Below are 57,671 nucleotides of genomic sequence, written 5' to 3' on the forward strand. Positions count from 1 at the left end.
TCCCACCATGAGCGCGCCGGACTCCCCCGCCGCACCCGCCGCCGGGCGCGCGCCCGTGGACCGGAGCGTCCGCCGCGCGCGGGCCGCGGTGTCGCTGCTGTTCCTCACCAACGGCGCGCTCTACGCCAACCTCGTCCCCCGCTACCCGGAGATCAAGGCGGCGCTGGAGCTGGGCAACGCCCAGTACGGGCTGGCCATCGCGGCGTTCCCTGCGGGCGCGCTGGTGGCGGGGATGGCGGCGGGGCCGGTCATCCGCCGGTTCCGGTCGTCCCGGGTGGCGGCGTTCGGAACGGTGCTGACGGCGCTGTGCATGCTCGGCGCGGCGGTGGGCCCCACGTGGGCGCTGCTGGCGGGTGCGCTGTTCCTGGCGGGGGCGTTCGACGCGGTCGTGGACGTGGCCCAGAACGCGCACGGGCTGCGGGTGCAGCGGCTGTACCGGCGGTCGGTGCTCAACTCGTTCCACGCCCTGTGGAGCGTGGGCGCGGTGATCGGCGGCCTGATGGGCGCGGCGGCCACGGGGCTGGGAGTGTCCCCGGGCGTCCACCTGGCGGTGGCGGCCGTGCTGCTGTCGGCGACGGCGCTGACCGCCTACCGCTGGACGCTGCCTGGACCGGACCGCGAGGGGGCCGCGGAGGCCGGCGGCGGGGCCGAGCAGGAGGTCCGGGGTGTGAGCGGCGCGGCCTGGACCAGGTACGCGATCCTGGCGGCGCTGGCCGTCATCTCCATCGCCGGGATCATGGTGGAGGACGCGGGCAGCACCTGGGGTGCGGTGTACCTGTCCGACCACCTGGGGGCGACGGCGTCGCTGGCGGCGTTCGGGTACATCGCCCTGGTGGGAGCGCAGTTCGTCGGCCGCATGGCGGGCGACGCGCTCACCGACCGGTTCGGGCAGCGCGCGGTGGCCCGCGCGGGCGGGGCGATCGCCGCGCTGGGGCTGGGCGCGGCGCTACTGTTCCCGAGCGTTCCAGGGACGATCGCGGGGTTCGCTGCGGCGGGGTTCGGCGTGGCGACGCTCATCCCGTCGGCCATGCACGCGGCCGACGAGCTGCGCGGGCTGAAGCCGGGGACGGGGCTGGCGCTGGTGAGCTGGCTGATGCGGGTGGGGTTCCTGTGCTCGCCGCCGGTGGTGGGGGCGATCGCGGACGCGACGACGCTGCGGACGGGCCTGATGGTGGTGCCGGCGGCGGGTGTCGCTGTGGTGCTGTTGGCGGGCGTGCTCGCCGACCGTTCGGGCCGGGCGCCGGGCGGCCGGGCGCCCCGGGTGTCCACAGGGGCCCCGCCGAAGGCCGCCGTCACGAAGGAGGAGCCCTCCGCCAGGCCGTAGCGCCCGGGCGGACCCACGGCGGCTCAGGTGTCAGCGGAGGTGTCCCAACCCACGACGAGCGGCGCCGAGCCCTCGGCCAGGTAGAAGTGGCCGGGGAAGTAATCGATGTGGAGGTGGTGGCGGGGGTCGTCCGCCTCGGCAGCGAAGCCCTCGACGTTCTCGGCCAGGACGGCGATGGACCCGGGTCCGCCCTCGATCAGCAGGATGGTGTCGTCGACGGACACCCGGACCCTGCCCGCCTCTCGGAGCCGAACACGGAGCCGTGCCAGCGCCCGGTCGTAGGGCGCCGGATCCGCTACCGGGGCGAGGGCGAGGTCGCCGCCGCCCCGGAGCACCCCGGCCAGGGCGAGCAGCCCGGCCCGCGCCCCGGACACCTCCACCTCGCCCGTCGCCCCCGCGTACCGCGCCCGCGGCACGGCGTTCCTCATGCCGGACCGACCAGCCGCCGGACCGCCGCGATGGTCTGCGCCAGCTGCCGGTCATCGGCGGGGGTGACGTCGCCGGGGGCGTTCCAGGGGGACGTCCGGAGGTCGTGGTGGCGCTCCAGCTCCGCGGCCAGCTCGTACGCCTGCTCGTAGAGCAGGCCGCGGCGCGAGGTCACCTCGGCCGCGCCCAGCACGAGGAGGTCGGCGACCCGGTCCAGCCCGGCCGTGCCGCTCTCGTGGTCGGCGAGCGCGGCGCCGACCCACTCCCGCCACCGCGCCCGCTCGTGCTCCCGCTCGCCCATCCGCCGCACACGCCCTTCCGCTCTCCGGACCGGTACGGCCCAGCATGGCAGAGGCACCGCGCCCGGGACCTCACTCCCTTTCCGGAACCGGGAGGGCGCCGCGGGCCACCAGCTCCACGGTGAGGACGATCGCCAGGCTCTCCACCAGCAGCAGACCCGCCAGGACGAACACCTGGACCGCCCCGGCCTCGAACGGCGTCGCGCCGCCGAGCAGCATGCCCACGAACGCCCCGGGCAGGGTCACCAGGCCCACCGTCCGGGTCTGGTCCAGGGCCGGGAGCAGCGCGGAGGCGGCGGCGGGGCGTCCGATCTCCAGGGCGGCGTCGCGCGGCGACAGGCCCAGGGACAGGGCGGCCTCGACCTCTCCCTTTCGGGTGCGCAGCTCCTCGGTGGCCCGGCGCCCGGCCAGGACCGTCGCGGTCAGCGCGCCGCCGGTGAGGATCCCGGTCAGCGGGATGACGGCCAGGCCGCTGACGGGGGTCAGGCCGGTGAGCAGCAGCGCGACCACGACGGGGACGACCGGGAGGCAGACGGGCAGGAACGCCCACAGGGGCCGCCACCGGGCGGAGGTGATGCGGCGTCCGGCGGTCAGGGCGGCCACGGTGAGCATGACCGCGACGAAGCCGAGGGTGAGCGGGCCGGAGGAGACGACGGCCGCGATGAGGAAGGAGACCGCGCCCAGTTGCAGGACCGCGCGGCCGCCGGCGCGCAGCACGGCGAGGCCGTGGCCGAGGCGGCCCAGCGCGGACACCCCGGCCGCGGCCGCGACGGCCACCACGACGGCGACGGCCAGCGCGGGCCCCACCACCAACAACTCGGACTCGCCCATGGTCCTCCCCTGTCGCCCGACGGCTTCCCGCAAGCGAGCGTCGCACACGGTCGCCCCCGGGGACACGGCCGCGGGCGGTGTCGGAACGACACCGCCCGCGGCGCCCCCGGTTGTCAGGAGACCTCCCCGGCGCCCGGGTTCAGAGCCAGGTAGGCGCGGATTCGGTCGGCCGGCTCGGCGAACTCGCCCTGGTCCGTGGCCGGGGGCGCGGCCGGGTAGTCCTCCGGCTCCGCCGGACGCGGCCGGGGGACGAGGTCCAGGTAGGGGCGGACCAGGGCTCCGGCGATCCGGTCGGGGTCGGTGTCGGTCCGGTCGCTCGGGCCGGTGAAGGCCTGTTCCCAGCGGGCGGACGCACCGGAGGTTCCGGCGGGCCAGGTGTTCCGGTCGGGGGATCCGGGCGGGGCGGCGAGCAGGTCACCGCGTCCGGGAACGTCTTTGCGTTCGGATGCGGCTGGAAAGGGGCGCGGCTTTCGGTCGGCTCGACGGGGGACGAAGAGCGCGGTCAGGGCTGTGGCAAGGAGTGCGGCGGCCAGAGCCCACACGCGTGCGGGCATGCCGGTGCAGGGCCGCCGGTGGCGGCCGGTTGTAGGGTGTTCCACGGTCATCTCCTGGCTGGTGCAGGTGGTGATCACGCCCCGATCCGGTGTTCGCGCACCGGTCGGGGCACCTGTGTTCTCGGGTGTTGTGGGGGCGGGTGTCATTGGCCCGGTGGGGCTGCGCTTCCCGCCCGCACCGGTTCAGGCCGCGGTGGTCCAGGGGTTGCCGGTCAGGTCGTAGGCGAGGAAGAACCACACCTGGCGGTGGTCGGCGATGCCGTTGTCGCCCCAGGAGGTGGCCAGGGCGTCGACCAGCGCTAGGCCCCGGCCCGATTCGGCTCCCACGTCCAGCCCGGCGGGGTCGGCCGCCAGGTACTCGCGCTGCCCGTCCGGGGTGGTGCGTCCGTCCGGGTGCCCCTGGTCGGTGCAGGTCAGGCGCAGTCCCGTGCGGCTGCGCTCGCAGCGCAGGGTGAAGGTGCCGAACGGCCGCCCCGAGCGGGAGTGGGTGAGCGCGTTCGCGGCCAGCTCCGACCCGAGCAGGGTGAACAGGTAGCGGTAGTCGGCGTCGCGTTCGGCGGCGCTGGCCTCCAGGAACGCCCGCACCAGCGGCATCAGCTGCGGCGAGGACCCGAACTCGTAGGAGCGCACCTTGTAGTGCGCCCGGCGGGCGTGGGGGTTGAAGTAGTGCCGGCACCGCCGCGGCACCAGTTCCCCGAGGGGGAGGGTCACCTCCGGCAACGGCGGCATCGGCGGGGGTGAGGGAACGGTTGCGAGCATGACAAAGACACTCCTTGACATGGATGTGGCGAAGAGCCTCGAACGGACCCGACCGGTGCGTCCATCCGCGCAAGGTGGAACAGGGTGAACGTGCGCGTTTCGCAGACGCGGGGGACGGCCACGGCATAGCCTGACCAGCAACGACCCCCACCAACTCTCAGTGAGAAGCCGATCACCGGCTACACATTCATCATCGTAATGGAATCCACTCCAGTCAAGCGTCTTAAGTGGATTCCACTAGAACTTTTTCGCTAGGCTCACTCCATGCCCACTCCCTACAGCCCCAGCATCCGCCGCCGACGCCTCTCCTCCGAACTCAGGCGTCTGCGCGGCGAATCCGGCCTGACCCTCATCGACGCCGCCAAGGGCATCGGCATGGGCAAGTCGAACCTGAGCAAGATCGAACAGGCCGAGTCCAGGACCGTCCCCTCCGCCACCCTCGACAAACTCCTGGACCTGTACGGCGTGGACGATCCCGCCGACCGAGCATCCCTGCACGAGCTGGCCAAACTCGCCGGGGAGAAGGGCTGGTGGGCCCAGTACAAAGACCTCATGCCGCAGATGCTCGCCGACTTCGAAGCTGAGGCGTGTGCTCTGCGCACCTACGAAGCCCAGGTCATTCCGGGCCTGTTGCAGACGCCCTCTTACGCCGACGCGATCTTCCGCGCCAACCAGGTCCGCGACGACGACGAGATCGCCCAGCGCGTGGCAGCCCGCATCAAGCGCCAGGAGATCCTGCACCGGGTCGACCCGCCCACCTACATGGCGATCCTGGACGAGGCCGTGCTGCACCGGCAGGTCGGTTCGCCCGCGGTGATGGCCGAGCAGTTGCGCCATCTGGTGCACCTGGCCGCCCGGCACAACATCGACCTCTACGTACTGCCGTTCTCCGCCGGCGCCCATCCGGCCACCGAGGGAAGTTTCGTGGTCATGGACTTCCCCGATCCCAGGGACGCCAGCATCGCCTATCTGGAAACACCCGTCACTAGCATGTATCTGGAAGAAGACCGCCAGGTCCGACTGTTCAACGACATGTTCGGCAGCGCACAGAGCTGCTCGATGACCGCTGCGCAGTCCCTGGCGCTCATCGACCGCCGTCTCCACGACCTAGAAGAGTGACTACAGTGACCGACCAGATGGTGTGGCGCAAGAGCAGCTACAGCGGCGTCAACGGCAATTGCGTCGAGGTCGCACACCTTCCCGCGAACTTCCGGAAAAGCAGCTACAGCGCACAGGATCAGAACTGTGTCGAGATCGCCGACCTGCCCTGCGGGGCCGCCGTCCGCGACTCCAAGCACCCCACCGCCGGACACCTCCCCTTCCCCTCCCCCGAGTGGACCGCCTTCCTCCACTCCACCCGCGGCTGACCCCGAACCGCCCTCCTCCCCACCCCCGCACAGCACCACCGGTGCCCGGCAAGGCCAACCCCTGCCGGGCACCGCTCATCCACATATCCACGTGACCCGCGCGAACCATGGGAAGCCATGGGCCTACCCCCGCGGGCCTTCGGTGGCGCGCCCCCGAAGGCGCGCTGCGCTTCGGGGACACGCCACCGGGTTCCGGTTCAGGCGTTATAGCCGCCGTGGGCGTCCAGCACCGCGCCCGTGACGTACGACGCGGCGGGGCTCGCCAGAAAGCCGATCGCCGCGGCGATCTCATCGGGGTGGCCCACGCGCTGCAGGGACAGCGAGCCGATCAGGGCCTTGAGGACCTCGGGGTCCGGCGGCTGCATCCCGGTCTCCATCAGCCCTGCCTCCACGACGTTGGCCGTGATGTTCCGAGGCCCGAGGTCCCGTGCGACGCCCATGGTGTACCGCTCGACCCCCGACTTGGTCGCCGAGTAGTCGGCAAGGCCCGGGGCACCGACACGGGAGCCCAGTCCGGAACTCACGGTGATGATGCGGCCGCCCGAGCGCAGCACCTGGGAGGCGGCCCGGATGAGGGCGATCACGCCGAGGTAGTTGGTGGCGTGCATCCGGTCCAGTGCGGCGGTATCGGCCTCCGGGTCGTCGACGGTGCGGCCCTGCTCCACCGAGATCGCCGCGTTGTTGACGAGGATGTCCAGGCCGCCGAAGTGTGCGACCACCTCATCAATCAGGGCCGGCGCCCGGCTCGTGTCCGCCTGGTCGGACTTGAAGGCGACGGCCTTCGCTCCCTTGTCGCGCACCTCGTCGACAACAGCCTGCGCCTGCTTCTCCGAGCTGACGTAGGTGAAGGCGACGTCGGCGCCCTGCTCGGCCAGTAGGCGCACGGTCGCGGCTCCCAGTCCGCGGGACCCGCCGGTGACCAGGGCGGTCTTGCCCGTGAGGGGCTTGCTCATTCTTCTCACCTCGTTGATCGATCCTTCCCAGCAGTCGTAACGCTAACTGTTACGACAGCCCAGTCGCAACCTTTGCTGTTACGACTGAGCCGTCGTAACATGAAGCGTTGCGTCCGGGAGGAGGGGTGCATGAGCGCCAACAGCAGGGTGACCCTGGCCGCCCACGCGTTGGCCTGGATCGGCCTCTACCAGCGCCGGGGCCATGAGGTCGCCACCTCCGAGCAGATCGCGGCCAGCGCGAACACCAACCCTGTGGTGATCAGGCGGCTGCTCGGCGAGCTGCGCAGGGCCGGGCTCGTGGAGTCCCGGCGGGGCGCGGGCGCGGGCTGGTCTCTGGCGCGCGAACTGGAGTCGATGACCCTGCTCGACGTGTACGAAGCGGTGGAGCCCGGCCCGCTGTTCGCGATGCACCGGACCACCCCGGACCAGGAGTGCGTGGTGGGCCACGGCATCCAGCCGGTGATGCAGGGCATCTACGCGGGCATCGAGCAGACCCTGAGGTGCGAACTGGCCCGCGTCACGCTCGAGAACGTGCTCCAGGACGTACTCGCGACGCCCCGCCGACCCTCCGTCGCGCCCTGACACCACCGGATCCCCCTCCACACCCGGGTCCGCGAACAGCCCGGCAACCGGCACCCCGAAGCCTTCGGCGGCGGGCCCCGTCCGGGAGCGGGGAAGCGCATCCGCCCTGGCGCAGGAGCCGGACCGGACGTCCGGCGGAGCCGGTGCGGTTCCCCGAAGACCTGCCGCCCACTGCCCTTCCGCCTCCTGGGTGATGGGGGTATGCGGACGCATCCGGCGCCGGCCATGTGCCCCCGCCGGCCGTCGCCTCATCCGGAGTCGGCGCCGACTCAGCCGGATACGGACGACGCCCGGGCTCCGCCCCGCGCCGGACCCTTCGGAACGGTGCGGCGTGTCCTGCGTTTCCCGGGGCCGCATCACCGGGCTCGGGGTTCCTGTCACCCCGGGAGGGCATCATGGGACGTCGTGGCCCCTCCGCGTTCCGCCGCGAGCGGCCGTCCCCGGCCCGGGGACGGGCCCACCGGCCCGCCGGTGGCGAACCGGGGCACGTCGCCGCCGCAGCCGGGCACCTGGAGGGAACGCGCGCCGTGAAGTACACCAACTCGATCGAGATCGCTCTGCCCCGGGAGAGGGTGGCCCAGCTGCTGGCCGACCCGGCGCACCTGCCGATGTGGCTGCGGGACCTGGTGGTGCACGAGCCGCTGAACGGGGTGCACGGAGAGCTCGGCACCGAGTCTCGGGTCGTGATGCGGTCGGGGAAGCAGGAACTCGAATGCGTCGAGACGATCACCCGCCGGGAGCCGGCGGACCTGCGCGCGATCCCCGAGGGGACCGTCGTCCACTTCGACCGCGAGATCGTCGGCGCGGGCATGTGGAGCGTCGTGCGCGATTCGCTGACCGAGGCCGGCCCGGAGGCGACGCTCTGGGAGAGCGAGAGCGAGTACCGGTTCAGCGGCCTGCTGATGCGGCTGGTGGCGCTCCTCATGCCCGGCGCCTTCCACAAGCAGTCGCAGCGGCACATGGAGGACTTCAAGGCGTTCGCCGAGCAGGGGAGGGACGTCCGCGAGGAGAGGGGCTGACCGGCCGCCGCCCGGTGCGGCCACGCCCTGCCGGAGGCGGTGGTGGCGCGGGGCGCGGCCGTGGCGGCCGCGTCCGGGCCGCCCCGGTTCACGCGCGGGCGTATTCGGTGACGGCCACCCCGTTGTCGAACACCTGCCGGTCCACGACGGTGAACAGGCCGGGGTCGAAGCCGCCCTCGACCAGGGGGACGCCCGCCCCGGCCAGCACCGGGTAGCTCTTGAGCACCAGGCGGTCGATCTCCGCCAGGAGGACCCCCGCCAGCTTCCCGCCGCCGCACAGCCAGATGTCCAGGTCGGAGTCCTCCTCCTTGAGCGCCCGCACCAGGCCGACGGGGTCGCGGTCCACGACGGTGACCTCCGGGGCCGAGACCGGCCCCAGGGTCGTGGAGAGCACGTACTGGCGCAGGTGAGCGTAGGGGCTCTCGATGCCGTGGTCGTAGGCGGCCCGGTAGGTGCCCAGCCCCATGACCACCGTGTCGAAGCGGAGGTTGGGGGCGTCGGCCAGTCCGGAGGCCTCGCGGCCGGCGGTGGGGGTGGCCTCGGGGTAGTGGGCGTCGACCCAGGCGTTGTAGGCGGCCGAGCGCTCCTCATCGGCCAGCGGGGCGAAGAAGAAGTCGAACTCGCCCGCGGGTCCGGCGATGCGCCCGTCGAGGGAGACGGCGGCGTAGTAGACGAGCTCACGCATGAAACCACTCCATTCAAAGTACTCCACTTGCAGTGGTCATGACTGTAACAGAACCTCCGGCCCGCCGACAGCCGACGGCCGGGGCTCCCGCCCGCGGGCGCGGGCGCGCGGAGCGGGGCGGCCGGGCACCGTCGCGGGCCCGGCGGCGCGGGCGCGGACACGCGGTGCCGGAGCCGCGTTGTGCCGCCACGCCGGGGTGGGCGAGGATGCCCGGTATGCCGAACCCGCCCGAAGACCACGCCGCGCCCGCCCGCCCGACCCGGATGAACGACTACGACCACCTGGCCGCGGGCTACGACTCCGAGAACGCGTCCAACATCATGAACGCCTACTACGAACGGCCCGCGATCCTGGCCCTGGCCGGGGACGTCGCCGGCCGCCGGGTCCTCGACGCCGGCTGCGGTTCCGGCCCGCTGTTCGCCGCGCTGCGCGACCGGGGCGCCCTCGTGAGCGGCATCGACCTCAGCCCCGGCATGCTCGCGTTGGCCGAGCGCAGGCTGGGCGGGGAGGCGGACCTGCGGGTGGCGGACCTGCGCGACCCGCTCCCCTTCCCCGACGGCGCGTTCGACGACGTCGTGGCGTCGCTGGTGCTGCACTACCTCCGGGACTGGGGCCCGACACTGGCCGAGTTCCGGCGCGTGCTGACGGCCGGAGGCCGCCTCATCATGTCCGTCGACCACCCCTTCGCCGTCCACGCCGTCCAGCGGGCGGCCGGGAAGAAGACCGACTACTTCGCGACCCACCACTGGACCGAGGAGTGGACCATGGGCGGCCTGACCGCGACCATGGGCTTCTGGAACCGGCCGCTGCACGCCATGACGGACGCCTTCACCGCGGCCGGCTTCCGGATCTCCGCCATCAGCGAACCGCTGCCCGACCCGGCCGCCCGCGAGCTGTTCCCCGACGACTTCCGCGTCCTGTCCACCAGCCCGGCCTTCCTGTTCTTCGTCCTGGAGGCCGCCTGACGGCCCTGACCACCCGGCCTCGGCCCTGCCCCTGGACCGGATGTACCGCATCCTCGCCGCCGCCGGGCTGTGAACCCGCCGGGGCGGGCCAGGCCCCGCCGAACACGCGGAGCGCACGGAGCCGGGGCCGACGGGAACGGGGTCCCCCGGCGGCCCCCGCCCCTCCCCCGGCCCACCGGCACGATTTTTCTCCCTCCCGGAGCATCGGCCCGCCCCCCTCGGAAACCCCTGCCGCTTCTGGGAAACCGGTCCGGGCCGCGCCGGCGCCGGGCCGTCCGAACGCCCCGTCCGGCGTTCGAACCACTCGACAGCTGTTCGAAAACATGTTCGAATCACAGGCATGCACTGGGAGAACCTGAGAGAGGGAACCACGACCGTCGAACAGACCGGGCTGTTCGACCACACGCCGCCCCCGGTCCGGGGCACCGGGCGGGCGGGGCTGCACACGGCCGGGCCCGGGCCGGTACGGGCGGGACAGGACGGTGGCCCCGTCGCGATCGAGGTCCGGGCCCGGTCCATCATCAACCGGGTCCCCGGCGACTCCCCCCTGTTCCGCTGGAGCGTGAACCCCTACCGCGGCTGTTCGCACGCCTGCGTGTACTGCTTCGCCCGGCGCACCCACGAATACCTGGACCTGGACAGCGGCCACGACTTCGATACCCGCATCGTCGTCAAGGTCAACGCCGGCGAACGGCTGCGCGCCGAGCTCGCCCGCCCCTCCTGGCGCGGGGAGCACATCGCGATGGGCACCAACACCGACCCCTACCAGCGCGCCGAGGGCCGCTACCGGCTCATGCCGCAGATCATCGCCGCCCTGCGCGACGCCGCCAACCCCTTCTCGATCCTCACCAAGGGCACGCTGGTCCTGCGCGACCTGGACCTGCTCGAACAGGCGGCCCGTGTCACCGAGGTCGGAATGGCGGTCTCGGTGGGCTCCGTGGACGAGGCCGTGTGGCGCACGGTGGAGCCGGGGACCCCGAGCCCGCGGGCCCGCCTGGACGTGGTGCGCCGCCTGGCCGAACGCGGCCTGGAGTGCTCGGTGCTGATGGCGCCGATCCTGCCCGGCCTGACCGACTCGGCCGAACAGATCGAGGAGACCGTCGCCGCCATCGCCGAGGCGGGGGCCGCCCGCGTCACCCCGATCGTGCTGCACCTGCGGCCCGGCGCCCGCGAGTGGTACCGAGCCTGGCTCTCCCGCGAGCACCCGCGGCTGCTTCCGCTGTACCGCAAGCTCTACGCCCGGGGCTCCTACACGCCCGACTCCTACCAGCGGATCGTCACCACGGCCGTGCGCGAGATCGCCGACCGCCACGGCCTGAACCGCCCGGACCCCGCCCACCGCGCCCGCGCCCCGGAGCGGCCCGCCGCGGCCCCGGCCGACCGGCGCCCCGAACAGCTCGCCCTGGGCTTCCCCGGCTGAGGCCCGCCCCCTCGCCGCCCCGGCGCTCAGGGCCGGCCGCCGCCCGCGAACCCCGTCCACCGCAGCCCGGCGGGCAGGTGGGACATGTCGTTGAACATCACGACGGCCGGGGGTCCGTCGTCGCTGAATTCGACCACCGTGAGGGAGGCGTTCGCGACGCCCGCCAGGGACATCCATTGCGCGGGCGGCGCGTTCAATACCTCGCGGACGATCCAGGCGATCGGGTACGCGTGCGTCACCACCACTTCGTGCGTCGCGCGCCGCCCTCGGCCGTTGGGCCCGCAGAACCGTGCCGTCGAAGCGTCCGCGGTCCTTCGCCCGGCATCGGCTTCGCCGCGGTCGTAACCGTCGAAGAACCCCTTCCACGAGGGCGGCACGTCCTCGGGTCCGGGGACGAACGGAACGTTGTCCACGAGTTCGGCCGCCTCGTCGACCAGCACGCGCGGCATCTCGGCCGCGATGATGCGGGCGCTGTCCACCGCGCGCGGCAGCGGGGAGTGCCAGACGGCGTCGACGGGCGCCCCGGCGAGCCGCCGCCCGAGCAGCCGGGCCTGCTCCCGGCCGTCGGCGGTCACCTGTCCCAGGGCGTCGGCCGCTCCGTGGCGTACGAGGTAGAGGGTGCGCTGGGCCACGGTTCGGGCCCCTTTCTCCCAGGGGGTCGGAGGAATTCTCGCGACGGGCCGGGCGGTGGGCCCGCCTGCCGCGCGGCGGCCATCCTATCCGCCGCAGGACCGCCCTCTCCGGGCCCGGTCCGGCACCGGCTGCGGCACGGCCGCTCGCCCCGACCCCGCGTGCACGCCACCCCCTTTCCGAATCCGAATACGCCCGTTTCGTTGGCTCTGGCAGCGTCTCCTCCCCGGTTCCGAAACCCGCCACGACCGGGTCGGAGGCCGTGAACCCTTCGCGAAAGGACAGAAGAACCGGAAATCACAGAGCAAAGGAAAACCCTTCCAAAACACACTCCCGCGCAGCTCACAAAAAACGAACAACGGAATACACGGCCAAAAAGGAATCCCTCTGCATTCGCTTCGCCACTTGTAGTAGTGTCCATTCGCGTGCGGCCTTCGGCCCGTGTTCAAAAAAAGGAATTCCAGGGGGCGATGGAGATGCGGGCGGCGAGCGGACCGGAACTCTACCGGGCCCGGGGCTGGTGGCGGGCCGAACTCCTGGACGACCTGGTACTGCGGCACGCCGCGGCCGGTCCGGCGGCCGCGGACCGGCCCGCGGTCGCCGGACCGCGGCCGCTGACCCACCGGGAGCTCGCCGGGGCCGTCGACGCCGCGTCCCGCCGCCTGGCCGGACTGGGCGTGCGGGCCCCCGGCCCCGTCCTCGTGCAGCTGTCCAACAGCGTCGAGCTCCTCGTCCTCACGCTCGCGCTGATCCGGGTCGGCTGCCCGCCGATCCTGGCCCACCCCGCCCTGCGCGAGCACGAACTGGAGCCGGTCGTGGCCGACCTCGCCCCCGTGGCGGCCGCGGTGCCGGCCGCCACCGGGCGCACCGACCACCCGGCGATGCTGCGCGGGCTCCTCCGGCAGGCTCCCGGTCCGCGCACCGTCCTGGTGCTCGGCCCCGGCGCCCCGGGCCCGGACGGGGCGGACCTCGCCGCGCTGTGCGCGCCCGGCACGGCCCCCGGGCCCCGCCCGCACACCGCCGGCCCCGGCGACACCGCCCTGTACTTCCTGTCCAGCGGGACCACCGGCCCGCCCAAGCCCATCCCCCGCACCCACGAGGCGCTCGGCTCGGTGGTCCGCGCCTCCGCCGCGGCGGCGGGCCTGGTCCCGGACTCGGTCTACCTGGCGGCGCTCCCCGCCACGCACAGCTTCACCTGCGCCCACCCCGGGATGTTCGGCGCGCTCGCGCGAGGCGGCTCCGTCGCCTTCGCCGGCACCGCCGACGCCGACGCCCTGCTGGAGCTGGCCGACCTGCACCGTGTCACGCACACCGCGCTGGTCCCCGGCCTCGCCGGGCAGCTGGCCTCCCGGGCCGCCGACTCCGGCGTCGCGCCGCGGTCCCTGCGGGTGGTGCAGGTGGGCGGGGCGCGGCTGGCGCCGGACACCGCCCGCCGGATCAGGGCGGAGCTGGGATGCCGCGTCCAGCAGGTGTACGGGATGAGCGAGGGGCTGCTGACCTTCACCCGCCTGGACGACCCCGAGGCCGTCACCGACCTGACCCAGGGCCGCCCGGTGGCCCCCGGCGACGAACTGCTCGTGGTCGGGGCGGACGGCCGCCCGGTCGCCCCCGGGGAGCAGGGGGAGCTGTGGACCCGCGGGCCGAGCACCATCACCGCCTACGCGGGCCGCGCCGCGGGCGAACCGGGCCGGTTCGGCCCCGAGGGGCACTACCGCACCGGCGACCTGGTGCGCGTCGACCCGGCGGGGAACGTGGCGGTGACCGGCCGGGTCAAGGACGTCATCAACCGGGGCGGCGAGAAGATCGCCGCCGACGACCTCGAAGCCGTGCTCACCCGCCACCCGGGGGTGCGCGCGGCAGCGGCGGTCGGCTTCCCCCACCCCCTGTACGGGGAGGGGGTGTGCGCCGTCGTCGTCCCCGGCGGCGGCTCGGCGGAGGCCGCCGAGCGGCTCACCCTGCGCGGCCTGCGCGCGTTCCTGCGCGGGGAGGGCGTGGCCGCGTTCAAGCTCCCCGACCGGGTGGTGGTCCTCGACGCCCTGCCCACGGTCGGGATCGGCAAGGTCGACAAGGAGGCGCTGCGGCGCCTGGCCGCCGACCGCGCGGCCGGCCCCGTCCCGTCGGTGTGACGGCCGCCCCCGCCCCCGATCCGGCCACGGTGCCCCATGCGTCCCCCCGCCCCTCGCCCCGCCCGCCCCCACCGGCACCAGAGACCTACCACGACCGGCCTGCCGCGGGCCCGCCCCGAGCGCCCCGCCGAACCCGACCGAAAGGGCAGCATGAAACGAACTCCGACCCCCGGGAAGGACGCCGTCGCCGTGATCGGCGCCGCCTGCCGCCTCCCCGGCGGCATCACCGGCCTGGACGGCCTGTGGGAAGCGCTCCGGGACGGCCGCGACCTGGTGACCGAGGTCCCCGCCGACCGCTTCGACAAGGCCTGGTTCCACTCCGCCGACCAGGACCGCCCCGGCAAGAGCTACACCTTCGCGGGCGGGATCGTCGACGGCGTCGAGGAGTGGGACCCCGGCTTCTTCGGGATCTCCCCCCGCGAGGCCGCGCGGATCGACCCCCGCCAGCGGATGGCGCTGGAGCTGGCCGTGGAGGCGTTCGACGACGCCGGGGTCGACCCGCGCGGGCTGCACGGCTCCGACACCGCGGTCCACCTCGGCGTCTACTCGCTCCCCTTCGGCTCCCTGCAGTGCCGGGACACGGCGTCGATCGACGCGCCCACCGCCCTGGGCAGCAGCGCGACGGCGGTGCCCAACCGGGTCTCCTACCACTTCGACCTGCGCGGCCCCAGCACGGTGACCGACACCGCCTGCTCCTCCTCCCTCGTGGCGCTCCACCACGCCTGCGGGGAGCTGCTGTCCGGGCGGACCGGGCTGGCGCTGGCCGGCGGGGTCAACCTCCTGCTCGACCCCTACGAGTACATCGTCGCCGCCAAGGCCCGGATGCTCTCGCCCACCGGCCGCTGCCGGACCTTCTCCGCCGACGCCGACGGGTTCGTCCGCGCCGAGGGCGGCGGGATGCTCCTGCTCAAGCGGCTGTCCGACGCGGTCGCCGACGGCGACCGGGTGCACGCGGTCGTCCTGGGCACCGGGATCAACTGCGACGGCCGCACCCCCGGCCTGGCCCACCCCGGCGAGGAGGCCCAGGAGGAGCTGCTGCGCGGGGTCTACGCGGGCGCGGGGGTCTCGCCGCGGGACCTCGCCTACCTGGAGGCGCACGGCACCGGGACGCGGGTCGGCGACGTGGTCGAGTGCACGGCGCTCGGGCGCGCCCTGGGCGTGCGCCGCGGCCCGGCCGGGCCGCTCCCGGTGGGGTCGGTCAAGACCAACCTCGGGCACCTGGAGGCCGCCGCCGGGGTGGCCGGCCTGCTGAAGGCGATCGTGGTCCTGCGCCACCGGGAGATCCCGCCGTCGCTGCACTCGCGGACCCTCAACCCCGGGATCGACTTCGACGGGCTGGGGCTGCTGCCGGTGCGGGAGAGGCTCCCCCTGGGCGGCGGGGAGCGCCCCCTGGTGGGGGTGAGCTCCTTCGGCGCGGGCGGCGCCAACGCCCACGTGGTCCTGGGCGCCCACACGGCGCCGGACCGGTCGGTGCGCTCCGCCCGGTCCGCGGCGCCGAGGCTGCCGGTCGTGGTGTCCGGCCACACCGGGGAGGCGCTGCGGCAGGCGGCCCGGGCGCACGCCGACCGGCTGCGCTCGGCCGCCCCGGAGGAGTTCTACGACCTGGCCCGCACCGCCTCCGTCCGGCGGGGGCGGCTTCGGCACCGCGCCGCCGTCCTGGCACGGGACACGGCCGAGGCCGCCGACCTGCTGGAGGCGGTCGCGGACGGGGCCCCGGGCGCCGACGGCGCCGAGGGGGCGAACACCACGGACGCCGACGGCGCACGGGCGGCCTTCGTCTTCTCCGGGAACGGGTCGCAGTGGGCCGGCATGGGAGCCGGCCTGCTCGGCTCCGAGCCCGTGTTCCGGGAGGAGGTGGAGCGCGTCGACGCCGCCCTCCGCCCCCACCTGGGGTGGTCGGTCGTCGACGAGCTGCGCGTCCCGCGGGAGCGGTCCGCCCTGGCGCGCACCGAGGTCGCCCAGCCCGCCCTGTTCGCGGTCCAGGCCGGCCTGGTCGCGGCGCTGGCCGAGCGGGGCGTCCGCCCCGCGGCCGTGGTCGGGCACAGTGCGGGCGAGGTCGCCGCCGCCTACGCCTGCGGGGCGCTGGACCTGGACTCCGCCGCCCGGGTGATCGCGGAGCGGAGCCGGGCGCAGGGGACGACGGCCGGAACGGGCAGGATGGCCGCGGTGGGCCTGTCCCCGGCGGAGGCGGAGAAGGAGCTCGCCCCGTTCCGGGGCCGGCTGGAGATCGCCGGCGTCAACGGCGACACCGACGTCAACGTCGCCGGGGAGACCGGGGCCCTGCGCGAACTGGGCGGGCTGCTCGCGCTGCGCGGAGTCTTCCACCGCGAACTGGACCTCGACTACGCCTTCCACAGCCGCATGATGGACCCGGTCCGGGCCGACCTGCTGCGGGCGCTGGAGGGGCTGGCGCCCCGGACCCCGCACACCCCGATGGTCTCCTCCGTCACCGCGTGCCGCCTGCTCGACGGCGAGCCCGACGCCGCCTACTGGTGGCGCAACGTCCGCGAGCCGGTCCTGTTCGCCCAGGCCGTCCGGGCGCTGGCGGAGGAGGGCTGCGACGTGTTCGTGGAGGTCGCGCCGCACCCGGTGCTGGGCGGCTACCTGCGGCGGGCGGCCGGCACCGGCCGCGGCCGGACCGCGGTGCTGCCGACACTGCGCAGGCCCGCCGAGGACGGGACAACGGACGAACGGGCCGCCCTCGACTCCGCCGCCTGCCGGGTCATCGCCGCGGGGGCGGCCGACCCGGCCGGGTTCTTCCCCGAACCGGGGCGCGTGGCCGACCTGCCCGGCGTCCCCTGGCAGCGCGAACGGCACTGGAACGGGTCCGCGGACTGGTGGGCGCCGCTCACCGGCGCCGGCCGCGGCCCCTACGAGCACCCGCTGCTCGGCCAGCGCGTCCCCGGCCCCGACCCGGCCTGGTCCGGCGAGGTCGAGCCCGCGCGCCTGCCGTGGCTGGCCGACCACCGGGTGGGCGGCGCGGTGGTGATGCCCGCGGCCGCCTTCGCCGAGATGGCGCTGGCCGCGGGGCGCCGGGCGCTCTCGGGCCCCGTCGAGGTCGTCTCCCTGGACATCCTCCGGGTCCTCCCCCTGCCCTGGGAGGACCCGGAGATGGATGTGCGCACCCAGGTCTCGGTCCCGGACGGCGCCGGAACGGTGCGCATCGCCGCCCGGACCGGCGGCGACTGGCGGACGCACGCCCGGGCGCGGGTCCGGCCGCTGTCCGGTGAGGCACCGCCCCCGCTGGACGCCGGGCGGGTGCGCTCCCGGTGCGGCCCGGACCTGGGCGTCAACGGCCACTACGCCCGGATGGCGGAGGCGGGGATCGGGTACGGGCCCGTCTTCCGCCCGCTGCGCCGCCTGCACGCGGCCGGGGGCGAGGTGCTGGCCGACTACGGGACCGCCGACGCGGAGGACTTCGAGGTCTCCCCGGTCCTGATGGACGCCGCCCTCCAGACCACGGCGGCCCTGTGCGGCACGGACCCCGGCGGGGACGCGTTCCTGCCCGCCGCCATCGGGGCGGTACGCCGCTGGCGCCGTCCCGCGGCCTCCGGCCTCGTCCACGCCCGGCTGCGCGAGGCGACCGACGACGAGATCGTCTGCGACCTGGTCATCACCGACGGGGACGGGACGGTCGCCGTCGAGATCGAGGGGTACCGCGGCCGGCGGTTCCGCGCCGGGTCCTCCCGCCCGGTCCTCTACGGCACCCGGATGCGCGCGGCCCCCAAGGGGTCCCCACCGCCCGCCGCCCTGCCCGGTCCCCGGGAGCTGGCGGAGGCGGCCGCCGACGGGATCGGGGAGGCCGAGCGGGAGTGGGCCGGCTCCCGCGGCCTCGCCTCCGACGCCGCCGCCCTGACCCTGACCGCGCACCACGCCGCCCGGGCCCTGGCCGAGCTGGCGGCGGGCGCCGAGACCTTCGGCACCGCCGACCTGGTCGCCGCGGGCGTGCGCCCGCACTACGACCGGCTCCTGGGGATCCTCGCCTCGGTCGCCCGAGCGGAAGGGCTGCTGGAGGACGTCTCCACGGACGGCGGCGCACCCCGCTGGCGGGTGTGCGGGCCCGCCGACCCCGGGCGCGCCATGGAGGAGGCCGCCTGGGCCCTGCCCGAGGCCGCCCCGGCCCTGGTGCTCTACGAGCGCTGCGGGTGGCGCCTGGCCGAGGTGCTGCGCGGGGAGCTCGACCCGGTGGAGCTCGTCTTCTCCGACTCCGGCGCGCGCCTGGCCCGGTACATCTACGAGTCGCTGCCCTTCTCGCGCGCGGCCAACCGGTACGCCGCCGCAGCGGTCGCGGCGCTGGTCGAGCGCTGGCCCGCCGACCGGCCGCTGCGCGTCCTGGAGGTCGGCGGCGGCACCGGGGCCACCGCCGCCGCGCTGCTGCCGCTCCTGCCCGCCGAACGCACCCGGTACGTCTTCACCGACCTGTCCCCCTCCCTGGTGTCCGGGGCCGTGCGGAGGTTCGCCGACCACGGCTTCGTCGAGTGCCGCACCCTCGACCTGGAGGTCCCGGCCACGGAGCAGGGGCTCGACGAGGGCGGGTTCGACCTGGTGGTGGCCGCCAACGTGCTGCACGCCACCTCCGACCTGCGGGCGGTGCTGGGGCGGCTGTCGGAGGTGCTCGCCGACGGCGGCCGGCTCCTGGCCGTGGAGCACCACGACGCCGGGCAGCTGGCGCTGGCGTTCGGGCTGCTGGACGGTTTCTGGGCCTACACCGACACCGACCTGCGCACCGACTCCCCGCTGCTGACCGCGCGGCAGTGGACGGACCTGCTGGAGTCGTCCGGGTTCGAGGAGACCACCCGGCTCAGCGACGCCGACGAGCGGTCGTCGGTGCTCCTGACCCGGCGCTCCGACCGCTCTCCCGCGCCGCGGGACCCCGTGCCCGGCTTCAGCGGCGCCCGGGTGCTCATCGCCGCCGAGGACGGAGCCGGGGAGCACGCCCGGGCGCTGCGGGAGCGGATCGTCGAGGGCGGGGGCGACGCCGCGCGGACCGGCCTGCCCCGGTGCGCCGCGGAATGGGCCCGGGCCCTGGACCGGGACGCCCCCTCCGAGGTCGTGCTGTTCCTGGGCGACCGGCCGCAGGACCCGGACGGCGGTGTGGGCGCCGCGGTGGAGCGCGTCGCCGCGCTCCGCGCCCTGGTCGACGCCCTCGAGGAACGCGACACCCCGCCCCGGGTGTGGGCGGTGACCCGCCCCTGCGGGGTGCTCCCCGCCCCGGAGCCCTGCGGGGCACCGGAGGACGCGGCCACCTGGGGCGTGGCCCGCGTCCTGGACGGGGAGCGGCCGTGGCTGGACCTGCGGCACGTCTCCCTGCTCCGGACCGGCGACCCCGGCGCCGACACCGCGGCGCTGGCCGCCGAGCTGGCCGACCCCGACGACGAGGACGAGGTGGTGCTGAACGGGCAGGGCCGGTTCGTGCCCCGCCTCGCACCGCTCGGCCCCGCCGCGGACGTGCCCGGGCCGGACGGGGCGTGCGCCCTGCGGCTCACCGACCCCGGTCCCTCCCACCGGCTGGAGTGGGTGCGCACCGCCGTCCCGGAGCCGCCCGGGGACGAGGTCCTCATCGACGTGCGGGCGGTGGCGGTGACCGGGCGGGATGCCGCGGAGGCGCTGGGCGAGGCGCCCGCGCGCGCCGCGGCCGGCGGAGGCCACTCCGCGGGGTACGCCTGCGCCGGGGTGGTGCGGGCGGTCGGCGGCCGCGTCGACGGCCTCGCGCCGGGCGACCGGGTCTACGCCTTCACCCCGGGGGCCGGCGCGACCCGGGTGTGCGCCCGCGCCGCCATGGTCGGGCGGATCCCCGACGGGACGCGGTTCGCCGAGGCCGCCACCCTGCCCGCCTACCTGGCCGTGCAGCACGGCCTGGAGCACCTGGCGGGCCTGGAGGCGGGCGAGACGCTGCTCGTGCACGGCCTGGGCGGGGGGACCGCGGCCGCCGCGGTCGCCCACGCCCGCGAGGTGGGGGCCCGGGTCATCGCCACCGCCGAGCACCCCAACGGCCGCGACCTGCTCAGCATGCTGGGGGTGGCGGACGTGCTCGACACCGGCGACCCCGCCCTGGCCCGCAGGGTGTCGGAGCTGACCGGCGGGCGCGGCCCCGACGTGGTCTTCAACAGCGCCGCCGGCCCCGCCGCGGCCCTCGCGCTGGAACTGCTGCCGCCGGGCGGCCGGTTCGTCCAGGCGGCCGACGGCCCCGCCCTGCCGTCCCCGCTGCCGCCGCTCCACGGCGACCTGCTGCTCGCCTCGGTCGACGCCGCGCGCATGGCGGCCGAGCGCCCCGCCGCCGCGGCCGCGTGCTTCGCCCGCGTCGCCGAACGCGTCGGGGCGGGCGCCTACCGCCCGCTCCCGCTGGAGCTGCACGAGCCGGAGGGCGCCGGGGAGGCCTTCCGCGCGCCGCGCGCCCCGGCCACCGCCGGATGCGCGGTGGTGTCCCTGGAGCGGACCCCCGCCGCGGTGGTCCCGCCCCGCCCGGCCGCCTTCGACCCCGCGGGCACCTACCTGATCACCGGTGGGACGAGCGGGTTCGGCGCGGCCACCGCCCGGTGGCTGGCCCGGCGCGGCGCCCGGCACCTGGCGCTGGCGAGCCGGCGCGGCGGTGCCGCCCCGGAGGTCCCCGCGCTCCTGCGGGACCTGGAGGAGCTCGGCGCGCGGGCCTCCGTGCACGCGCTGGACGCGACCGACGAGGCGGGCGTCCGGTCGCTGATCGCCGGGTTCGCCGAGGAGGGCCGTCCGCTGCGCGGTGTGGTGCACGCCGCGATGGTGCTCCACGACGAGCCGTTCGAGGACTCCGACGACGGGCGGATCCGGGCCGTACTGGCGCCCAAGCTGGGCGGCGCGCACGTCCTGGACCGGGCGACCCGCGGCATGGACCTCGACCTGTTCGCGGTCTACTCGTCGGTGACCTCGGCCATCGGCAACCTGCACCAGGCGGGCTACGCGGCGGCCAACGCCGCCGCGGAGGCGGTCGTCCGATCCAGGCGGCGGGCCGGACTCCCCGGCATCGCCGTGCAGTGGGGCAGCATCCGCGACGTGGGCACCCTGGCCGAGGAGGGCGTCGCCCGCACCGTGGTCCGGCTCGGCATGGGCCTGATCTCCGCCGACCGGGCGTTCGCCGCCCTGGAGGAGCTCCTGGGCCGCGACGCCGAGGTGGCCGCGGTGCTGAACATCGACTGGGCCCGGCTCGCCGAGATCCGGCCCTACGTCGTGCAGAGGCCGCGGCTGCGGGGCCTGGTCCCGGAGTCCTCCGGGTGCGACGCCACCACCCTGGAGAAGGCCCGGCGCCGGCTGGCGGAGGCGCCGCCGGAGGAGGCCGAGGCGGTGGCCGCGGAGATGCTCGCCGGAGTGGTGGCCCGCGTGGTGGGCGCGCCCCCGGAACGGGTCGACCGCGACCGCACCTTGGACCACCTGGGGTTCGACTCGATCATGGCGACCGAGCTCCTGGGGGCGATCCGCAAGGAGTTCGGCTGCGACCTGGCCCTCGTGGAGATCGTGTCCGGGCCGTCCGTCACCGAACTGGCCGGGCGCGTGGTGGCCCGGCTGCGGAACACGAAGGAGGAGGCGAAGTGAGGCTCGAAACCCGCACGTGGGGCGAGGGCGAACGGACCGCGCTGCTGGTGCACGGGTTCGCGTGCGACTCCGGTACCTGGGAGCGCACGGCCGGCGTGCTCGCCGGACTGGGCTACCGGGTCGTCGCCCCCGACCTGCGCGGGCACGGCGCGAGCCCGCGCGGCTACTACAGTCCGCGGGCGCTCGCCGACGACCTGGTGGAGACACTGCCCGCGGGGGCCGACCTGGCGCTGGGGCACTCGCTGGGCGCGGCCCTCCTCGGGCTCGCGGCCGACGGCCTGCGCCCGGCGCGGCTGGTCTACGCCGAACCGTACTGGGGCATCCGGGCGGTCACCGACCTCCCCGACCCCCGGTCGGCGGTCCGGCTGGTGGGCCTGACCCCGGAGGAGATCGCCGAGCGCAACCCGGGCTGGTCCCGCGCCGAGGTCGAGGCGGAGGCGCGCGCCCGCGCCCTCTGGGACCCGCGGACCATGGTGGACCTGCACGCCTTCGACATGCCGGCGCTCCCGGAGTCGACCTCGGTGCCGTCGCTCATCCTGCTGGCCGAGCGGCGCGGGCTCGTCCCGGAGATCGACGGGGACGACGGCCGGGCGCGCGGCTTCGACGTCCGCACCGTCGCGGGGACGGGCCACATGCTCCACCTCGACGCGCCGGAGGGGTTCGCCGCGGCGCTGCTGTCCTGGCTGGAGGAGACCGGCGGGCCGCGGGCGGAACGCCCGGGAGGGGGCGAGGGCGAGGTCGGTACAGGGGTCGGGGCTGGGACCCGGGCCGGGGCCGAGGCCGGAGCCGGTGCAGGGGCCGGTGCAGGGGCCGGGGCCGGGGCGTCCGCGGGCGCCGGGGCCCGGGAAGCGGGGGGCGCCGGATGACCGCCGACACACGGCCGTTGAAGGCGCGGCTGGCCGCGATGCCCGCCGCCGAGCGGGAGCGGCTGCTGCTGGACGTCGTCATGGAGTGCACGGCCGCCGTGCTCGGCCACGACGACCTCCGGGACCTGGAGCCCGACATGGAGTTCGCGGAGGCCGGGGTGGACTCCATCACCGCGGTGGAGATCCGCTCCCGCCTCTCGGCCCGGCTGGGCGCACCGGTCCCCCGGGACCGGCTGAACGCCGCCCCGACCTTCGCCGAGGCGGCCCGCGTCCTCCAGGACCTGTTCCCCGGCCACCGGGGCTGACGGGAGAGCGCCCCGGGGCCGCGCGGCCCCGGGGCGCGCCGGATCGAGGCCCCCTTCCCCCGCCACTTCGGCGGGGGAAGGGGGCCGCCCGACGAACGAGGAACACGAGGAGGATCATGTCCGTTTCCGACCAGGCCGCACCGGTGTGGGCGAGGGTGCCGGTATCACTGACGGCGGCCGTCCCCGCGGGCACCCGGCCCGAGACCCTCGCCGGGCTCCTGGCGGAGGCAGCGACCGCCCTGGAACGGGCCGCGGCCGGTGAGGTCTACCAGGGCCGGGCCGAGGTCCTCCTGCCGCCGCCGCACGCCCGGTCCGACCTGACCGGACCGGCCAGGCGGCGGGGCGTGGGCCGGTGGACCGCCGCCACGGTGCTGCTGTGGTGCTGGGCGGAGCGGCGGTGGGACGCGCGGGAGGAGGCGTCCGCCGTCCTGGACGACTTCCACCGCGTCACCGCCGCCGCCCTGGCCCGGACCTGGCCGGACGCCCCGGCCTGGTCCCCGATGACCCTCCCGGCCGACCCGGTGCTCCTGGAGGCGGCGGCCCGGACCGGCGTCCTGGTACGCACCCCGAGGCCGGCCGGGGCGGCCGGCGACCCGCCCTGGTGATGGCGCCGCCGGTCAGCGGGCGCCGAACAGCGGGGCGTCGTGCCTGCCGAACAGGTAGTCCCGGACCGCGACGGTGAACTCCTCGCGGGAGAGGGTCCCGTCGCCGTCCCCGTCCAGGTGCTCGAACGCCCTGGCGGAGTCGGGGCCGCGCACCCCCATGACACCGGCCCACCTCAGGAACTCCCGTTCGCCGATCCGCCCGTCGCCGTCGGTGTCCAGCAGGTCCGCGAGCGCCTCCACCACCGGGCGCAGCACCCGGTCGAACCCGCCGTCGCCCTGACCGATGACCGCCGTCTCCGAGAGCCGGAGGAAGACGTCCTTCCCGACCCGGTCCGTGCCCGCGGCCCGGGACAGGGAGTCCCACATGCCCATGTAGGCGTCGATGAGCGCTTGCTCCTTCGCCGAGCCCTGCTCACCGAACTCCTGCGCGAAGCGCACGGCCCCGGCCTCGACGTCGGAACGCTCGACGTACCCCTTCCCCTCCCGGTCCCAGAGCTCGAAGCGCTTCTCTAGACGGCCCTTCTCCTCGACCCCGGCCATGATCTCCCCTTTTCCACGAAAAGCACTCTTCGCGCATTTGAAACCGTTCCGAGACAGCACTCCGGAAACGGATCCACCTCGGCCAGACTACCCCCTGACCAGCAGAGATCCCTTCCCGACAGCCATGCAATGAACACTCGAAACCGCACCAAAGCAAAGTTTCGGCTTCAAGGAGAACAACCCTTTCTCCTCTCACCCTTGAGAACAAAAGGGACCCATTTGAAGAAAAGGATCTTTCTCCAAACCGCTGGGATCCGGCGACGCCCCCTGTGACCGTCCCCACGCCTTCACGGCACGGCGACGGTCACAGGGGGCCGGGAGATGTGCAACCTGCGGAGGGGTCAGATCTGGATGTTGGGGAACTCCCCCATGTACACGCGGTCCCTGTCCCGCTCGCTCAGAACACCCTGGTAGACGTGGACGTCGTCGATATCGCCGGTCCAGTGGCGGCCGTCCGCACCCTGGTACCGGGCTCCGCCGATGCGCAGTCCGCCTTCGGCGTGCCACGCGTGGTGCACACTCGCCCGGGCCTCCTCGAGGCCGTTGACGTACAGGATCATCTCCCTGCGGGTGTGGTCGTAGACCCCCACGAGGTGGGTCCACATCTCCACTTCGACGGCTTCAAACGAAAAGGCCGACGCCCATGAGCGCGCTCCGTCTCAGTACTCGTTCTCCGGGGACCTCCCGAACACCTACCGGCCCCTGTCGTCGTCATAGCCGAGGGACAAGGCACTCTGCCGGGCACCCTTCTGGGCAGCCCACAATGTGATCCGCGCCAACGCGGTCCAGCTTGCCCCATACCAACCAGGAGAAGGTGACGGAGATGTCCACCATCAGGAGATCGGTATCGAACTCGTCGAACGGGCCCACCGACAACCCCCTACTGTCCTTCGTTGAAATCACTGCCGATTAGGTCTATGGCGACAATCTCCTGCGACCTCGTCCCCTCGGCCGCGGAAACGTCCTCTCACCCACACCAGGAGTACGGCACCCACACCGCTTGAACACCGAACCGGCCCCAGACATGACCACCACCCTCACACCCAGTCTCATCCCCGGCAACAAGGTCCGGAGAGACGATCCCGACACGCCACGTGTCGTTAAGCGTGGATGCCTGCAAGGTCCGCTGCGGCCATGACCTCGACAATCTGGCTGTGTTGCATGCTCTCGCCTTAGTGTTCTTGGGCTGGTTAGGCAGGACACGATGCCCGACCTAATCCGGTGAGTGTCGTATGAGACGTTCACTCGCCCGCTGAACGTAATCGGTCTTCGCCGACCAGCGCCAACAACTCCACGCACCGAGAATGAAACAATCACAAATTCAGACCGATACCAAAAATACAATTGCGACGCTAACTTGGCAAGCCAAAGAATTTATAGACAGCCAACCTCTGCTCCTCAACAGAAACAACTTCTCGAGCCTCGGCTTCAGCAAATATATCAACCACACCCCTCCCCCTCTCTTTGCCCACAGAAAGAATATATGCAAATCTGCCAAGATCCATTTGCTGCTGCATACCAGAGGGAAAAACATCTGGCCTGGCCCCTTGGCAGCACAGCAGAAAACCGCCCTCCTCCAAGACCATCCGCACATCCACCAAACACTTAAAGAGGTTCCCCCCAGGAAAAAGTCTCCAATCTTGCCCTTCGAGCTTCATGCGAAGCCCAATTTTTTCACCTTCAAGGATTTCCAAAAAAACCCGAACAAAGTCGCGATTGGAACCAATGGCAACCAGACAAAAAGACTCCACGGGATCACTTGCCATAATTTGGATTGGGAATCCAGTTGCCAGTTGTTTCCTGCCAGCACCCACGAATATGGCAGGATTCAACGACTCTTGGAATCGCCACTTCAAACTCATTCGCGTATCTATTGCCCGGCAAGGCTTGATTTACATCCACCCCACCACTGGCACCCCTGGAATCAATTACATATGTGTGACCCCTGCGACTCAAGGCATGAGACTTAATTGTAGTGGTAGCAACGTAACCAGACTCAGCCGTATAGACCCCTGAAATGCCAGCAACATGCTCCTCAAGGTTCATGTTGTCACCTTTAGGCTTGAATCCCTCGTCAAAAATCTCACTAGGTTCACGCGTGTCACTCCGGTAGACATCACCACAGTTGTGGTTGAGGACGTCGAGCGCCCCCGTGGCCACATGGTAGGTGTGAACACCCTGGACCGTCAGGTTATGGACCGTGGCAGGTTGGGACCAGGTCTGGACTGCGTTGATCTGGACCCAGGTGCCGGCGGAAGTCTGCAACCACATGCCTGGGGCAAGGTCGATGGCGTCGACCCATGTCTTCAGTTCCGGGACCCAGAAGGGGTGTTCGTCAGTCGCGACGATAACGTCACCGGCTGCTACCGGACCCGGGATGCCCGCCCCCTCAGTGTCGACCTCAACCACCCTTTCGGAGACGGTCTCACGTTCGGGGGCGTCGCGCTCGGTGGTGGGGTCGATGGTGATCTCCACCAAGACCTTGGAACCCGAACCGATGATCGTGGCCAACACCGTGCGAGCGGTCTGTTCTCCGGTCTCCGGATCGGTGGCCAAGACCCTGTCACCGAGCTCTACCTCTTCGATCGGTTTGGTCGACCCGTTAGCCATCACCACGTGAGTACCGGGAACAAAGCTATTATCAGAACAAATTCTTTCGATTTTCTTCTTGGCACCCGCCCATTCTTGGATTCCGTCGATGAGATCGCCGCCAAGTTTGGCGATCTTGCGGCCGAGCTCAGCCGCTTTGCCCCATCTCAGGCCGTACTTGATCGCGATCTTGCCGGCCAGGCCGCCCACGAACATCGTCGCGATATTGAGTGCCGTCTCACCACACGCACCCAGGTCACCCGTGGTAAAACACTCCAGGCCCGCGGTGATCCCCAGCTCGTCGGCGACCAGTTCCGCCAACGCCGTCGCGGCCTTGATCAGCTTCTTCTCGGCCTCGATCTTCTCCTGCATCGCGTGGTACTCGGCCCGGTACGCCTCATGGCGCGGGTTGGGCCGGCGGACCGTGGGCGTGTACCACTGCTGCTTGACCACCGTCCCGCCCGTGTACCGGTAGGCGGTACCAGTGGTCTGGTTGAGCCAGTACCTCTTGCCGTTGCGCTTGGCACCGGTGTAGACGTGCGTCGTGCCAGGCCCGATCTCAACGTGCAGCTCCCACTTCAGGCCGCTGGAGTCGTTGTAGGTGGCCGGATTGTTGTTGGCATAGATGTAGCCGTGCATCTGCTGGTGGTCGGTGACGTCCATGATCGGATCCACCGAGATGAACCGTCCCAGCGACGCGTCATAGGCTCGGGCGCCCACCTGGGTCAGCCCGGTGGACTCGTCGATGGTGCCGCCGACAAAGCCCTTCTCCGAGGGCCAGTCCCCCTGCGCCATCCGGTCCTGGCCGAACACCGTCATGTACCGGTGCGTCTCCTCGCCCGTGCGGGCGTTGATCGCGATCTGGCCGGTGCCATGGGTATCGGAGCTGATCCAGGACAAGGTGGCGTCGTTGTTGCGGACCGCCACGCCTTCACCGGCGAAGCTGTAGAAGCGGGTGGCCTCCTTGATCAGCGAGGTCCTGTCCAGTCGCAGCTCCATGCCCGGCAGGTACAGGGTCGAGGCGTCCGGTGCGTGCCGGATCAGACGACCGCCGTCGGCGTCGTAGACGTAGGAGGTGACCGACCCGTCCTCCTCGGTCACCGAGGACAGTTTGCCCTCGGCGTCCCATTGCAGTTCCTGGTCCCGAGAGGGTGTGGTCCGCTGGGTCATGTTGCCGGAGGCGTCGTAGCCGTAGGTCTCCAGTGCGGTCCCGGCCGGCCCGGACTCCTCCACCTGGGTCAGCGCCTGCGGCCGCAGTCCCGCAGTGTCACCATGGGTGTAGGTGCGCACCGTGTCGCCGACCGCGTCGTGGCGGGTCTCGGTGGTGCGGTTGCCCAGGGTGTCGTAGGTGTAGGAGTGCCAGTACGGGGACGCCCCGCCCAGGTCGTCCTCCGACGGTGCGGTCTGGCAGGCGCTCTCACCCGTGGCGTCGGGTGTCCACACGTCGGTCATGCGCCGCATGTGGTCGTATTCGAAGCACTGCACGTCCGACTGGAGGTGGGCGGCAGTGGGCTCGTTGCGCAGGTTGAGAACGTTGCCCGCGTCGTCGTAGGCGTAGTGCCGGTCGGCGAGCGACCCGCTCACCCCGAGCTCGGGCACCAGGGTGCTGCGCTGCAGGCGGCCGGTGGCCTGATCGAAGTAGCGCGTCATCCACGTGGCGTGTGTGCTGGTCTGATCTGTGTCCAGTTCGATCTGGCGCAACTCGCCGAGCTGGTTGTAGACGGCGTCGGTGACGACTTCGTCGTAGCCGCCTGCGGTGAGCGGCAGGCCCAGGTCGTTGTAGGTGTAGGTGAAGGTCTCCTGGCCCAGGCCGCCCGCGGCCGGATAGGTCTGGGACTTGACGGTACCGTCGAGGTTGTAGCGGGTGACGAACCGGTAACGCCCGGCCAGCCCGATCTCACTGGAGGGGATGAGGACCTCGGTCGTGGCGGGCCGGTAGAACGTGTCGTAGGAGACGACACGTGAGGTGTAAGCGTTGCCATCGACGTACCGGGTGGACGAGGTCAGGTGACCCTTGACCAGCGTGTCGTACACCCATGAGGCCCGCAGCGCCCCCTCGGGGGTGTCGTCGCGCAGCTCGGTCTGGCGGCCCACCGAGTCGTAGACGTAGGCCAGTGTCTCACCGCGTGCGTCGGTCTTGGTGACCATCTGGTCGAGCTCGTCGTAGGTCATCGTGGTGACCCCGGCGACCGGGTCGTCGGTCTCGATCAGGCGGCCACGCAGATCGTAGGTGTTGGTCCAGGTGTTGCCCTTGGGGTCGGTGACCGTCTCCAACCGGTCGGCCCGGTCATACGTGTAGGTGATGGCGTCGTAAGCACCGGTCGGAGTGGCCCCATGGTGGGTGCGGGCCTCGACCAGGCGGCCGTGTGCGTCGTGAAGTGAGGTCGTGGGAACGCCGCCTTCGGGCGGGGTTACGCGGATGAGGTCGGCGTGTTCTTCGGTGGTGGTGCGCCAGCGCTCCTCGCCGAAGGCGACGAAGAGGACATCGGTGGTACGTCCGGCTCCGTCATAGACCGTTTCGCTCTGCCGGGGAATGTGCGCGTCGTTGGCGACGACGAACAAGGTGTCGGAGGGATCGGCCTCGTTGAAGTAACTGGACCGGCTTTTGACGACTTGACCGAGGCTGTCGTGGAAGGTGTCCGTGATCAACCGCCCGCCGTCGACGGCCGGGGCCTGTGTCTGCCGGGGCCGCAAGAACGCGTCGAAGATCTCGTAGCTCGTCGTGTAACCGCCCTGGGCGTTGAGGGCATGGGTGACGATCGAGGTGGGCGCGTCCTGGCGGATGTGGTACTCGAACTTGGTGGTGGGGGCGTCGACGTCCCGGACCCGGTCGGGCAGCCACACGGAGGTGAGACGGCCCAACGGGTCGTAGGCCATGTTCATGGTGCGGCCGTTGGCGTCGGTCTCCGACAGAGGAACACCGCGCGCGGGATCGACCAGGGTGGTCGTGGTGTGCCCCAGGGAGTTGGTCTCGGTGGAGCCGCTGGGCAGCCCCTCAGGGGTGAAGGTGTAGTCGGTGGTGGTCACCCCGCCGTTGGCGTCGGTCTGGGAGACGGTGTTGCCGCGTTCGTCGAAGGCGGCCTGGGAGACGGTCTGGTAGACCGGTGCTCCGTCTGCGTAGGAGTCGAGCTTCTCGGTGCGGGTCGGAAGACCGTGGGTCGGGGCCGCTCCGTGGGCTCCACCGTCGTAGGAGACGCGTTCGTCGGTGATGACATCCCGCGGCCGCTGCGGGGTGGCGCTGCAGTCGGCTCCCAGGGTCTCGGTGCGCGAGACCAGGTTGAGGATCCACTTGTCGGTATTGCTGACGTAGGTGGTGTTGACGCACTTCTCGTCGCCGGCGACGTCGACGTCGCCATGGTTCCTGACCTGGGTGATCAACCCCTGGTCGTTGATGGTGTTGTCGACGCGGGTCTGGAACCAGGTGCCGTCGGACTTACGGCTGAACGTGATCGCCTGCTCGGTCCGGATCATGTGCGCGGACTGCGATCCCCAGGAGTGGGTGACCTCCGCGGTCTTCTTCAGCCACGGGGTGGTGATCTCCCGGGAGACCTCCTCGCCGCCCGGGCCGTTGCGGACGATGATCTCCCGCAGGGTGCCGTTGAGCTCCTTGTGGTCGGTGTGCTCGACGCCCCGGGAGTCGGTGACCGAGACCTCGCGTTCGCCGCCGTCGGGCAGCCTGTCGCCGTCCATGCCCTGGAAGTACAGGTACTCGGCCTCGGTGATGGGGTCCTCACCGCGTCCGGTGCGGATGATGACCCGGTCGTAGCCGCGCCAGTCCGCCCAGGTGCGGTACTTGTCCTTGACCATCCCGTCGGCCTCGGTGTACCGCCAGGCCGGTGTTCCCACATAGTCGTACGTGGTGGTCATCGCGGGCTGGTCGCTGACCAGGTCGAGTTCGTTGATCTGGGTGACGACGTACTTGTGGAACCAGTCGGTCAGCTCCACCCCGCCCTCGGGGGTCCACTTGACCGGATAGCACCGTTTGTTGTTCTCGTGCGGCTTCGGCGTCTGGCCCGGTCGGCACTCCGGTTCGGAGTAGGTGATGTCGAGGTGGCCGCCGGTCTCGCTGTAGATCGAGGTGATGCGCCAGCGCAGCATCGGGGCGATGTCGTCGTCGGTGGCGTCGACGCGGTTGGGCAGCTGGGTGCCCGCGAAGGTCACCTTGGGCAGGGTGGCGGTGCCGCCCACATGGCCGGTGTGCTCGATGGAGTCCAGCCACAGGGTGGGGCCGGTGCCGTCCCCGGCTTCGGGGAAGGAGTGATCGAACGCCCAGGTGTCGACCTTGGTGTACTCGCCGTTCTGGCGGATCTGGGTGGTGATCGCGTCCAGCTTCTTGGTGGACCAGAAGGTGGGAGTGTGGCGGCCGGTGCAGGAGGTCCCAGACTTGCAGTCCAGGTCCAAGGGGACGTCGGGCCAGTGCTCGGCATCGCCAGAGGTGCGCTTGTCGGCGGCGCAGTCGAAGGAGTCGGTGGGCAGGCAGCGCTCGGAGGTCGAGAACACCACCCGGGCCGGGGCGGTGGCGTACACATCGTCGCTGCGCAGCCCGTACTCGATGCGGGCGATGTTGGCCGCCCGCACGTACGGGGTGGCGGTACCGGTGAGGTTGCGTCCGTAGTTGTTGGTCTCGGCCGTGTAGTAGAACGTCATGACGTTGCCGTGCACGTCGACGACGTAGTCGAGGTTCCACTTGTAGGCCTGCTGGCACCAGGAGTCGGCGAAGGTCGAGTCGTAGCACGGCTGACCGGATTCGGCGGCGTAGACCGGCATGGTCTGCGCCGACTTCGTCTCGGGGTCGCCGCTGGACCAGCCGGGCAGCCGGTTGCGACCGAAGAAGTACTGGGTGCCGTCGGGGGTGGTGACCTTCCAGTACTCACCCTCATGGGCACCGTTGGTGGCACCGGTGAGGCGTTCGACCTTGGTTCCGTCGTCGTTGGAGAGCCGGTAGCTGCCATCCTCGTGTTTGACGAGGGCACCGGAGTGACCGCTCATGGACAGGGTGACGTTGTCGGTGTTCCAGCACAGGTCGCCGGTGTCGTGGCCGGAGTCCGAACAGGCGGCGTAGCGGCGCTCGATCGATCCGGGGGCGTAGGCGAAGCCGTCGCCGATCCAGGAGGTCTGGTTGTTGGAGGTGGCGATCCGCCCGTCGACACCGCCGGAGGAGTAGCTCAGGCCCAGTGAGGGGGCGAGCCGGCTGGGGGCCGGGGGCACATTCAGACCGTAGGACCAGGAGAAGTCGCCGGCCTGGGCGTTGACGTTCCAGGTCGACGACGCCGACAGCTGGGTGGCGCCGTAGTCGCCGTTGCCACCGGCCGGGGCCGCGGCCAGAGCGAACAGGGCTCCCTGGGCCGGAGCTGCGGTGACCACCGCGGACAGGTTCTGCTCGCCGACGTTGTTGTCGAGCAGTTCGGGGGAATCGAAGGCGACGGTGTCGTCGGCGGCGCAGGAGTCGTCGAGCACGCAGGGGTCGAGTTCGACGACGCGCAGGCGGGAGGCGTAGTCACCACCGAATGCGGCGGCGAACTCGGAGTAGTCGACGTCCATCCGCACCGGGGCCAGGGAGGCGGAGTCATCGGTGCGGGTGACGTGCACCAGCAGGCCGTTGACGCCGACTTCTTCTGTCGTCTCGCGGTCCAGGACCTCGACCTGGACCGCCTCGACCGGTTCGGGCTCCAGGGTGGGGTCCAGGGCGGGCTCGGATTCCTCCGGCCCGGTTGGCTCGCGGCGGTTGTCCTCACGTGTGGGCGAGGGTTCCGCGCTCGGGGACGGCTCCGTGTCACCGTCGCCGTTGCCATCCCGGACCGGTGAGTCGGCATCGGACTCGGTGCTGTCTCCCTCCTCTTCACCGGTGTCCGGTGTGGTGGGCTCGGGCTCTGCCTCCTCTTCGGGTGCCGATCCCTCTTCGGGTGCGAACTCCTCCCAGTGCTCGGGCACCTCCCAGTCGGAGAGCTCCTCCCCCGGTAGTGCGGTGACCGTGATAGGCGAGTCCTCCTGGACGGCGAACGTGCGCGCACGGTCCCCCGTCAGATCGACCTCAACGGAGGCTCCCTCGGGCCAGTCGACCTCCTCCGGCTTCGTGACCGCGGCCTCGGCCACCGCGTTGTCCTGCGCGATGGCGGCGGAGACCAGGTCCGAACCCTCCACCGAGGGAACGTCCTCGACTTCGGGGCGGGGGTTGTACGCCACGGCGGAGGCCGGGAGGGCGTTGAGCAACCCGGCCACCACGACGAGGGCGGTGATGTAGGTCAGGCCCTTGCGGATCCGACCGGGGCGGGCGGGGGATTCACCGTGCGGGGTCACAGCGTTGTCCGTTTCCTTCTGCTCCCCGCGCGATGAAGGCGCGGGGAGCGGTCACAGGGGGTGAAGGGGGTGGTGCAGGCGAGAACTCAGATCTGGATGTTGGGGAACTCGCCCATGTACACCCGGTCCCTGTCCCGTTCGTTCAGAACACCTTGGTAGGCGTGGACGTCGTCAATGTCGCCAGGCCAGTAATGAGAGATCGAACCTTGTTGCCGACCCGCGCCGACATGCACCGGGCCTGCGGCGTGCCAGGCGTGGGTGACGGCCGTCCGAGCCTCTTCGAGCCCGTTGACGTACAGGACCATCTCCTTGCGGGTGTGGTCGTAGACGGCCACCAGATGGGTCCACTCCCCCAGCCGGGCCGGGGTGGCGGAGATCGTGGTGGTACCGGCGCCCGAACCGCCGTTGGACGTCAGAGTGAACGCCCATCGGCCGTCTGAACCGTGGTAACCGAGGCGGAAAGCACTGCCGGTGGGCCCGGACTGGGCCAGGGCTGTGGCATCAATGGTCCCGCCGGTCTCGTCCAGACGTACCCATGTCGCGACGCTGAAACTGCGGTCGGTGCGCAGCACCGGATCAGTGGTGGCGATGTACTCGTCGGTGCCGTTGAGCCGCACGCCCGGTGAGGCGGTGACGCCGTTCTCCGCGAGGTTCCACGCGGTGAGCGGGTCGCCCTGCAAGGTGGCGTCCCGCCCGCCGTCGGTGGAGTCGACCACGTGCGTCCCGTCGTACTCGTCCAACTGCCAGCGGCCCTCCGGGGCGACGGGCCGGTTGGCCAGACGCCATACCTCGTTCTCGAACTCGCGATCGGACACGGCCTGGTCGTAGACCATGCGGTCCCACACCCGGACATCGTCGATGGAACCGGGCCAGTAGTAGTTGCCGACACCCTGGAACAGGCCCCGGCCCACTGTCAGGGGTCCGGTGGCGTTCCAGGCGCCGGTATGGGTGGCCTCGCCCTGCTTGATCCCGTCGACGTACAGGGTGAGTTTCCGGGTCTGGGAGTCGTAGGTGCCCAGCAGGTGCGTCCACACGCCGATCTCGGCGGGCTGGGAGGACATGATCGTGGCCCAGGGGCGCGATCCGTCCCAGTACTCGTCCTCCGGCGACATCTTGAACACCCACTGGCCGGTGTTGCCCTGGTAGCCGATGTGGAAGGCGCTCTGCTGTGCACCCTCCTGGGCCACCGCCGTGTGGTGGGCATAGGCGCGGTCCAGCTTGACCCAGGCTGCAACGGAGAACGTTCCGGAGGTGTCCACAGCCGGGTAGTCAGCGTTGATCTGGTCGTAGGGGCCGGGATCGCCTGCGGTGTAGCCACTGGTGTGCACAGCCGTGCCGGTCATGCGCGGAGACGGGTTGGAGCCGGGGTTCTCGGTGGTCCCGACGCGGCCGCGCACCCAGTCGACACCGTCGGAGAGCGTGGCACCGCGGTCGGGATCGATGATGTCGGCGGCGCGGTTCCCCTGGCCCTCGTCGAAGCCGATGTGGGCGACCGGATCACTGGGCGGCGCAACCAGGAACGAGTACACCAGCACGCAGTCGGAGGAGTTCCCGAAGCCGTCCACCGTGCGGGCGTAGATCCAGTTCGGCCCCTCCTGCCTGGGCGTGAGGGTCACCGTGACCGATCCGCCCCGGGTCGACGGGGTCACCTTGGTGGTGCAGGAGTCGTCGTTGAACCCGTAGTGGTACTCCTCGGCCGTGTCCACCCCGTTGTTGCTGAACGTGAACTCGCCCGGCAGCCCCGGGGAGCCGTGGAAGGCGTCTCCGGTCGGGTAGTCGGTCGAGGTCACCGCCGGCCCCTGGTCGGGGCGCGAGGTGTTGACCGTCAGGTAGCAGTAGGGGGACCAGCCCGACCACGAGGTGCCGTCGTGGGCCCGCGCGCGATAGGCGATCAGCACGTTCTCGGGCAGGTCGGTGGCGCGGGCCGACTGGAAGGAGCCGGAGTTCCATACGGCCACGTCGGTGGAGGGGCTGTCCACCCGGCCCAGCTGGGAGCCGTCCACCCACCAGCCGAAGCTGGTCTTGACCTTCTGCCGGCTGGCCGAGGTGGAGTCGCGGTCGCGGACGTAGGCGGTGAACGTGGGCCGGGTCTCGTTGATCAGCCGCGGTTTGGCCGGGTCGGGGGAGCAGGCACCGCCGTGGGAGTCCGAGATCTGGACGGGCACCTCGGGCGGGTTGTTGTAGTCGACCTGCAACGTGGGGTTGTAGTCGAAGCGCCGCCAGTCGTAGTTGCTCGACGACCTGGTCTCGTTGCCGCGCAGGCCCAGGGTCGTGGTCTGGTTCCCTGCGTCGCGGCTCCACACGTACCCGGCGGTCGCGTCGAACTCCACCGTCGGGGAGGCGCCGCCCGGGCAGGTCGAGCGGCCCGCGTTGATGGTCCTGGTGTCGAGCTTCAGGCGCCAGTCGGAGGTCTGGGAGTTCCACGTGGTGGAGGAGGTGATGGCGTCGGTGCGCCACAGCTCCACCTTGGCGTCGCCGCAGCCGTAGGCGTGGGTGACCTTGGCGCGGAACGTGACGTCGGTGATGGTCGCGTTGACCGTGCGCGAGTCGATGGAGAACCGCCAGAAGGCGCGCTTGGTGGTGCCGTCCTGGGGTTCGTACCCCACGCCGGGGTCGTGCGAGGTCGGGTAGTTCCAGTACGACTGGTTGGGGTACTTGGCGTCGACGTAGGCGCGGCCGACCCGGCTGACCGCGACCGACGGGTCGATGTAGACCGGGTACTCGGTGGCCTCGTCCGTGAGCATGGCCTGGTCGGGGACCAGGCGGATGGCGTCGGGGGTGACGTCGACGTCGAGGAGTTCGGTGCGGGCCGAGGCGGGAGCCATCAGGGTGGGGTCCTCGCCGGTCTCCTCGACGCCGGCGGAGTCCCACATGGCCGGGGCCACGGCGGTGAACACACTCTCGCCGCCCTGGTCGCCGACGGCGTCGAGGTTGCCGTTCTCGCCCTGGTGGACGGTGACGCCCTCGGTGGACAGGGCCAGCTGGAGTTCGGCCAGGTCGGGGTGCTGCGCGGCCTCGGGGGTGTGCACGACCAGGACCTGACCGAAGCCGTCCACTCCTGCGGTCAGGACGAGGTCGACGTCGGGGAGCACGTCGGGGTAGGTGGCCTGGTCGCCTTCGACGACCGGTTCGGGAAGGTCCTCGTACCAGCCCAGGGCGACGCTCTTCGAGCCCAGGCCGATGCTCACCAGTTCCCGCTCGCCTCCCCCGGAGAAGACGATGTCGGCGACCGCGGCCTTGGGGCGCAGTGCGCCGTCGGCGCCGGCCACCAGGTCGGTGTCGACGGGTGTCCAGCCGCCCTCGTCGCGGACCCGCACCGGGAGGGCGTTCTGCTCCATGGTGAAGCTGCCGTCGGGGTTGGCCAGGTGCCGGGTGGTCTCGGTGGTGGCCGCGGTGATCTCGACCGGTTCTCCGGTCTCGGCGGCCAGGGTGAGGGCCGTCTGGTCGTCGATCAGCCCGGTGGTGGAGACGGCCGGGGTGTCGGTGGCCGATTCCTGCTCCGCGTGGGCGGGGGTGGACAGGACGGGGAGCAGGAGCGCGAGGGCCGGCACGGCGGCACCCCACACCCGAGCACGGCGGGACATGGCAGGGCTCTTTCTCAGTCCCAGGGTCGGGGGATCACCGAGCAGGGGTGCCGCGCCATACGGGCGCGACCGGTGGCGGTCGTCCTGAGACGGAACGGGACATTAGCAACCAGGGACACCCGAGGGAATCGTGTCCCAGATCACAAGAACTGTGTCCCAATGCGCACACGGTGCACCTTTGGTGAAGCAGGCGACCTGAAAAACGAGATGTCCTTGTCCGGTCGCGGATCAGAGGTTTGGAGCCCCGTGGAATCCGGAAGGAAAAGGGAGCGTTTCCGAGCCTTCAGAGCCCTCGGACCCGTACCGGACCCCCGGTGTTCGGCGAGTGTTCATCCGCGGTCGGGCGGCCGTCCCGGTCGTCAGCGGCGTTCGGCGAGGAGCCAGCGGCGTTCGAGCTCCGGGGCGAGGGTGCGCATGAAGGTGGAGCCGATGTGGCTGCCGTCCCAGTACACGAGCACGTTGCCGATCACCGGGCGGCACACGTCCGCGTCGCAGAACAGGTCGGTCAGGTCCAGCACCGTCACGTTCGCGGGCAGGGCGGCCTCCGCCAGCGGGGAGACCGGTGCCAGGGACCGCTCCGGTTCGGTGGTGCAGGCGTCCGGGTCGGCGGGGTCCGCCTCGGCCAGGCAGCCGGGCACGTCGAACCCGAACCTGGGGGTGTCGCGCACCGCGACCACCTCGATGCCCCACTCCCCCAGTTCGCGCCAGCGCTCCACGTACCCGTCCACGATCTGCTCATCGCCGAACCCGGCGGAGGCGTCCAGGCTGGTGGTGGTGCCGGTGGTGAAGACCGTGTCGGGCCGCAGCCGCTCCAGCTCCGCCATCACCCCCCGGTTCCACTCGGCGCAGGAGGTGTAGGGCTCGCCCTTGTAGACCTGCGGGGCGTCGGTGAACAGGCAGGCGCCCTTGACGATGTTGAGCAGCCGCCAGTCGTTCTCGACGGCGATGGCCTCCAGGGCCGGGAACCAGTGCGCGGCGTGCGAGCCGCCCACCAGCGCGATGGTGCGTTCCGCGTGGTCGGGCCCGTAGTCGCAGACGATGACCTCGGAGTCCATGGTGGTCTGGTTGCACCCGTCGGCGTAGGTGACCGGGGCGTCCTCGGCGGCCAGGGACACCGGCGGGTAGACCGGCAGGTCCGGTGCCGCCGCGCCGCCGTCGGTGGCGGCGGCGCCCGGGTAGCCGCCGCCGTCGGCGAGCAGGGCGTCCCAGCGGGCGCGTTCGGCCTCCTGGGCCTGTGCCCAGGCGCCCGCCGCGCCCAGGGCCGGGAGGAGGCAGGCCAGGGCCACGGCGGTGCCGCGCAGCACCGCCCGGCGGCCCGCGCCGCGCCCGAGCCCGGCGAGCCGGTCGGCGAGCGGGGTGGTCGCGGCGGCGGCCAGCAGCGACACCGCCAGGACGGCCGCCCCGCCCTGCGGGGTGGCCAGGTCGCGGTCGGTGGCGGCCAGGTAGAAGACGAGGATCGGCCAGTGCCACAGGTACAGGGCGTAGGAGATGGAGCCGAGGTAGCGCAGCGGCCGGGAGGAGAGCAGCCGGTCGACGCCGACGGCCTCGCCCGCGGGCGCCCCCGCGGCGATGACGGCCGCGGCCGCCAGGGTGGGCCACAGCGCGGCGAAGCCCGGGAACGCCGTGGACACCTGGAGCAGCGCCCCGCACAGCACCAGCGCCGCCAGCCCGCCCCAGCCCAGGAGCAGCCGGGCGGTGCGCCCGGGTCGCAGGGCCGGCAGCAGCAGGGCCACCAGCCCGCCGAGCGCGAGCTCCCACAGCCGGGCCCCGGTGTCGAAGTACGCCCACGGCTGGTCGGTGCGGGTCGTCACCACCGAGTAGGCCAGGGAGAGCGCGAACACCGCCGCCAGCGCCCAGAACAGCGGCCGGCGCGGGTCGCGCCCCCCGCGCCGGGCGAGCAGCACCGCTCCCGCGATGAGGGCGGGCCACAGCAGGTAGAACTGCCACTGCACCGACAGCGACCAGAAGTGCTGGAAGGGGTCGGGGACGCCGGTGCGGGCCAGGTAGTCCACCGAGTCCAGGGCCAGGCGCCAGTTGGTGTGGCCGAGCAGGGCGGCGACCGCTCCCCCGGGCGCCTCGCTCCACTGCGACCGGGGCAGGAACAGCCAGGTCCCGGCCAGGGTGAACAGGACGACCAGGGCCGCGGTCGGCAGCAGGCGGGCGGCCAGCCGGGCGAGGAACGCGCCGTAGCGGATGCCCGGGCCGGTGGCGGCGCGCAGCAGGGAGGCGGTGACGAGCAGGCCCGTGAGCATGAGGAACACGTCGACGCCGCCGGAGACCCGGCCGAACCAGATGTGGTAGGCGGCGACCAGGAGCACGGCCACGGCGCGCAGGCCCTCGATGCCGGGCCGGTGCCCGCCGGTGCCGACCTGGACGGGCCGGGCCGGGCCGGTCCCCTCGGGGGAGGTGGGAGAGGGCACGGGTGCTCGCTTTCACGGTGTGCGGGGGAAGGCGAACATCGTGCCCGACCGGGGTGACCCGGGGGGATACCCCTGCTGAACGGGCCGTCACCGCTGTGTCACGAGTGCCGGTGGCGGGGGTGCGGAAGGCAAGGGGCCGGTGACGGGACCGGTTCCGGGGCGGGTCGCGGGGCCTCGGGGGCGGCGGCCCGGAACCGCCTGCGCGCGTCCGTCCGGGGGCCGCCCGCCGCCGGTCTCGGAGGGCCGGAGCCCGCCGGCCGGGGACCGCGAGCCGCGGACCGAGGACCGGGGCCGCCGGCAGCCGGGGGCCGGAACCCGTCGGCCGCAGGCCGCGGGCCGCCGCCGGCCTGGGGTCAGGGCTTGCGGGCCAGCCCGCAGTACTGGTCCACGTGGGCGGGGTCGCCCACCTCGGTCCCGTCAGGCCGCCACAGCGACGCCGAGACCACACCCGGTTCCACGAGTTCGAGCCCCGCGAAGAACCCGGCGATCTCCTGCGGGGTGCGCAGGTGGTAGGGCAGCGCGGCGGTGTCGTTCCACCGGCGGGCCGCCTCCACCATCGGTTCGCTGGTGTCGGTGCCGTCGCACAGGGCGAAGAAGCTCCCCGGGGGCAGGGCGTCGATGTAGGCGCGGGTGAGGGCGTAGGCCTCGGCGGTGTCCTCGGTGTGCCCCATGGTGCCCAGGATCGTCAGGCCGATGGGGCGGGTGAAGTCCAGGTGGTCGCGGGCGGCGGCCAGCACCTTGTCCGGTTCGCGCAGGTCGGCGTCGACGTAGTGGACGTCGCCCGCGCCGCCGGTGAGCAGCGCCCGGGCGTGGGCCAGGACCATGGGGTCGTTGTCGACGTAGACCACGGCGGCGCCGGGGTCCACCCGCCGGGCGACCTCGTGGGTGTTGTTGTGGGTGGGCAGGCCGGTGCCGACGTCGAGGAACTGGCGGACGCCCTCCTCGCGGGCCATGTGGGTGACCGCACGGATGAGGAAGCCCCGGTCGGCGCGGGCGGCCTCGACCATCTCCGGGTAGGCGGCGAGCACGTAGTCGCCGACCTCGCGGTCCACGGGGTAGTTGTCCTTGCCGCCGAGCCAGTAGTTCCAGACCCGGGCGGAGTGGGCCGCCGTGGTGTCGATGGGGGGCGGGTGTTCGTCGGATGAGGGGTCGGTCATGGTGTGCGTGGCCTCCGTTACCGTGCGACACCGGCATTCTCGTGTCCTCGGGGGCGCCCGCGCAACGGGGTCCGGGCAACGGGAGGGCCCGGCGGTACGGGAATCCTCCGACCGGTCGGGGGCCGGCGTGCATAGGGTGGGCGGCGGACGGAAGGGAGCCGCCATGGACCACCTCGTACCGCCCGGGGCGCGGGAGGAGTACGTGGACGTCGGGGTCGGGCGCCTGCGGGTGCTGCGGGCCGGCGGCGCGCGGCCCGGACCTGCGCCCCTGGTCCTGCTGCACGGCAGCGGCCCGGACGGCGCGGCGGTCTCCTGGTACCGGCTGCTGGAGCCGCTGTCCGCCGACCGCCGGGTGTGGGCGCTGGACCTGCCCGGGTGGGGCGGCAGCCTGGAGGCCGGGCCGGTGGGCGGCCCGCGGGAGCTGGCGGCGGTCGTGGACGAGGCGATGGGCGCGCTGGGGGTGGAGCGGGCGGTCGTGGCCGGGGTGTCCATGGGCGGGGACATCGCGCTCAACCTGGCCCTGGAGCACCCGGAACGGGTCGCCGGGCTGGTCCTGGTCGCCCCCGCCGGGCTGGTGCCGCGGCTGCGCGACCGGTTCACGCAGGCGGGCGCCTGGGCGGCGGTGCACACCCCCGACCCGCTGGTGCTGCCCGTGCTGCGCGCGGTCGACCGGTACTTCCCCGAGATGTCCGTGCGGGCCGTGGTCCGGAACCCGTCGGCGATCCCGGCGCCGGTGGTGGAGGAGTTCACCCGCCTGATCCGCAGGCCCGGGTCGCAGCTGGGGCACCTGGGGTACAACCGGGCCACCGTGGGACGCCGCGGGATGCTCAACGACCTGAGCGGCCGGGTGCACCGGATCGGGGTGCCCGCCCTGTTCTTCCACGGGGAGGACGACCCCCTGGTGGACCCGCGCGGCTCCCGGCGGGCCGCCCGGCTGATGCCGCGGGCGCGGCTGGTCACGGTGCCGGACTGCGGGCACTGGGCGCAGGTGGAGTGCCACGACCGGTTCCTGGCGGAGGTGCGCGCGTTCCTCGGCGCGGAGGACCTCTGACCCGGGCCCGCAGCGGGGCCGGTCGCCGTGGGATCGGCGGGGCCGGGCGGGGCAGGACCGGACGGGGTGGAACAGGGCTGGGCCGACAGGACGGGCCGCACCGCCGGGCGGGCGCCTCGGCGCCGTCCCGCCCGGCACGGCGCACAGTGGTCCGGCACGGCGCGCAGTGGTCCGGCACGGCGCGCAGTGGTCCGGCACGGCGCGCGGCGGTCCGCCGCGCCCGGATGACCCGTCCCCCAGGGGTTCGCGGCCGTCCGGTCAGCGCCGGGTGCGCGCCCGGTGACGGCCGGGCGAACACTCCGGAAAGGACCGCACGGGGCCCGTTCCGGGGCTCCGTCCCGCCCTAGGATCGTCGCGTCCGCCGGGCCCCGCGGCTCCCGGCGGCGGGCGACCGGCGGCGGAACGGATCGGGGGCGGGGACGCGCATGGGGATGGAGATCCCCGACGGACTGGCCGACCTCTTCTACGGCCTCACCGGCACCGAGTGGCCGAACGTGGACGAGGACCGGTTGCGGGACGTCTCCGACATGTACGCCACGGTCGAGTACATCCTGGCGACCGAGCTGCCCGAGCTGATCGTGGTGCTGCGCCGCAAGGTGCGGTCGACGTTCGACGGGCGCACCACCGAGTACTTCGAGAACTCCCTCGCCCAGTTCACCGCGGGACAACGGGACTACGTCGGCGAGGCCGCGAAACTGGCCGGGGAGATCCGGGCGTACGCCAAGGAGTCCGCCAACCAGGTCGAGTACGCCAAGTGGATGATCATCGGCCAGCTCGTCCAGCTGGCGCTGGAGATCGCCTGGGCGATCGCGATGTCGAAGTTCACGTTCGGGGCGTCGCTCGCGTGGATCTCGATGTTCAGGTTCATCCGCAGCCAGGCGATCCGCCGCATCCTCAACTGGCTGGTGTGGAACCTGCTGAGCCACCTGTTCGTGGCCCAGCTGTTCGGCACCACCATGGACCTGCTCATCCAGCGCATCCAGATGGACCAGGGCAACCGGGACGAGTGGGACAAGGAGCTCACCCGGATGGCCGCCGCGGGCGCGTTCGTGGAGGGGCTGCTCGGCGCGGGCCTGTCCATGGGCGCCGACCTGTTCCTCAGCAGGCAGCTGGCGGACCTCTTCGGGAACAACCTCCCCGATCCCCCCGTCCCGCCGCCGGTCCGCGACATCGTCCCCGAGCCGCCGTCCGGGCCCGTCGGCCGGGGCCCGGAGCCGACCCCGGACCCGCCGCCGCTGCGGGACGTCCCCGAGACGGTTCCGGACGGGACGGGCTCCGGCCCGCCGGGGCCGCCGAACGTCCGCGACGACGCGGGCGGCCCGCCCGGGCCGCCGAACGACCCGCCGGGGCCGCCGCCGGGCGAGGGGCCCGGGCGCGACGGGGCGGGGCAGGACGGCCCCACGGTGACCTGGCCGCCGGGGAGCATCACCCCGGAGTTCAACCGGGACCTGGTGACCCTGTTCGCCCGCAACTCCAACGAGTTCACCGGGCCCGCGCAGCGGCCCAACACCGCGAGCAGCGGCATCGGGCACGGAGAACGCTTCATCGACGGGGCGGGGAACGTGTTCGCCCGCCACTTCGGGGACGAGCTGGGCGATGACGCCGCCAGGGCGCTGGGCCGCGAGTACGCGGAGACCCTGCTGCGGACGTGGAACACCCCGGGTGCGACCTCGGCGCTCGACGACGTGCTGGGCGGCGCGCCGCTGCCGCAGAGCACCCGGGACCACCTCGCCCGCGACGTCCCGAACGCCTTCGCCGACACGGTGGCCGAGTTCGGGACCCGGTGGCGGGACCGGTTGACCGCGCTGGGCATCGGCGCGGGCTCGGGCGCGTTCGAGGGCTACATGGGCGAGGGCCTGACCAACCTGCTCTTCTCCCCCGAGCAGCAGTGGGAGGCGTCGGGGATGTCGGCGGTGGCGGGCGCCGCCACCTCGGTCGTGCACGACCTGGCCGTGACCGGCGGACTCAGGGCCATCGACGCCCTCGACGACCTGCGCAATCTCAACAACACCCCGGTGGACCTCCCGGAGCCGGACGGGTCCGGGCCGCGCGGGCTCGGCCCGGACGGGGAGGACGCCGGCGACCGGCCGTTCGCTCCGGGGCCGGGGACCGGAGGGGGCGGGTGGCCGGGGTCCTCGTCCGGGAACGGTGAGGGGCCGGTCCTGCACCTGCGGGGTGGAGGCGGCGACGACATGTCGTTCGACCTCGGATCCGAATACGGAACGGACGGCGGGTACGGCACGGATAACGAGGACGGGGACGAGGACGGCGCGTCGGTGTCCGGCCGGTCGGAACGGTCGGAGACCGGGAACGTCCCCGCCGGTCCCCCCGGGTCCGGCGAACCGGGCGCTTCGGAGGCTGGGTCGGGGTCGGACGACGGGAACCGGTCGCCGCGCACCGAGAGCCGCGGTCCCGACACGCGGCACACGACCGCGCCCGTGACGGAGGGCGGGAGCGGGCGTGGGCCGGCCGGTGCCGGGCCCGGCTCGGGCGCGGGCGCGCCCCTGTCCGGGAGCGGGTCGGAGAGCGGCTCCGGCCGGGGGGATGATCGCGGTCCGGCCGACGAGGGCGGCGCAGCCGAGAGCGGTGTCACCGAGGAGGCGCCCGCGGAGTCCGGCGCACAGGAGGACGACACCTCCACCGCGCCCCCTCCCCCGCCCGCCGAGGAGGAGGGCGGCAGCGCCGCCACCGACCGGGAAGCGGAAAAGGGCACCCGGGAGGATCACCGCGAGACCGCCCCGCAGGAAGAGGGCGGGGACACCCGGGAGGACCAGCACGAAACCGCCCCGCAGGAAGAGAGCGGGGAAACCCGAGAAGGCCAGCACGAAACCACCCCAGAGGAAGAGGGCGGGAGCGCCCGGGAGGACCAGCACGAAACCACCCCGGAGGAAAGCGCCCAAACCCCCGCCGCAGGCGGGGGCGAGTCCTCCGCCCAGGCCCCGGAGGGGCCGACCACGCCCCCCGGCGGGCATGCCCCGCCTCCCGGGGAGTCCCCCGATACGCGGGGGGACTCCGCCGCGGCGTCCCCCGAGGGCGAACGCGGCCCGGTGTCCGGCGACCGGACCGAGCCGCCCCCGTCCCAGGCCGCGGGCGGGACCAGGGACGGGGAAACCGGGAACGGCACGCCGCCCGGCACCCCCTCCGGCGACGGGCCGTTCCGCCGGGAGGGTCCCCTCACGGACCCGGACGAGGCGGGGGGCTTCCCGCCGCCGTCCGCTGCGGTCGGCTCCCCGGAGCGGCGCGGGAGCGGGGTGGACCTGGACCTCTTCTTCAGCTCGCTGACCCCGTCGGGCGTGTCCCCCGCCCCCGAGGACACGACCCGCGACCCCGGCCGTTCCGACACGGCGAGGGAGCAGGAACGGAACGGCGTCCGCCGCGAGCGGCGGGTCCGGTTCGCGGACGAGCCGGTGTACATACCCATCGACACCGAGTCGGCTCCCGCCGCGGAAACGGCCGGGGGCACCGGAGGGGGACCCGATCGCGGCACCCTCACCGTTCCGAACGTCGAGGGGCGGCCCCCTCGGCTGGAGAGCACGCCGGAACCCGGGGAGTCCGACACCGCGTTCACACCCCCGGCTCCGCCGCAGGGTGGAGAAGCGGACACCCGGAATCCCGCACCCGCCGACGAACACGAACGCGCCCCGTCACCGCCGCCGGGCGGGGAGGGCACGGACACGCGGGCCCCTGGGGAGACCACGGAGCCCCCCAAGGCCCCATCCCCGCCGCCGAAGGACGAGGGCACGGACTCCGAGGTCGCCCGGACCACCCCGCCCGAGGAGACCCGCACCGAAGAGACCGAGGACACCCGTACCGAGGAGTCCGAGGAGGTCACCAGGGTTCCGCAGCCTCCCCCACCCCCGCCCCCGCCCGCGGAGGAGGAAGTGCGCACCGAGGTCCCGACCGAGGAATCGGACGGCACGGAGGAGGGCGCGGACCCGCTGCGGCTCAACTACCTGATCGAGTCGCGGTGGATCGAGTCCTACGGCGTCCGCGTGGACCCGGACGCCGTCCTGGACACGCGCCCGGACCTGCCCGCGGACGTGCGCGCCTCCCTGCACACGAGGCTCGGCACCGACCCCCGCGACTTCTTCTCCCGCGACGGGGTCACCGAGACCTCCGCCGACGGCACCGCTTTCACGCTGCGGCTGCGCTCCGACGACGACTGGCACGAGGGCGGCCGGAACCGGGGCGGCGCCCCGGTGGCCAAGTACAAGGGCCTGCACGACATGCAGACCCAGGAGTCGCGGGGCGAGTCGGGGCTGGTCGGCTCCGCGCGCCGCCCGGTCGTGGCCTTCCAGGCCAACCTGCTGGGCGTCAGCGGGCTCCCCGCGCCGGCCGTCGGCTTCCGGGCCTCCGCCTTCGGAGGTTCGGCGATCCAGCAGCAGTCCGGCGACGGCGGCCACACACGGCTCCTCACCACGGAGATGACCGGCGAGGGGACCACCTACAGCAGCACCCTCACCGCCGAGTGGACCCCGCACCGGCCGCCCCCGCCGCAGACGGCGGGCGGGAACGACCCGGCCGACGGCATGGACCTCGGCCCGGTCCGGACCGAGACCCGGCTCGACGACGGTGTGGAACTCGTCCTCATGGGCGGGTTGAAGCGGCGCGACGACCTCCCCCCGCGGATCACGTTCACCGACCCCTTCCGTCCCCCGGCCACGGCCGCGGAGGACACCGCGTCCGAGGACGGGTCCCGAACCGAGGGAGACCCGGCCGAGGGAGACCCGCCGACCACGGCGCCGGACGCCACGAAGTACGGCGGCTACCTGGCCAACTCCCACCCGATCTCGATCGAGTCCATCACGCGCCGCACCGAGACCCCCGGCGAGGGCACCGGCTCACCGCGCGGGGGCCGCTCGCGGTGGCGGGGCCTGCTGCCCACGTGGGGGACGCGGTCCCCCGAGTCGGCCGAGGCGCCCACCGGCCTCAACTCCTGGGTCGCCGACCGCCTGGGCTTCGAGGCCCCCGGGGAGGGCTCCAACACCCGCCGGGTGCTCCACCGGCCGCGCCCGGGCAGCGACGAGCCCAAGGTGGTGACCCACCCCAAGACGGGGTCGCGCGCCCTGCGCCGCGAGCTGGACCGGCGCGGCGTCCTGGAGGTGTTCGCCGACGACATCGTCATGACCCAGCTGCCCACGATGACGGACGAGCCCCGGACCGTGCGCGTCCCCGACGCCGGGGGCGGGACGCGCCTGCTGACCATCTGGGCTCCGCCGACCTCCATGGAGCTGGTCCCGGAGACCCCCAAGGACTTCAACATGAAGTTCACCGACCGCTACGCCCGCGGCGCCTCGGTGCTCGCCAACCGGCTCAAGGGCTTCTTCGTGGCGGTGTCGGGCGGCATGGTGACCCGGACCCCGGGCGACGCGGTCCGGGTCGACGCGCCCTACTTCGAGACGCGCTTCCAGCAGGTGTGGTCCAAGGGCCGGGGGCGTTCGGGCAACACGTGGGACGCCCACCTGTTCCACAGCACGGACACGGCCGTCTACCGGACCCGGCGGACGATCGCCGTGTGGCTCGACGGGGACGCCGAGCCCACGTACTTCGACGCGTCCTCGCTGGAGGCCGTCACCGCCGACGACGTCCGCCGCCTCAACGGGGAGCGCCCCGAGACGGAGGACCTGGAGCGGACGGGCGACCCCTTCCTGGACCGCGAGGGGGGTCCGACCCACTTCGGCGACGCGCTGGTCCGCGACGTGACCCACGCCGACGGGTCGGAGGTGCGCACCGAGGACGGGGAGCTCCCGCAGTCCTTCTTCCGCGACTTCGCGCACAGGCTCCTGACGGAGATCGACCGGGAGTACCCCGGCCTGGTGCTGCCGCACCTGGCGGTCCCCGGCACCCCCGAGCCCGCGCGCTCGCATGCGGGCTGGAACCACCGGCGCAACCGCAGAACCGCCGAGCTGAACACCGAGAAGGTCCTGGCCCAGGTCAACTCCTCCTCCTTCCGGGCCGACCGGGACGCCTGGCTGTCCGGCCAGGTCGAGATCAAGCTGGTGGAGACGAAGTTCCTGCCGTTCCGCAACGAGATGCGCGAGCGCAGGTTCACCGTGCCGGACCACATCTCGGTGTGGCCGCGGGTCCGGGTCACCGGCTACTCCGAGGCCACCGCCCCGCTGGACTCCTCGCACACCGGCAGCACCACAGGGGCGTCCTCGGGCATCGGCCGCAAGTCCGACAAGGTCACATCGGTCACCGCCGAGGGCCGGACGGGGGTGACCCTGCGCAGCATCTCCGCCGGCGTCGACTCCTTCGGCACGCCCTCCCGGGCCGGGGGCGTGTACTTCCGGGCCGCCAACGAGTTCCGCTCGCGCAAGCAGAGCGAGTACGGGGTCTCGGCGGCCTCCGAGACCAACGTCAAGGACAAGAGCGGGAGCAGGGTGCTGTTCGCCGACGTGGAGTTCTCGGCGTGGATGGGACCCGACGACTCCGTGGTGCCGCGCTCCTCGCGGTGGGAGGCGCCGTCCCGGACGGGGATGGGGCGACAGCTCTTCGGCGACGGCGACGGCATGCCGGACCCGGTGCGGGCCCGGGTGGAGCTGCACACCCCGCGGACCGGCCGGCGGTTCACCCTCGACACGCCCCCGGCGCAGGCCCCGGAGCCGCCCAGGAGGCTGCCGCCGTCCCAGGCGGAGCGGCTCTTCGACCGCGGCCCCTCGGCGTTCCTCAGTGAGAACCTGGGCCTGCTCCCCCCTCCCGCCGGACAGGGACCGGAGACCGTCACCGAGAGCGGGGAGGGCACCGAGGAGGCCGCGGACACCGCTGACGCCACGACCCCGGATCCGGGGAGCACGAACACCGGGAACACCGACACGGGGACGGGGGTCCCGGACCCGGGGAACACGGACACGGGGACCTCGGGGACCGGGACCCGGCGGACGACGGAGACGGCACCGCCCGGAGAGCGGACCACCGACGCTCCGGCCGGCCGGAGCGGCCGCCGCCGTGCCCCCGTCCCCGAGCCGGAGCTGCGGATCGACCGGACGGACCGGGCGCGGCGCCTGTCGGGGCTGTTCTCCAGCGTCCAGGCGTTCAACCCGGCCCTGATGCGCCGGGGCTCCGAGATCATCACCGTCTCCTCGCTCACCTACGCGAGCCTGGACCGCGACCACTGGGCGTTCTCCCGCGCCGCGTCCTCCCGGGAGGGCGCGGCGGCGATCATCGCCAACCACACCTCTCCGCAGTCCCTGGCCGCCTCGCCGGGGATCCAGCGGGACGGCGGCTCCCGCTTCCGGGTGCAGCTCGACGACGGCATCGCCCCGTGGCGGACCCGGCCGACCACGGTGACCTGGTACGTGCCCACCCACGTCGCGTCGGTGGTCCTACGCGAGTTCGCGGTGATGGAGCCCAACCAGGTCAAGGAGATCTCCTACGGGTTCGGCACGACCCGGGACTCGGTCTTCAGCACGGTCCTGATCGCCCGGGGGGTGTTCAGCTCCCAGCCCACCGCGGAGACCGCGGAACAGGCCCCGCGCGGTTCCTCCGCGCCCATCGCCCAGCCGGGCGTGGAGCTGCGGTACACCCCCCACGGCCACGGGCGCGGCGAATCCACCTCCGTGTCCTTCCGCACCCGCCGGGAGGTCAAGTTCACCGGTTCCACCTTCGAGTTCGTCACCCACGGCGTCGTCCTCCAGGCCACCGAGCACAAGAAGGACTTCGACTTCCTGTTCTCCGTCCCGCGGTCTCCCGGGACCGGCGACCACACGGCGTGGACGTCCCAGGTCCGCGACGCGCAGAAGGTGATGGTCCCCGCGCTCTGGGTCTTCGCGGAGGGGCTCGTCGACGACCACCTGACCTGGGGGCCGGACGGCCGGGTCCACAAGAGCCCGCACCCGCCGCCGCGGGGGCCGCACCGGCAGATGGTGCTCAAGCCGGACCTGGCCGGGAAGGGCTACGACTCCCGCCCCGTCCAGGTCGCCTCCCTCGTCTCCGAGCTGGAGCAGCGGCTGCGGCGGGGAGGCTGGGAGCTGACCACCCACTCGCGCGAGGACCTGATCGAGACGGTCACCTCGGACCTCAACCGCGGGATGACCCACCTGTCGGGCATCGAGGTGCGCGTGGTCCCGGCGAACACGCTCGTCAACGGCCGGTCGCGGACGGCCACCCTCGACCTGGACCTGCGCCCGCTGGGGTCCCGCGTGGAGCAGATCGGCGGGAAGATGGAGTTCGTCGACCGCAACATCAAGGCGACCTCCTCCTCCGAGAAGGAGACCACGTTCCGGGGGTACGGCCACGGCGCCGGCATCGACCTTCTTGCGCCCATCGGCAACCGCGAGGACCCCGCCACGGGTCGGCAGGTCGGCGCGATCAGCGCCGGCGGCACCCCCGCGTACCGGCAGCAGACGCTGGTGGAGGACTCCTCCTCGCGGAACCGGACCCGCGAGGAGACACAGGAGCGGGTCGTGTTCACGCCCTTCGCCGTGGTCACGACGCCGACCCGGGTGGACGCGAGCCTGCGCATCGGCGACCAGGTCTTCACCACGTCGGTCCTGGACCGGCAGGCGCAGGCGGTCTACCCGCTCCCCTACCTGGAGACGCTCGGCCCCGGCAACGGCTCCGCGCCGACCGGGACCCCGTACACCCCCGCGAACTTCGACCACACCGGGACCGAGACGTACCCGGACGACTGGGCGGACCTGCACCGGGGGCGCGACGGGCGCGGGTACCAGGACGGCACGGCGGGGCTCGACTCCGTGCCCGTGGCGATCGAGGGGGAGGGCCGCGGCGTGCTCGACGCGGCGGTGGTCAACGCCGCGCTCCTGGCCGGGTGGACGCGCACGGGCGGCCCGGGCCTCCTGGACCCCGCCGAGGTCGACGCTGCGGCCCGGTTCCTGGACCGGAGGATCACGGACCTGGAGCGGGCCGCCGGGATCACCGTCCGCCGGCACGAGATGCTGCTGCTGTCCCTGACCCCCGAGGCCACGCAGGACGCCGCGGTGCTCGCCGAGTACGGCGACACGGTGGTCAAGACGCGGGCGCTGCTGAACACGGACGGCGCCGTGATCGAGGGGGTGAGCAGCGAGAGCCGCGCCCGGGACTCGGACCAGGAGGGCGTCCGCCGGTCCCAGAACACCTCGGAGAACCGGGCGCAGAACGCCGGCCTGGGCGGCCAGGTCACGGAGACCGCGCGCCCGGCGGACCGCCTCCGGGAGAACCTCGACGCCGACAACGCGGCCCTGAGCGGGGCCAAGGACGGGGTGTCGTCCGGCCAGCGCGAGGGGGCGCTGGCCGAGGGGCCGGGGACCAGGCGGATGTTCCTGGTGCGGGTTCCGGCCCGGTGGCTGGTGTGGGCGGAGAACTCCGCCGAGCCTGGGACCCCGCCCGTGGGGAGCCAGAGCGACTCCTCCGTGCTGCGGTGGGTGGACGAGGACCGGGCGCGCGCCTGGGGGCTGGACACCGGCGCACCGGAGATCGACCGGTACGCGGAGGCGGAGGCGGCCTTCGCCAAGGCCGACGCGGCCTATATCAAGGCGCGCGGGGAGCTGTTCGAGTTCGTGAACCGGGTCGACCCGGACCTCGCCGACGACACGCTGCGCATCGACTACCAGGAGCGGGACGAGCGGTACCGCGAACTGGAGGAGGCCAGGGACCGGGCGATGCGGGAGATGGTCGACGCCCTGCGCGACCTGCGCGCGCTCAACCCGCGGACGGCGGAGAGGCCGACGGAAACGCCGGTGGAGGAACCGGCGGAAGAGGTCACGGAGACGGCGGTGGAGGAGCCGGGGGTAGAGGGTCCCCCGGTGGAGGAGCCGGTGGAGACGCCGGTCGAGGAACCCGCGGAAGAGGTCACGGAGACACCGGTCGAGGAATCGGTGGAGCCCCTGGTGGAATCCCCGGTGGTCACGGAGAGCAGGGACACCCGCGAGGCCCCGGCCGAGGAGGCGTCCACGAAACCGGTGGACACCTCCGGTGAGGAGACCGCCGTGGTCCCCGGTGAGGAGACCGCGGTCGCTCCCGACGAGGAGACCACCGTGCCCCCGGCGGAGGAGACGGTCGCGGACCCGGCGGAGACCACGGTGGTCGATCCGTCGGTGGAGACCACCGAAAACCCCCTCACCCGCCACGAGGAGGAACACGGCCCCCGGGAGACGGAGAAGGCAGAGGAGGGTGACGCCGAGAGCGACCTCTACGACGCCACCCCGCCCGGCTCCCCCCGGGGCACCCCCGTTCACGTCCCCCTGCCGGACCCGCCGGTCGACCCTGCCGTCACCGACCCCGAACCGGAGCCGGAGGGCATCGGGACCACGAAACCCGCTGAAGGAGAACTCCCACCGCTCGAACCGGAGGTCACGGTAACGGCCTCGGAGGAGGGCACTACCCGAACCGAGGGCGGGGAGGAGGAGTCCGCCCTCCCCGCGCCGGAGCCGCACACCACCACGGCTGCGGAGACCACCGAACCGGAGAGCCGTGCACCCGAGTCCCCGGCTCTCCCCCTCCCCCACGAGACCGGCACCTCACCGACCACGGACACCGCCGACCGGACGGGCCTCGGGCCGGACGAGAGCGGGCGCGGCACGGACCCGGCCGAGGTGACCGCACCGGCCGAGGGGCCGGGGGTCCTGGGCTCCGACGGCATCCGCCGGTTCCCCGGTGAGGCGGGCCTTCTGGAATACGGCGAGCTGCTGCACGATCCGGACTTCAACCCCAACACCCACGACGCGCTCCCGCCCCGCACCCGCCGGTACGTGCACGCGTACACCGCCAGCAGCTGGATCAGCCAGTTCTCCCGCCTCGAACCCCTCAACGAAGCGACCGTCCAGGCCGAACTCGACCGCCGCCGCGAACAGAGCCGCTCCCGCCCCGGCTGGCAGTTGTACGAGGCCAACAACGGCCGGTGGCCGGCCCTGCACACCCTGCCCCGCCTCCTCGACAGCGGCAGGCTCACGCCCGAACAGGAGGAGATCGTCCGCGACGTCCTCGACTCCCGCCACCCCGAGGCCGCCCTGGAGAACCTCTACCGCGACGCCGGACCCGCGGGCGAGATCGCCGAAACACTCCCCGACAAAAGAGGACAGGGCTTCTACCCCGACGCGCAGCACGTCCTCGACATCATCGAGCACCTGGACGACGCCACCGACGCGCCCCTGCCCGAAGGCGTCGAAGCCGTGCGCGGCGTGTACGGCTTCGACCACCTCGTTCCCGGCAGCACCGTCAATCCGGCCCTTCTCATCGGCCGCACCTTCACCAGCCCCGGGTTCATGTCCGCGTCCCTGGGACCCCGCCCCAGCGCCGCCGGAGGCTCCCCCACCGACCTCATCCGCCTCACCCTCCCGCCCGGCACCCGGGGCCTGTGGGTCGGCGACCGCAGCCTCCACCCCCACGAACGCGAGATCATCCTCGCCCGCGGCACCACCTACCGCATCGTCTCCTACGAACCCTGGGGTCGAGGGCACATCCTGTACGCCGAGGTCCTGCCGCCGGAGCACACCGCGCCGCCTCCGACCGAGACGGCGGAGGAGGCGGACGCCGAGGAACCGGCCGGCGGAGAGGGTGCACCCACGGTCGTGTCCGTCGGCCCGCCCGGGTCCTCGCCGACGCAGTCCGACCAGGAGCGCCAGGAAACGCTGAACAGCATGTTCTCCGACGCCCTGACCCCGCCGTCCCCACTCCCGGGCGGCACGGAGCACACCGATTCCACGGCCGGAGAGGGACCGCGCGGATAGCGGCCCCCGCAGGTCCCGCCCGGGTCCGCCGGGATCACAGGGAGGCAGCGAGCTCCCTGAGGTGATCACGACTGGCGGCCTCGTCCAGGGCGTGCTCGGTGAGGACCGCGTGGATGTCACGGTACCGGCCGACCTCTTCGGGCTCGGTGATCACCAGTTCCCGCGTGAAGGTCTCGACGATGACGGAGACCGGGCACCGGGGAGGGCTGGAAGGAGCGAACGACCTCGGCACGCAGCCGCCGAGCGTGCATCTCGCACCCTCCGGCCGACGCGCCGCCGGATTCCTGTCTCCGGCCGTCGATAATCTGCGACGAACAGCCCGAACTCGCCCCCGAGCGGTCAGGCCGAACTCCGGCAGGCGCACACCGACGGCGATCACCGACCTCACCGAGCTGTCACGCATGACTCGATCAACCTACGAAGAAGGGCAGGGCCGCCATGCTGACACAGGTCGCGGAGGGTGTACTGATCCACCGAAGCGAGTTGCTCCGGAACAACACCGTTGTCGTGCAAGGCCGGGAGGGTGTGCTGCTCATCGACCCCGGGCTCACCGACGGCGAACTGACCTGCCTTGCGAACGACCTGTCCGAGACGGGCCGACCCGTCGTGGCGGGCTTCTCCACGCACCCTGATTGGGATCACGTGCTCTGGCACTCCGACCTCGGCGACGTTCCCCGTTATGGCACGGCCCGCTGCGCGGCCGCCATGCGGGCCGTGCGGTCGGAAGCGGACTGGAAGGCCCGCGCCGCCGAGGGGCTGCCGCCGGAGATCGCCGAGGAGACACCGCTGGACCTGTACGGCCTCATCACCGGTCTGCCCGCCGGAACCGCGCGGATCCCCTGGGACGGCCCCGAAGTCCGGATCATCGAGCATCCGGCGCATTCCCCGGGCCATGCGGCGCTGCTGATCGAGGAGCGCGGGGTGCTGGTGGCCGGCGACATGCTGTCCGACGTCTTCGTTCCGATGCTCGACGACTTCAACGGCGCCGGTGACCCGGTCGAGGACTACCTCGTCGGGCTGCGACGGCTCGAGGACATGGCGGACGACGTCGATGTCCTCGTCCCCGGTCACGGGTCCGTCTGCGGGGCCGATCAGGTACACGCACGGATCGAACAGGACCGGGCGTACGTACACGCCCTGCGTGACGGCGGTGTCCCCCACGACCCGCGGATCGACTCGCCCGAGCCCGGCTGGGAGTGGGTGGCTGACATCCACGCGGGGCAACTCCAGCAGCTCGACCAGAGGAGAGCGACATGAACCGCAGGGTGGAACGGTGTCGCCGGGTGCGTGAGCGCCCCGGCGGGCGGAATCGCCTGTGCGTGGGCGGTGGACTCGTCCGGGACCGCTCGCAGCCCGGCGGGCTCCCCGCTCATCCGCTCGATATCGGGCTTGGCGAAGGCCGTGAATGAGCTGCTCTGGGCCCGGGGGCGGACGCCACGGAGGAGGCCCTCCGGGACTTCCTGATATTCAACGTGTTCCCGCTGTTCAAATCCGGGATGCTCGTCTCCCGGTGCTGCATGAACTGCACGACGATACTCTTGGGGGCGCACAGCGCCGCCGGGTGGAACCACCACGTTCCGGGCGACCCGAACGGGCGGTCGGCCGACCTGGAACCCCTCGTCCACGGAGCCGACGGAACGATGATGCGCATCGACTACGACGACGTCGACGGGAACGCGGACGGCACCGTTCTCTTCGAGGGGGCGCCCTTCACGGGTGAGGTCGTCGACCACTGGCCCGACGGGACGGTGCAGTCGCTGACGACCTACCGGGACGGTGTGGAGGACGGGCCGTACCGGGAATGGCACCGCAACGGCACGCTCCGGACCGAGGGCCGCAGCGACCTGCGGCACGGTGCGGTGGGGGTCTGGCGGGAGTGGGACGCGAGCGGTCGGCTGGTCTCGGAGAAGTCGTTCGGCGAGGACGGGGAACTCGACACCGTGCGCCGGTGGGACGGGGACGGGCGGCTGGTGGAGGAGAAGGTCTTCCGGCCGGCGTGACCCGCGGAACCCGCGGGAACAGGTCCGCGGAACCGTTCCGGCGGTGGGGCCGAGGTCGGTCTTCCGGCCTCCCGGATACGTGAACCCCGGTAGGGGTCGGGCGGGGTCGGCCGTCCCACACAGAACGCGGGCGACCACCACCCCGCCGGGAGCACGACCGCGGGCGTTCGGGACGGATCGCTAAGCTGCCGGGCATGGCGATCATGCACCCCGTCTTCCGCGAGTCCGACGGTGAACGGATCCCCGGCGAGAGCCGCCCGGCGTTCATCCGCAACGGCGGCACCTATTTTCTGACCTCGCTGAAGATCTACGCCGACGGGTTGGTGGACTGCTGGGGCCTCGTGGACCTGGCGGGGTTCGCCGACAAGCTCGCCTCGGGATGGGTGGCCACCGAGTTCGAGGCGGGGGCCGAGGCGTCGGTGCACGGACTCGGTGAGTGGCGGTTCGCCGACCCGGTCTCCTACACCGACGCCGACTGCCTGCTGGCCGAGGTCCGGGACACCGTCGAGGAGCTCAACGGACGTCCCACCTCCTCCGACCGCTGCCTGGCCGCGTTGGACGCCTACCTCGCCGACCCCGATGAGGCCCGCCGGGCCGCACTGCGCGCCGCCTACCTGGAGATCCCCTGGACGCAACGGGTCTACCTGCTGGGGGACATGGACTCCAAGGACTGGCCGGTCCAGGTCCTGGCCTTCGGCCCCGGCGGCACCCTGACCGGCATGTTCGAGGGCATGACCGTCACTGAGCGGCAACACGGGCAGGCCCTGGAGTACTTCGCCCGATGGACCGCGCAGCGGGAGAGCACCCGCGCCGACACAGGGCTCGACGGCCGTTGGGAACCCCGGGCCGAGAGCGTCGTCCTGGAACAACGCTACTTCAGGAACGACGGCACCCGGCCCGAGCCGCCGATCCTGGCGCTGCGCAACGACTTCCCGGCAGCGGTGAACGTCGACGGGGCCGTGTACCCCACCGTGCTGCACGCCTACCGGGCGGCGTCCGTCACCGATCCCGCCGCGCAGGAGGCGATCCGCACGGCCGAGAACCTCGGACAGGTCGGACTCCTGGCTCGGGAGGCACCCCGTCGACCGGACTGGGCCGTGGCGCGTACCGCCGTGATGCTCCGGTTGCTGCGCGCCAAGTTCGAGCAGCACCCCGACCTGGCCGAGGTCCTGCTGTCCACCGGTGACCGGACGATCCTGTATGACGATTTCGGCTCGCCCCGGTACTGGGGGCGAACCGGAGCCGAAGGCCGCAACTGGGCGGGACGGCTGCTGGAAGTGGTCCGCGCCGAACTGTGCGCCGCCCGTGCGGGGATCTGATAGCGGCTGCGGTCCGCGGCGCCCACCACGAGACCTGCCACAGGACGTCGCCCGAACCGTCCGCACAGCCATCGCAGGCCCCGAAAGCGCGGCCGTACCCCCTGGCGCCTGACCGCCTACACCCTGGCCGGCGCCCTCGCCCACCACCTCTTCATCCTCCACGGATGAAGAGGCTTCCACCTGTGCCGGGGCGGGTCGCGTCGGCACAGGATCCTCCCCGGAGCCCGGCTCACACGCAACCCGTGTCCGACCCCCATGCCGGCCGTCTCCCATGGCGATCCGGACGCATCGAACCCGCGACACTGGAAGACTGAGCGCATGCAGGACAACCGCTTCTCGCTCACCCGTGTGAGCCTGTGGAATTACAAGAACCTCGCCAGAGTGGATGTGGAACCCGGCGGGCTGCTCATCCTGGTCGGCCCCAACGGGTCGGGCAAGAGCAACTTCCTCGACGCGCTGTCCCTGGTCGCCGAAGGGCTGCGCACCTCCCTGGATCAGGCCCTGCGCACCCGGGGCGGGACCGCCGAGGTCAGCAGGCGATTCCCCGGTCGTCGGCGTCCCACGAACGTCCGTATCGAGCTGGGTTTCACCGCAGGAGACCTCACCGGCGACTACGGGGTCGAGATCGCGGCGACGGGCGGAGGAGGGTTCCGCATCGCACACGAGTACTGCAACGTGCGCGATGCCGACCACGACACGAACCGGGCCTGGTTCGACGTCCGCAACGGAGAGCTGGCCGAGCAGTCCGAGCCGGTCATGCCGCCGGTCGACGACCAGCGGCTGTACCTGGTCTCCGCGGCAGGGATCGACGACTTCCGGGCGGTGTTCGAAGGCCTGTCCGGTATCAGCGTCTTCAACATCGTCCCGGGGACCATGCGCGAGCCGCGGACCCCGGATTCCGGAGCCTTCCTGCTGCCCGACGGTTCCAACCTCGCCAGCGTCCTGCACCGCATGGCCCCCGGTGCCCGGGAGAGGATGACGGAGTACCTGGCCGGTATCGTGCCCGGTCTACTGGGCGTATCCCGCAAGGATCTCGGCACCTGGGAGACCCTGGAATTCCTCCAGGACGTCCATGCCTCCGACGGCCCCCAGCGCTTCCCCGCACAGTCCATGTCCGACGGCACCCTGCGCGCTCTCGGAGTCCTGGTCGCCCTCTTCTCCGACACCGGTCGCACCCGCAGCACCATCGGTATCGAGGAACCGGAGAACGCCCTGCATCCCGCCGCGTCCGGGGTACTGCTGGACGCACTGCGCGACGCCGCCGAACGGCGCCAGGTCATCATCACCAGCCACAGCCCGGACCTGCTGGACCGGGACGACCTCCTGCCCGAGGAGCTGTGCGCGGTTCGTTCGATGGGCGCGCAGGTGCGGATCGGGCCGCTGGACGCCGCCGGCACCATGGCGCTCCGCGAACACCTCTACACACCCGGCGAACTGCTCCGCACCGACCAGCTGCTTCCCGTACTCGAAGAGCCTTCCACCGCGCGGAGGGAGGACTGATGCCGCATCCGACCGTGGCGCCCATCGTGGAGGGGCACGGCGAAATGCCCGCCGTCCGCGCTCTCATCACCCGTATCTGCCTGGAAGTCCACGGAACCTACGCGGAAGTGACGCCTCCTTTCCGCCTTGATTCCGCGAAGATGCGCAAACCCGAGGAACTGGCCAAGGCACTCCGTGTGCAGGCGGCGCGTGTACCGGGGGCGGCAGGTGGTGTTCTCGTGCTGCGCGACAGTGACGACGCCGACATCACGTGCCCTGTCGAGCTCGCAGTC

General features: G+C 72.6%; 34 protein-coding genes and 1 pseudogene (1 of these 35 running past the window's edge). 19 read left to right on the top strand and 16 right to left on the bottom strand.

Annotation, left to right across the window (positions count from 1 at the left end; genetic code table 11):
* Window positions 1–7: 7 nt before the first annotated feature.
* The gene (locus tag ABZ249_RS19660; protein WP_355264768.1) at window positions 8–1,324 is read left to right on the top strand and encodes an MFS transporter; all 1,317 of its coding nucleotides are present in this window, start codon (window positions 8–10) and stop codon (window positions 1,322–1,324) included.
* A 23-nt stretch (window positions 1,325–1,347) separates the two neighbouring features.
* On the opposite strand, the gene ABZ249_RS19665 is transcribed toward ABZ249_RS19660, so the two are convergent.
* The 5 genes from ABZ249_RS19665 to ABZ249_RS19685 form a co-directional block, all read right to left on the bottom strand.
* Complete coding sequence (locus ABZ249_RS19665) at window positions 1,348–1,740, bottom strand: hypothetical protein (protein WP_355264771.1); 393 nt, start codon at window positions 1,738–1,740, stop codon at window positions 1,348–1,350.
* A gap of 8 nt (window positions 1,741–1,748) precedes the next feature.
* Window positions 1,749–2,051 carry a hypothetical protein gene (locus tag ABZ249_RS19670; RefSeq protein ID WP_355264774.1) on the bottom strand — a complete coding sequence of 101 codons (303 nt, stop codon included), beginning with the start codon at window positions 2,049–2,051 and terminating at the stop codon, window positions 1,749–1,751.
* Between the two features lie 70 nt (window positions 2,052–2,121).
* On the bottom strand, window positions 2,122–2,880 hold the full coding sequence (locus ABZ249_RS19675) for an ABC transporter permease (RefSeq protein WP_355264777.1): 759 nt from the start codon (window positions 2,878–2,880) through the stop codon (window positions 2,122–2,124).
* A gap of 113 nt (window positions 2,881–2,993) precedes the next feature.
* Window positions 2,994–3,512: a hypothetical protein gene (locus ABZ249_RS19680; RefSeq protein WP_355264780.1), complete on the bottom strand. Its 519-nt coding sequence runs from the start codon at window positions 3,510–3,512 to the stop codon at window positions 2,994–2,996.
* 105 nt (window positions 3,513–3,617) lie between these two features.
* Window positions 3,618–4,193: an ATP-binding protein gene (locus tag ABZ249_RS19685; RefSeq protein WP_355264783.1), complete on the bottom strand. Its 576-nt coding sequence runs from the start codon at window positions 4,191–4,193 to the stop codon at window positions 3,618–3,620.
* Between the two features lie 264 nt (window positions 4,194–4,457).
* Here ABZ249_RS19685 and ABZ249_RS19690 point away from each other — a divergent pair, with 264 nt between their 5' ends.
* Together ABZ249_RS19690 and ABZ249_RS19695 are read left to right on the top strand one after the other, a co-directional pair.
* Window positions 4,458–5,312, top strand: a complete 855-nt coding sequence (locus ABZ249_RS19690) for a helix-turn-helix transcriptional regulator (RefSeq protein ID WP_355264786.1) — start codon at window positions 4,458–4,460, stop codon at window positions 5,310–5,312.
* Window positions 5,313–5,329: 17 nt separating this feature from the next.
* Window positions 5,330–5,560 carry a DUF397 domain-containing protein gene (locus ABZ249_RS19695; RefSeq protein ID WP_355264989.1) on the top strand — a complete coding sequence of 77 codons (231 nt, stop codon included), beginning with the start codon at window positions 5,330–5,332 and terminating at the stop codon, window positions 5,558–5,560.
* Window positions 5,561–5,757: 197 nt separating this feature from the next.
* Here ABZ249_RS19695 and ABZ249_RS19700 read toward each other — a convergent pair whose 3' ends face one another.
* The gene (locus ABZ249_RS19700) at window positions 5,758–6,513 is read right to left on the bottom strand and encodes an SDR family oxidoreductase (protein ID WP_355264789.1); all 756 of its coding nucleotides are present in this window, start codon (window positions 6,511–6,513) and stop codon (window positions 5,758–5,760) included.
* A gap of 129 nt (window positions 6,514–6,642) precedes the next feature.
* Here ABZ249_RS19700 and ABZ249_RS19705 point away from each other — a divergent pair, with 129 nt between their 5' ends.
* Both ABZ249_RS19705 and ABZ249_RS19710 read left to right on the top strand, forming a co-directional pair.
* On the top strand, window positions 6,643–7,095 hold the full coding sequence (locus ABZ249_RS19705; RefSeq protein ID WP_355264792.1) for an Rrf2 family transcriptional regulator: 453 nt from the start codon (window positions 6,643–6,645) through the stop codon (window positions 7,093–7,095).
* 527 nt (window positions 7,096–7,622) lie between these two features.
* Entirely contained in the window at window positions 7,623–8,114 is a 492-nt protein-coding gene (locus tag ABZ249_RS19710) for an SRPBCC family protein (RefSeq protein WP_355264795.1), read from the top strand.
* Between the two features lie 88 nt (window positions 8,115–8,202).
* Here ABZ249_RS19710 and ABZ249_RS19715 read toward each other — a convergent pair whose 3' ends face one another.
* A complete protein-coding gene (locus tag ABZ249_RS19715) occupies window positions 8,203–8,799 on the bottom strand; it encodes a dihydrofolate reductase family protein (protein ID WP_355264798.1) in 597 nt (198 codons plus the stop codon).
* A gap of 215 nt (window positions 8,800–9,014) precedes the next feature.
* On the opposite strand from ABZ249_RS19715, the gene ABZ249_RS19720 reads away from it, so the two are divergent.
* Together ABZ249_RS19720 and ABZ249_RS19725 are read left to right on the top strand one after the other, a co-directional pair.
* Entirely contained in the window at window positions 9,015–9,764 is a 750-nt protein-coding gene (locus ABZ249_RS19720) for a methyltransferase domain-containing protein (RefSeq protein WP_355264801.1), read from the top strand.
* Window positions 9,765–10,104: 340 nt separating this feature from the next.
* Window positions 10,105–11,184: an Rv2578c family radical SAM protein gene (locus ABZ249_RS19725; protein ID WP_355264804.1), complete on the top strand. Its 1,080-nt coding sequence runs from the start codon at window positions 10,105–10,107 to the stop codon at window positions 11,182–11,184.
* Between the two features lie 26 nt (window positions 11,185–11,210).
* Here the strand turns inward: ABZ249_RS19725 and ABZ249_RS19730 are convergent, their stop codons facing one another.
* A complete protein-coding gene (locus tag ABZ249_RS19730) occupies window positions 11,211–11,816 on the bottom strand; it encodes a histidine phosphatase family protein (protein WP_355264807.1) in 606 nt (201 codons plus the stop codon).
* 468 nt (window positions 11,817–12,284) lie between these two features.
* Here ABZ249_RS19730 and ABZ249_RS19735 point away from each other — a divergent pair, with 468 nt between their 5' ends.
* The 5 genes from ABZ249_RS19735 to ABZ249_RS19755 all read left to right on the top strand — a co-directional run bounded on the left by ABZ249_RS19735 (window position 12,285) and on the right by ABZ249_RS19755 (window position 23,276).
* Window positions 12,285–13,940, top strand: a complete 1,656-nt coding sequence (locus ABZ249_RS19735; protein WP_355264810.1) for an AMP-binding protein — start codon at window positions 12,285–12,287, stop codon at window positions 13,938–13,940.
* A 150-nt stretch (window positions 13,941–14,090) separates the two neighbouring features.
* On the top strand, window positions 14,091–21,500 hold the full coding sequence (locus ABZ249_RS19740; RefSeq protein WP_355264813.1) for an SDR family NAD(P)-dependent oxidoreductase: 7,410 nt from the start codon (window positions 14,091–14,093) through the stop codon (window positions 21,498–21,500).
* Entirely contained in the window at window positions 21,497–22,366 is an 870-nt protein-coding gene (locus ABZ249_RS19745; RefSeq protein ID WP_355264816.1) for an alpha/beta hydrolase, read from the top strand. Before ABZ249_RS19740 ends, ABZ249_RS19745 begins: the two co-directional genes overlap by 4 nt.
* Complete coding sequence (locus ABZ249_RS19750; RefSeq protein ID WP_355264819.1) at window positions 22,363–22,671, top strand: acyl carrier protein; 309 nt, start codon at window positions 22,363–22,365, stop codon at window positions 22,669–22,671. The genes ABZ249_RS19745 and ABZ249_RS19750 overlap by 4 nt, the downstream gene beginning before the upstream one ends.
* Before the next feature lie 116 nt (window positions 22,672–22,787).
* Window positions 22,788–23,276, top strand: a complete 489-nt coding sequence (locus tag ABZ249_RS19755; RefSeq protein ID WP_355264822.1) for a hypothetical protein — start codon at window positions 22,788–22,790, stop codon at window positions 23,274–23,276.
* Between the two features lie 12 nt (window positions 23,277–23,288).
* Here the strand turns inward: ABZ249_RS19755 and ABZ249_RS19760 are convergent, their stop codons facing one another.
* The 7 genes and pseudogenes from ABZ249_RS19760 to ABZ249_RS19790 all read right to left on the bottom strand — a co-directional run bounded on the left by ABZ249_RS19760 (window position 23,289) and on the right by ABZ249_RS19790 (window position 39,863).
* Window positions 23,289–23,816 carry an EF-hand domain-containing protein gene (locus ABZ249_RS19760; protein WP_355264825.1) on the bottom strand — a complete coding sequence of 176 codons (528 nt, stop codon included), beginning with the start codon at window positions 23,814–23,816 and terminating at the stop codon, window positions 23,289–23,291.
* A gap of 341 nt (window positions 23,817–24,157) precedes the next feature.
* Window positions 24,158–24,448: pseudogene (locus ABZ249_RS19765) on the bottom strand (LamG-like jellyroll fold domain-containing protein); the annotation flags it as partial.
* Window positions 24,449–25,168: 720 nt separating this feature from the next.
* Complete coding sequence (locus ABZ249_RS19770) at window positions 25,169–25,582, bottom strand: hypothetical protein (RefSeq protein ID WP_355264828.1); 414 nt, start codon at window positions 25,580–25,582, stop codon at window positions 25,169–25,171.
* Window positions 25,572–32,702: an RHS repeat-associated core domain-containing protein gene (locus ABZ249_RS19775; RefSeq protein WP_355264831.1), complete on the bottom strand. Its 7,131-nt coding sequence runs from the start codon at window positions 32,700–32,702 to the stop codon at window positions 25,572–25,574. Before ABZ249_RS19775 ends, ABZ249_RS19770 begins: the two co-directional genes overlap by 11 nt.
* 86 nt (window positions 32,703–32,788) lie before the next feature.
* Complete coding sequence (locus ABZ249_RS19780; RefSeq protein ID WP_355264834.1) at window positions 32,789–36,286, bottom strand: LamG-like jellyroll fold domain-containing protein; 3,498 nt, start codon at window positions 36,284–36,286, stop codon at window positions 32,789–32,791.
* Between the two features lie 359 nt (window positions 36,287–36,645).
* Window positions 36,646–38,706: an acyltransferase family protein gene (locus ABZ249_RS19785; protein WP_355264837.1), complete on the bottom strand. Its 2,061-nt coding sequence runs from the start codon at window positions 38,704–38,706 to the stop codon at window positions 36,646–36,648.
* Between the two features lie 353 nt (window positions 38,707–39,059).
* The gene (locus tag ABZ249_RS19790) at window positions 39,060–39,863 is read right to left on the bottom strand and encodes an SAM-dependent methyltransferase (RefSeq protein WP_355264840.1); all 804 of its coding nucleotides are present in this window, start codon (window positions 39,861–39,863) and stop codon (window positions 39,060–39,062) included.
* A 163-nt stretch (window positions 39,864–40,026) separates the two neighbouring features.
* On the opposite strand from ABZ249_RS19790, the gene ABZ249_RS19795 reads away from it, so the two are divergent.
* Together ABZ249_RS19795 and ABZ249_RS19800 are read left to right on the top strand one after the other, a co-directional pair.
* Complete coding sequence (locus ABZ249_RS19795; protein ID WP_355264843.1) at window positions 40,027–40,914, top strand: alpha/beta fold hydrolase; 888 nt, start codon at window positions 40,027–40,029, stop codon at window positions 40,912–40,914.
* Window positions 40,915–41,339: 425 nt separating this feature from the next.
* Window positions 41,340–52,580, top strand: a complete 11,241-nt coding sequence (locus ABZ249_RS19800; RefSeq protein WP_355264846.1) for an ADP-ribosyltransferase — start codon at window positions 41,340–41,342, stop codon at window positions 52,578–52,580.
* A 34-nt stretch (window positions 52,581–52,614) separates the two neighbouring features.
* On the opposite strand, the gene ABZ249_RS19805 is transcribed toward ABZ249_RS19800, so the two are convergent.
* Complete coding sequence (locus ABZ249_RS19805; protein ID WP_355264849.1) at window positions 52,615–52,812, bottom strand: Scr1 family TA system antitoxin-like transcriptional regulator; 198 nt, start codon at window positions 52,810–52,812, stop codon at window positions 52,615–52,617.
* 206 nt (window positions 52,813–53,018) lie between these two features.
* On the opposite strand from ABZ249_RS19805, the gene ABZ249_RS19810 reads away from it, so the two are divergent.
* The 5 genes from ABZ249_RS19810 to ABZ249_RS19830 all read left to right on the top strand — a co-directional run.
* On the top strand, window positions 53,019–53,837 hold the full coding sequence (locus ABZ249_RS19810; protein ID WP_355264852.1) for an MBL fold metallo-hydrolase: 819 nt from the start codon (window positions 53,019–53,021) through the stop codon (window positions 53,835–53,837).
* Between the two features lie 239 nt (window positions 53,838–54,076).
* Window positions 54,077–54,580: a hypothetical protein gene (locus ABZ249_RS19815; RefSeq protein WP_355264854.1), complete on the top strand. Its 504-nt coding sequence runs from the start codon at window positions 54,077–54,079 to the stop codon at window positions 54,578–54,580.
* 194 nt (window positions 54,581–54,774) lie between these two features.
* Window positions 54,775–55,899, top strand: a complete 1,125-nt coding sequence (locus tag ABZ249_RS19820; protein WP_355264857.1) for an NADAR family protein — start codon at window positions 54,775–54,777, stop codon at window positions 55,897–55,899.
* A gap of 318 nt (window positions 55,900–56,217) precedes the next feature.
* Complete coding sequence (locus tag ABZ249_RS19825; RefSeq protein WP_355264860.1) at window positions 56,218–57,399, top strand: AAA family ATPase; 1,182 nt, start codon at window positions 56,218–56,220, stop codon at window positions 57,397–57,399.
* Window positions 57,399–57,671: the 5' portion of a DUF4276 family protein gene (locus ABZ249_RS19830; RefSeq protein ID WP_355264863.1), read on the top strand. The gene runs 315 nt beyond the window's last position; the window shows 273 of its 588 coding nt (coding positions 1–273); its start codon is at window positions 57,399–57,401; its stop codon lies beyond the right edge, outside the window. Before ABZ249_RS19825 ends, ABZ249_RS19830 begins: the two co-directional genes overlap by 1 nt.

Origin of the sequence: Nocardiopsis sp. NPDC006139 (genome assembly GCF_040614155.1) — a bacterium.
Lineage (GTDB): Bacteria > Actinomycetota > Actinomycetes > Streptosporangiales > Streptosporangiaceae > Nocardiopsis > Nocardiopsis changdeensis.

Bases quoted from the DNA above. Each gene is read 5' to 3' on its own strand.
- ABZ249_RS19720 (WP_355264801.1), top strand. From the start codon at position 9,015: ATGCCGAACCCGCCCGAAGACCACGCCGCGCCCGCCCGCCCGACCCGG.
- ABZ249_RS19770 (WP_355264828.1), bottom strand. From the start codon at position 25,582: ATGGCAAGTGATCCCGTGGAGTCTTTTTGTCTGGTTGCCATTGGTTCC.
- ABZ249_RS19810 (WP_355264852.1), top strand. From the start codon at position 53,019: ATGCTGACACAGGTCGCGGAGGGTGTACTGATCCACCGAAGCGAGTTG.
- ABZ249_RS19695 (WP_355264989.1), top strand. From the start codon at position 5,330: ATGGTGTGGCGCAAGAGCAGCTACAGCGGCGTCAACGGCAATTGCGTC.
- ABZ249_RS19755 (WP_355264822.1), top strand. From the start codon at position 22,788: ATGTCCGTTTCCGACCAGGCCGCACCGGTGTGGGCGAGGGTGCCGGTA.
- ABZ249_RS19660 (WP_355264768.1), top strand. From the start codon at position 8: ATGAGCGCGCCGGACTCCCCCGCCGCACCCGCCGCCGGGCGCGCGCCC.
- ABZ249_RS19690 (WP_355264786.1), top strand. From the start codon at position 4,458: ATGCCCACTCCCTACAGCCCCAGCATCCGCCGCCGACGCCTCTCCTCC.
- ABZ249_RS19750 (WP_355264819.1), top strand. From the start codon at position 22,363: ATGACCGCCGACACACGGCCGTTGAAGGCGCGGCTGGCCGCGATGCCC.
- ABZ249_RS19825 (WP_355264860.1), top strand. From the start codon at position 56,218: ATGCAGGACAACCGCTTCTCGCTCACCCGTGTGAGCCTGTGGAATTAC.
- ABZ249_RS19790 (WP_355264840.1), bottom strand. From the start codon at position 39,863: ATGACCGACCCCTCATCCGACGAACACCCGCCCCCCATCGACACCACG.
- ABZ249_RS19685 (WP_355264783.1), bottom strand. From the start codon at position 4,193: ATGCTCGCAACCGTTCCCTCACCCCCGCCGATGCCGCCGTTGCCGGAG.
- ABZ249_RS19705 (WP_355264792.1), top strand. From the start codon at position 6,643: ATGAGCGCCAACAGCAGGGTGACCCTGGCCGCCCACGCGTTGGCCTGG.
- ABZ249_RS19725 (WP_355264804.1), top strand. From the start codon at position 10,105: ATGCACTGGGAGAACCTGAGAGAGGGAACCACGACCGTCGAACAGACC.
- ABZ249_RS19780 (WP_355264834.1), bottom strand. From the start codon at position 36,286: ATGTCCCGCCGTGCTCGGGTGTGGGGTGCCGCCGTGCCGGCCCTCGCG.
- ABZ249_RS19675 (WP_355264777.1), bottom strand. From the start codon at position 2,880: ATGGGCGAGTCCGAGTTGTTGGTGGTGGGGCCCGCGCTGGCCGTCGCC.
- ABZ249_RS19735 (WP_355264810.1), top strand. From the start codon at position 12,285: ATGGAGATGCGGGCGGCGAGCGGACCGGAACTCTACCGGGCCCGGGGC.
- ABZ249_RS19815 (WP_355264854.1), top strand. From the start codon at position 54,077: ATGCTCGTCTCCCGGTGCTGCATGAACTGCACGACGATACTCTTGGGG.
- ABZ249_RS19740 (WP_355264813.1), top strand. From the start codon at position 14,091: ATGAAACGAACTCCGACCCCCGGGAAGGACGCCGTCGCCGTGATCGGC.
- ABZ249_RS19700 (WP_355264789.1), bottom strand. From the start codon at position 6,513: ATGAGCAAGCCCCTCACGGGCAAGACCGCCCTGGTCACCGGCGGGTCC.
- ABZ249_RS19760 (WP_355264825.1), bottom strand. From the start codon at position 23,816: ATGGCCGGGGTCGAGGAGAAGGGCCGTCTAGAGAAGCGCTTCGAGCTC.
- ABZ249_RS19800 (WP_355264846.1), top strand. From the start codon at position 41,340: ATGGGGATGGAGATCCCCGACGGACTGGCCGACCTCTTCTACGGCCTC.
- ABZ249_RS19820 (WP_355264857.1), top strand. From the start codon at position 54,775: ATGGCGATCATGCACCCCGTCTTCCGCGAGTCCGACGGTGAACGGATC.
- ABZ249_RS19795 (WP_355264843.1), top strand. From the start codon at position 40,027: ATGGACCACCTCGTACCGCCCGGGGCGCGGGAGGAGTACGTGGACGTC.
- ABZ249_RS19670 (WP_355264774.1), bottom strand. From the start codon at position 2,051: ATGGGCGAGCGGGAGCACGAGCGGGCGCGGTGGCGGGAGTGGGTCGGC.
- ABZ249_RS19715 (WP_355264798.1), bottom strand. From the start codon at position 8,799: ATGCGTGAGCTCGTCTACTACGCCGCCGTCTCCCTCGACGGGCGCATC.